58 protein-coding genes and 1 pseudogene (2 of these 59 running past the window's edge) are annotated in these 57671 nt (G+C 44.0%); 25 read left to right on the forward strand and 34 right to left on the reverse strand.

Translation table 11 applies throughout. The annotated features are described in order from the left end of the window. The 3 genes from cshA to HNR44_RS17690 all read right to left on the reverse strand — a co-directional run. Nucleotides 1-1229, reverse strand: partial view of a degradosome RNA helicase CshA gene (cshA, locus tag HNR44_RS13360; RefSeq protein WP_184404813.1) — the 5' portion only. Its footprint begins 214 nt before the window's first position; the window shows 1229 of its 1443 coding nt (coding positions 1-1229); it begins with the start codon at nucleotides 1227-1229; the stop codon falls past the left edge of the window. Between the two features lie 380 nt (nucleotides 1230-1609). Beyond that, complete coding sequence (locus HNR44_RS13365) at nucleotides 1610-1807, reverse strand: cold shock domain-containing protein (protein ID WP_184404815.1); 198 nt, start codon at nucleotides 1805-1807, stop codon at nucleotides 1610-1612. 211 nt (nucleotides 1808-2018) lie between these two features. Beyond that, a complete protein-coding gene (locus tag HNR44_RS17690) occupies nucleotides 2019-2156 on the reverse strand; it encodes a hypothetical protein (protein ID WP_246407516.1) in 138 nt (45 codons plus the stop codon). On the opposite strand from HNR44_RS17690, the gene HNR44_RS13370 reads away from it, so the two are divergent. Continuing rightward, the gene (locus HNR44_RS13370) at nucleotides 2118-2381 is read left to right on the forward strand and encodes a CHY zinc finger protein (protein WP_246407480.1); all 264 of its coding nucleotides are present in this window, start codon (nucleotides 2118-2120) and stop codon (nucleotides 2379-2381) included. The genes HNR44_RS17690 and HNR44_RS13370 overlap by 39 nt on opposite strands. 2 nt (nucleotides 2382-2383) lie before the next feature. On the opposite strand, the gene HNR44_RS13375 is transcribed toward HNR44_RS13370, so the two are convergent. Continuing rightward, nucleotides 2384-2596 (reverse strand): YczF family membrane protein, encoded by a 213-nt coding sequence (locus HNR44_RS13375; protein ID WP_184404817.1) that lies wholly within the window; start codon nucleotides 2594-2596, stop codon nucleotides 2384-2386. A gap of 297 nt (nucleotides 2597-2893) precedes the next feature. Between HNR44_RS13375 and HNR44_RS13380 the strand changes: the two are divergent. Beyond that, nucleotides 2894-3947, forward strand: a pseudogene (locus tag HNR44_RS13380) (GerAB/ArcD/ProY family transporter). 78 nt (nucleotides 3948-4025) lie between these two features. Here the strand turns inward: HNR44_RS13380 and HNR44_RS13385 are convergent. The 4 genes from HNR44_RS13385 to HNR44_RS13400 all read right to left on the reverse strand — a co-directional run bounded on the left by HNR44_RS13385 (nucleotide 4026) and on the right by HNR44_RS13400 (nucleotide 8185). After that, complete coding sequence (locus HNR44_RS13385) at nucleotides 4026-5045, reverse strand: DUF3231 family protein (protein WP_184404818.1); 1020 nt, start codon at nucleotides 5043-5045, stop codon at nucleotides 4026-4028. Between the two features lie 42 nt (nucleotides 5046-5087). Further along, the gene (locus HNR44_RS13390; protein ID WP_184404819.1) at nucleotides 5088-5555 is read right to left on the reverse strand and encodes a hypothetical protein; all 468 of its coding nucleotides are present in this window, start codon (nucleotides 5553-5555) and stop codon (nucleotides 5088-5090) included. A 227-nt stretch (nucleotides 5556-5782) separates the two neighbouring features. Beyond that, nucleotides 5783-6904: a Ger(x)C family spore germination protein gene (locus tag HNR44_RS13395; RefSeq protein WP_184404820.1), complete on the reverse strand. Its 1122-nt coding sequence runs from the start codon at nucleotides 6902-6904 to the stop codon at nucleotides 5783-5785. A gap of 363 nt (nucleotides 6905-7267) precedes the next feature. Continuing rightward, nucleotides 7268-8185 carry a S66 peptidase family protein gene (locus HNR44_RS13400; protein WP_184404822.1) on the reverse strand — a complete coding sequence of 306 codons (918 nt, stop codon included), beginning with the start codon at nucleotides 8183-8185 and terminating at the stop codon, nucleotides 7268-7270. A 117-nt stretch (nucleotides 8186-8302) separates the two neighbouring features. Between HNR44_RS13400 and HNR44_RS13405 the strand changes: the two genes are divergently transcribed. Both HNR44_RS13405 and bshB2 read left to right on the forward strand, forming a co-directional pair. After that, entirely contained in the window at nucleotides 8303-8644 is a 342-nt protein-coding gene (locus HNR44_RS13405) for a DUF1806 family protein (RefSeq protein ID WP_184404823.1), read from the forward strand. Between the two features lie 16 nt (nucleotides 8645-8660). Then, nucleotides 8661-9329, forward strand: a complete 669-nt coding sequence (gene bshB2, locus HNR44_RS13410; RefSeq protein WP_184404824.1) for a bacillithiol biosynthesis deacetylase BshB2 — start codon at nucleotides 8661-8663, stop codon at nucleotides 9327-9329. A gap of 162 nt (nucleotides 9330-9491) precedes the next feature. Here bshB2 and HNR44_RS13415 read toward each other — a convergent pair whose 3' ends face one another. The 7 genes from HNR44_RS13415 to HNR44_RS13445 form a co-directional block, all read right to left on the reverse strand. Further along, entirely contained in the window at nucleotides 9492-10043 is a 552-nt protein-coding gene (locus tag HNR44_RS13415) for a thioredoxin family protein (RefSeq protein WP_184404825.1), read from the reverse strand. Next, entirely contained in the window at nucleotides 10034-10963 is a 930-nt protein-coding gene (locus HNR44_RS13420; protein ID WP_184404826.1) for a patatin-like phospholipase family protein, read from the reverse strand. The genes HNR44_RS13415 and HNR44_RS13420 overlap by 10 nt, the downstream gene beginning before the upstream one ends. Nucleotides 10964-11256: 293 nt before the next feature. Then, nucleotides 11257-11970, reverse strand: coding sequence for a DNA/RNA nuclease SfsA (sfsA, locus tag HNR44_RS13425; RefSeq protein ID WP_184404828.1), 714 nt, complete (start codon nucleotides 11968-11970; stop codon nucleotides 11257-11259). Between the two features lie 11 nt (nucleotides 11971-11981). After that, complete coding sequence (locus tag HNR44_RS13430; RefSeq protein WP_184404829.1) at nucleotides 11982-13382, reverse strand: FAD-binding oxidoreductase; 1401 nt, start codon at nucleotides 13380-13382, stop codon at nucleotides 11982-11984. Nucleotides 13383-13392: 10 nt separating this feature from the next. Beyond that, nucleotides 13393-14217: an aldo/keto reductase gene (locus HNR44_RS13435; protein WP_184404830.1), complete on the reverse strand. Its 825-nt coding sequence runs from the start codon at nucleotides 14215-14217 to the stop codon at nucleotides 13393-13395. 17 nt (nucleotides 14218-14234) lie between these two features. After that, nucleotides 14235-14951, reverse strand: a complete 717-nt coding sequence (locus tag HNR44_RS13440) for a 5-formyltetrahydrofolate cyclo-ligase (protein ID WP_343069506.1) — start codon at nucleotides 14949-14951, stop codon at nucleotides 14235-14237. Nucleotides 14952-14969: 18 nt separating this feature from the next. Further along, on the reverse strand, nucleotides 14970-15824 hold the full coding sequence (locus HNR44_RS13445) for a MurR/RpiR family transcriptional regulator (RefSeq protein ID WP_184404831.1): 855 nt from the start codon (nucleotides 15822-15824) through the stop codon (nucleotides 14970-14972). A 204-nt stretch (nucleotides 15825-16028) separates the two neighbouring features. Between HNR44_RS13445 and HNR44_RS13450 the strand changes: the two genes are divergently transcribed. Further along, nucleotides 16029-16976, forward strand: coding sequence for a zinc-binding dehydrogenase (locus tag HNR44_RS13450; protein WP_184404833.1), 948 nt, complete (start codon nucleotides 16029-16031; stop codon nucleotides 16974-16976). Between the two features lie 89 nt (nucleotides 16977-17065). Here HNR44_RS13450 and HNR44_RS13455 read toward each other — a convergent pair whose 3' ends face one another. After that, on the reverse strand, nucleotides 17066-17860 hold the full coding sequence (locus HNR44_RS13455; RefSeq protein ID WP_184404834.1) for a sulfite exporter TauE/SafE family protein: 795 nt from the start codon (nucleotides 17858-17860) through the stop codon (nucleotides 17066-17068). A 320-nt stretch (nucleotides 17861-18180) separates the two neighbouring features. On the opposite strand from HNR44_RS13455, the gene madL reads away from it, so the two are divergent. The 8 genes from madL (at nucleotide 18181) to HNR44_RS13495 (ending at nucleotide 25516) form a co-directional block, all read left to right on the forward strand. Continuing rightward, on the forward strand, nucleotides 18181-18579 hold the full coding sequence (gene madL, locus HNR44_RS13460; RefSeq protein WP_184404836.1) for a malonate transporter subunit MadL: 399 nt from the start codon (nucleotides 18181-18183) through the stop codon (nucleotides 18577-18579). Continuing rightward, nucleotides 18576-19343: a malonate transporter subunit MadM gene (gene madM, locus HNR44_RS13465; protein ID WP_184404837.1), complete on the forward strand. Its 768-nt coding sequence runs from the start codon at nucleotides 18576-18578 to the stop codon at nucleotides 19341-19343. The genes madL and madM overlap by 4 nt, the downstream gene beginning before the upstream one ends. Nucleotides 19344-19404: 61 nt before the next feature. Beyond that, nucleotides 19405-20322 (forward strand): acyltransferase domain-containing protein, encoded by a 918-nt coding sequence (locus HNR44_RS13470; RefSeq protein WP_184404838.1) that lies wholly within the window; start codon nucleotides 19405-19407, stop codon nucleotides 20320-20322. 2 nt (nucleotides 20323-20324) lie between these two features. Further along, complete coding sequence (gene mdcA, locus HNR44_RS13475; protein WP_184404840.1) at nucleotides 20325-21983, forward strand: malonate decarboxylase subunit alpha; 1659 nt, start codon at nucleotides 20325-20327, stop codon at nucleotides 21981-21983. Then, nucleotides 21980-22834 (forward strand): triphosphoribosyl-dephospho-CoA synthase, encoded by an 855-nt coding sequence (locus HNR44_RS13480; RefSeq protein WP_184404841.1) that lies wholly within the window; start codon nucleotides 21980-21982, stop codon nucleotides 22832-22834. Before mdcA ends, HNR44_RS13480 begins: the two co-directional genes overlap by 4 nt. Before the next feature lie 4 nt (nucleotides 22835-22838). Continuing rightward, on the forward strand, nucleotides 22839-23138 hold the full coding sequence (locus HNR44_RS13485; RefSeq protein WP_184404842.1) for a malonate decarboxylase subunit delta: 300 nt from the start codon (nucleotides 22839-22841) through the stop codon (nucleotides 23136-23138). Next, nucleotides 23131-24816: a biotin-independent malonate decarboxylase subunit beta gene (locus HNR44_RS13490; RefSeq protein ID WP_184404843.1), complete on the forward strand. Its 1686-nt coding sequence runs from the start codon at nucleotides 23131-23133 to the stop codon at nucleotides 24814-24816. Before HNR44_RS13485 ends, HNR44_RS13490 begins: the two co-directional genes overlap by 8 nt. A gap of 67 nt (nucleotides 24817-24883) precedes the next feature. After that, a complete protein-coding gene (locus HNR44_RS13495) occupies nucleotides 24884-25516 on the forward strand; it encodes a GntR family transcriptional regulator (protein ID WP_184404845.1) in 633 nt (210 codons plus the stop codon). A 49-nt stretch (nucleotides 25517-25565) separates the two neighbouring features. Here HNR44_RS13495 and HNR44_RS13500 read toward each other — a convergent pair whose 3' ends face one another. Beyond that, nucleotides 25566-26963 (reverse strand): amidase, encoded by a 1398-nt coding sequence (locus tag HNR44_RS13500; protein ID WP_184404846.1) that lies wholly within the window; start codon nucleotides 26961-26963, stop codon nucleotides 25566-25568. A gap of 324 nt (nucleotides 26964-27287) precedes the next feature. Between HNR44_RS13500 and HNR44_RS13505 the strand changes: the two genes are divergently transcribed. Together HNR44_RS13505 and HNR44_RS13510 are read left to right on the forward strand one after the other, a co-directional pair. After that, nucleotides 27288-27995, forward strand: a complete 708-nt coding sequence (locus HNR44_RS13505; protein ID WP_343069508.1) for a DUF5058 family protein — start codon at nucleotides 27288-27290, stop codon at nucleotides 27993-27995. Between the two features lie 11 nt (nucleotides 27996-28006). Further along, entirely contained in the window at nucleotides 28007-28669 is a 663-nt protein-coding gene (locus HNR44_RS13510) for a small-conductance mechanosensitive channel (RefSeq protein WP_184404847.1), read from the forward strand. 111 nt (nucleotides 28670-28780) lie between these two features. Here the strand turns inward: HNR44_RS13510 and HNR44_RS13515 are convergent, their stop codons facing one another. The 3 genes from HNR44_RS13515 to HNR44_RS13525 form a co-directional block, all read right to left on the reverse strand. After that, nucleotides 28781-29392, reverse strand: a complete 612-nt coding sequence (locus HNR44_RS13515) for a malonate decarboxylase holo-ACP synthase (protein ID WP_184404848.1) — start codon at nucleotides 29390-29392, stop codon at nucleotides 28781-28783. A 96-nt stretch (nucleotides 29393-29488) separates the two neighbouring features. After that, nucleotides 29489-30877 (reverse strand): 23S rRNA (uracil(1939)-C(5))-methyltransferase RlmD, encoded by a 1389-nt coding sequence (gene rlmD, locus HNR44_RS13520; RefSeq protein WP_184404849.1) that lies wholly within the window; start codon nucleotides 30875-30877, stop codon nucleotides 29489-29491. Nucleotides 30878-31217: 340 nt separating this feature from the next. Further along, a complete protein-coding gene (locus HNR44_RS13525) occupies nucleotides 31218-32363 on the reverse strand; it encodes a glycerate kinase (RefSeq protein WP_184404850.1) in 1146 nt (381 codons plus the stop codon). A gap of 350 nt (nucleotides 32364-32713) precedes the next feature. Between HNR44_RS13525 and HNR44_RS13530 the strand changes: the two genes are divergently transcribed. Further along, a complete protein-coding gene (locus HNR44_RS13530) occupies nucleotides 32714-33163 on the forward strand; it encodes a DUF2512 family protein (protein ID WP_184404851.1) in 450 nt (149 codons plus the stop codon). Between the two features lie 128 nt (nucleotides 33164-33291). After that, nucleotides 33292-33720, forward strand: coding sequence for a YndM family protein (locus HNR44_RS13535; protein WP_343069509.1), 429 nt, complete (start codon nucleotides 33292-33294; stop codon nucleotides 33718-33720). A 145-nt stretch (nucleotides 33721-33865) separates the two neighbouring features. Here HNR44_RS13535 and HNR44_RS13540 read toward each other — a convergent pair whose 3' ends face one another. Continuing rightward, complete coding sequence (locus HNR44_RS13540) at nucleotides 33866-34171, reverse strand: hypothetical protein (RefSeq protein ID WP_184404853.1); 306 nt, start codon at nucleotides 34169-34171, stop codon at nucleotides 33866-33868. A gap of 444 nt (nucleotides 34172-34615) precedes the next feature. After that, nucleotides 34616-35509 carry a diacylglycerol kinase gene (locus tag HNR44_RS13545; protein ID WP_184404854.1) on the reverse strand — a complete coding sequence of 298 codons (894 nt, stop codon included), beginning with the start codon at nucleotides 35507-35509 and terminating at the stop codon, nucleotides 34616-34618. Between the two features lie 195 nt (nucleotides 35510-35704). On the opposite strand from HNR44_RS13545, the gene HNR44_RS13550 reads away from it, so the two are divergent. Then, nucleotides 35705-36307: a copper resistance CopC family protein gene (locus HNR44_RS13550; protein ID WP_184404855.1), complete on the forward strand. Its 603-nt coding sequence runs from the start codon at nucleotides 35705-35707 to the stop codon at nucleotides 36305-36307. Nucleotides 36308-36313: 6 nt separating this feature from the next. After that, nucleotides 36314-37450, forward strand: a complete 1137-nt coding sequence (locus tag HNR44_RS13555; RefSeq protein WP_184404856.1) for a copper resistance D family protein — start codon at nucleotides 36314-36316, stop codon at nucleotides 37448-37450. A 20-nt stretch (nucleotides 37451-37470) separates the two neighbouring features. On the opposite strand, the gene gatB is transcribed toward HNR44_RS13555, so the two are convergent. The 7 genes from gatB to pcrB form a co-directional block, all read right to left on the reverse strand. Beyond that, nucleotides 37471-38904, reverse strand: a complete 1434-nt coding sequence (gene gatB / locus HNR44_RS13560; protein WP_184404857.1) for an Asp-tRNA(Asn)/Glu-tRNA(Gln) amidotransferase subunit GatB — start codon at nucleotides 38902-38904, stop codon at nucleotides 37471-37473. 12 nt (nucleotides 38905-38916) lie between these two features. After that, nucleotides 38917-40368, reverse strand: a complete 1452-nt coding sequence (gatA, locus tag HNR44_RS13565; protein WP_184405082.1) for an Asp-tRNA(Asn)/Glu-tRNA(Gln) amidotransferase subunit GatA — start codon at nucleotides 40366-40368, stop codon at nucleotides 38917-38919. Between the two features lie 26 nt (nucleotides 40369-40394). After that, nucleotides 40395-40694, reverse strand: coding sequence for an Asp-tRNA(Asn)/Glu-tRNA(Gln) amidotransferase subunit GatC (gatC, locus tag HNR44_RS13570; protein ID WP_343069510.1), 300 nt, complete (start codon nucleotides 40692-40694; stop codon nucleotides 40395-40397). A gap of 189 nt (nucleotides 40695-40883) precedes the next feature. Next, nucleotides 40884-42095 (reverse strand): CamS family sex pheromone protein, encoded by a 1212-nt coding sequence (locus tag HNR44_RS13575; RefSeq protein WP_184404859.1) that lies wholly within the window; start codon nucleotides 42093-42095, stop codon nucleotides 40884-40886. A 37-nt stretch (nucleotides 42096-42132) separates the two neighbouring features. Next, nucleotides 42133-44136, reverse strand: coding sequence for an NAD-dependent DNA ligase LigA (gene ligA, locus HNR44_RS13580; RefSeq protein WP_184404860.1), 2004 nt, complete (start codon nucleotides 44134-44136; stop codon nucleotides 42133-42135). A 16-nt stretch (nucleotides 44137-44152) separates the two neighbouring features. Continuing rightward, complete coding sequence (pcrA, locus tag HNR44_RS13585; protein WP_184404861.1) at nucleotides 44153-46351, reverse strand: DNA helicase PcrA; 2199 nt, start codon at nucleotides 46349-46351, stop codon at nucleotides 44153-44155. 37 nt (nucleotides 46352-46388) lie between these two features. Beyond that, nucleotides 46389-47087, reverse strand: a complete 699-nt coding sequence (pcrB, locus tag HNR44_RS13590) for a heptaprenylglyceryl phosphate synthase (RefSeq protein WP_184404862.1) — start codon at nucleotides 47085-47087, stop codon at nucleotides 46389-46391. A 930-nt stretch (nucleotides 47088-48017) separates the two neighbouring features. Here pcrB and HNR44_RS13595 point away from each other — a divergent pair. After that, nucleotides 48018-48905: a YitT family protein gene (locus HNR44_RS13595; RefSeq protein WP_184404864.1), complete on the forward strand. Its 888-nt coding sequence runs from the start codon at nucleotides 48018-48020 to the stop codon at nucleotides 48903-48905. 82 nt (nucleotides 48906-48987) lie between these two features. Further along, the gene (locus HNR44_RS13600) at nucleotides 48988-49545 is read left to right on the forward strand and encodes an NADPH-dependent FMN reductase (RefSeq protein WP_184404865.1); all 558 of its coding nucleotides are present in this window, start codon (nucleotides 48988-48990) and stop codon (nucleotides 49543-49545) included. A gap of 21 nt (nucleotides 49546-49566) precedes the next feature. Here the strand turns inward: HNR44_RS13600 and HNR44_RS13605 are convergent, their stop codons facing one another. Beyond that, nucleotides 49567-51078 (reverse strand): carboxypeptidase M32, encoded by a 1512-nt coding sequence (locus HNR44_RS13605; RefSeq protein ID WP_184404866.1) that lies wholly within the window; start codon nucleotides 51076-51078, stop codon nucleotides 49567-49569. 158 nt (nucleotides 51079-51236) lie between these two features. Between HNR44_RS13605 and HNR44_RS13610 the strand changes: the two genes are divergently transcribed. Next, entirely contained in the window at nucleotides 51237-51680 is a 444-nt protein-coding gene (locus tag HNR44_RS13610; RefSeq protein ID WP_246407450.1) for a MarR family winged helix-turn-helix transcriptional regulator, read from the forward strand. Between the two features lie 13 nt (nucleotides 51681-51693). After that, on the forward strand, nucleotides 51694-52413 hold the full coding sequence (locus tag HNR44_RS13615) for a YczE/YyaS/YitT family protein (protein ID WP_184404868.1): 720 nt from the start codon (nucleotides 51694-51696) through the stop codon (nucleotides 52411-52413). Nucleotides 52414-52450: 37 nt separating this feature from the next. Here HNR44_RS13615 and HNR44_RS13620 read toward each other — a convergent pair whose 3' ends face one another. Then, nucleotides 52451-52744, reverse strand: coding sequence for a CotD family spore coat protein (locus tag HNR44_RS13620; protein WP_184404870.1), 294 nt, complete (start codon nucleotides 52742-52744; stop codon nucleotides 52451-52453). Between the two features lie 471 nt (nucleotides 52745-53215). On the opposite strand from HNR44_RS13620, the gene HNR44_RS13625 reads away from it, so the two are divergent. After that, nucleotides 53216-54205, forward strand: a complete 990-nt coding sequence (locus HNR44_RS13625; RefSeq protein WP_246407453.1) for an SDR family oxidoreductase — start codon at nucleotides 53216-53218, stop codon at nucleotides 54203-54205. A 97-nt stretch (nucleotides 54206-54302) separates the two neighbouring features. Next, on the forward strand, nucleotides 54303-55271 hold the full coding sequence (locus HNR44_RS13630) for an NADP-dependent oxidoreductase (protein WP_184404871.1): 969 nt from the start codon (nucleotides 54303-54305) through the stop codon (nucleotides 55269-55271). A gap of 80 nt (nucleotides 55272-55351) precedes the next feature. On the opposite strand, the gene HNR44_RS13635 is transcribed toward HNR44_RS13630, so the two are convergent. From HNR44_RS13635 to HNR44_RS13645, 3 genes are all read right to left on the reverse strand, one after another. Beyond that, entirely contained in the window at nucleotides 55352-55648 is a 297-nt protein-coding gene (locus HNR44_RS13635; protein WP_184404872.1) for a YerC/YecD family TrpR-related protein, read from the reverse strand. Between the two features lie 30 nt (nucleotides 55649-55678). Continuing rightward, nucleotides 55679-56707 (reverse strand): DUF3048 domain-containing protein, encoded by a 1029-nt coding sequence (locus HNR44_RS13640; protein ID WP_184404873.1) that lies wholly within the window; start codon nucleotides 56705-56707, stop codon nucleotides 55679-55681. Between the two features lie 83 nt (nucleotides 56708-56790). Continuing rightward, nucleotides 56791-57671, reverse strand: the 3' portion of a protein-coding gene (locus HNR44_RS13645; RefSeq protein ID WP_343069513.1) for an adenine deaminase C-terminal domain-containing protein. 784 nt of this gene lie beyond the right edge of the window; 881 of the gene's 1665 nt are visible here — the last part of the coding sequence; the start codon falls outside the window, past its right edge — the gene reads right to left on this strand; its stop codon occupies nucleotides 56791-56793.

Consider the following 57671-nt stretch of genomic DNA (forward strand, 5'->3'; position numbering starts at 1 on the left):
CTGTCATGTTCTTGCAGAAGCTTTTCCGCTGTCGACTCAAAACCTTCGTGACCACCTTTGGAAATAATATCCGTTAACTTGCCAGCAGAACGTTCCTGTTGAACCATTTCCGCTTGGTGACGGTTCGGAACGTCAAGAAAATTTATTTTTCCTTTTGTTGCTTTTTCGATCATATTCATATGATCCATTTCAGCCGGGGCTACAAAGGTGTAGGATTTTCCCGAATGACCAGCGCGCCCGGTACGGCCAATACGGTGAACATAGCTGTCCGATTCTTGTGGAAGGTCAAAGTTAAAGACGTGGGTAACACCACTAACATCAATGCCTCTTGCCGCAACGTCTGTTGCTACAAGGTATTTGATCGCCCCTTGTTTAAATCGGCGCAGCACTTTTGTACGCTGAGCCTGTTTTAGATCTCCATGAATGCCGGCAGCTGCGTATCCTTGTTGTTCCAACGCTTCTGAAAGTTCATCGACACGCCGCTTCGTCCGGCCAAAAATTATCGCAAGTTCAGGATCCTCTAGATCAAGGAAGCGGCTTAACGCAGATAACTTTTGTTTCTCGGGAACTTTCACTGCGAATTGCTCAATATTAGCGACCGTCATTGCCTTTGCCTTCACGGAAACAGTCTCCGGTTCTGTCATGAAACGATCGGCTACTTTTTTTAACCTTGACGGCATGGTCGCTGAGAAAAGAAGCGTCTGACGTTCATTCGGAACCTCTTCCAAAATGACTTCAATATCTTCAATAAAACCCATACTTAACATTTCATCGGCTTCGTCGAGCACAACTGTGCGAATGGACTGCGGCCGGATGGTCTTCCGCCGAGTATGATCCATATAACGACCAGGTGTGGCGACGATGATTGGAGGCCGGCTTTTCAATTCGCGAATTTGCCGTCCCATATCTGCACCGCCGTAAACGGCAACGGCTCGGACGTTCTTCGTCCGTCCAATTTTGTTAATTTCCTCTGACACCTGTACTGCTAATTCCCGGGTCGGTGTCAAGATTAGCCCCTGCACATTCGGATCTTCCGGATCAACCTTTTCGATCATCGGCAGACCAAAGGCCGCCGTTTTTCCGGTTCCGGTTTGTGCCTGGCCAATCACGTCCCCTCCCTTACGAGCGACGGGCAGAACCTTTTCCTGAATCGATGTGGCCTCTGTGAATCCCATGTTTTCAACGCTTTTTAATAAATACGGTGGTAAATCTAATTCTTGAAACTTCATGAATTACTTTGCTCCTTTACATCTCTTTTCCTTATATATGCGTTCAAAAAGGGGGAACGAGCCGAAAGGGATGTTCGCTCTTTAGTCATTCCTCAAGCATTCTCCTATTATGAGGCCAGCCTTATTACTGATGACACCCATTGCTGACTCATTTTCCCTAACTTTTTTGAACAACCTCAACCCAGGATCAAGGATGCAAAAGCGCTCAAAGCTCCTGCCCTAGCCGCTCTGACTAACGCAATGCCGTGCCAGACGAAACATTGATAAAAGAAAAACTTGGTTGAACTCCCAAGTCTTGATCGATCACTTTTGCATATGAAAGGGGTATATTCCGATCGGAATATACCCCACTCTATTCCTGAGTATCCAGCTTTTCTCGCTTACTGAGACACTACGTTAGCAGCTTGCGGTCCGCGGTCGCCTTCAACGATTTCGAATTCTACTTCTTGACCGTCTTCGAGTGTTTTAAAGCCTTCCATTTGGATGGCAGAGAAGTGTACGAATACATCGTCTCCCTCTTCACGCTCGATAAAACCGAATCCTTTTTCGGCATTAAACCATTTTACTGTACCAGTCATGCTTGTGGCCTCCTTTGAATAGGCAGTCCAAAAAGGTCCGTCCCTTCTTGAACATGATTATGCTAAAAATAATTGAAACTGGGTGAACCTTTTGCGCCCTAAACTTACTCAGTAGAGACCGAAAATAATACACCGTGCATTCAATCACTTTCGACAGATTAAGTGTATCACAGCTCTCATAAGAAAGCAAGGAACATAATCATATTTTTTGTTATGATTGGATTAAATGTTCATGTAAGGAGAGAAAAATATGACGCACGTCCATGGACCCATCATCGATCACCAAACCCGCTGTACCCATTATTCTTCCTTGAAAGACATCATCGCGATCAAGTTTCATTGCTGTCATAAATATTATCCTTGTTACCAATGCCATCAGGAATGCGAGGAGCACTCGATCACCGTTTGGAAAAAGGAACAATTTGAAGAACGGGCCATTCTTTGCGGTGTTTGCGGTTACGTACATACGATCCAAGAATATATTGAAACCAGTCACTGCCTTCATTGTCAATCTGCTTTTAACGAAGGCTGCAAATATCATCATCATCTTTATTTTGAAACTTTACCTCGATAAAGCTATTCTTTACGCCTTTTTCGTAAAAAAGAAAGGACGGGAGTCACTAATAAGGAAAGAAGAAAAACCAAGGTTACCATCAATTCAAACGTTTCCATCACATATATAGGACTAAACGATTCCAGTGCAACATCCACACCTATAATCAGATCGAAACCCAGCGTCATACTCATAATAGTCACAAACATGAATAGAGCAATACCCAGAACTTTCACATCTCATCACACTCCACGAGGGTAGTGTTTCCATTTAACAGGAAGTCATACGTATCTAAAAAGGAGCGATAGTGAAACGAGCGACAGCAGAGAGTGCCGAATTTGCACGAATATAATAATCAAAAAACACACGGAAGAACCGCCGCAAGCGAGTAACCACGATAAAACGCAGGGGTGACCAGAGGAGAAGAGCCTTTGTTTTTTGTATAAATGAACCTCCCTTGTAAAGACTATCCAAACGGGGGTGTTATAAAGTGGAGAAAGAAAGCAACCATCAATCCAAACCAATTATTTGTTATGATCTTTCTATTCATTCTTGGCAGTGCTCTATTGCTTTCGCTCGGCATTGAGGCACAAAAAGAAGCCTGGATCGCCGTTCTTCTTGGGATGATCGGTGGTTTTTTCCTGTTTCTTGTCTACTACAACCTTTATCGTTATAATCCTGATGTTCTGCCTACCACATATATGCAGAAAATAATCGGAACGTTCTTCGGCAAAATTCTTGCTTTCCTTTATATCATCTATTTTTTGTATCTTTCCTCCAGAGTACTACGGGATTTTGGCGAAATGCTCATAATATCTGCTTATCCTGAGACCCCGCTATTCTTTATGAACACCTTATTAATCCTTGTCATCATATATGCCGTACATAAAGGAATCGAAGTGATCGCAAGAACAGGGGAAATAATCTTGGCTATTGCTGGATTTATATCGGTGCTTATTTCAGGCTTAATCGATATCAATCATTTGAGACCTCTGCTAGATAAAGGATTCGGTCAAGTGTTACAAACCGTCTTTACAGAAACCTGGTATGTTCCTTTCGGAGAAGTCATTGTCTTCACTATGATTATGCCGTATGTCAACAAGTCGAAAAAGGTAAAAAATGCTGGATTATCTGCGATGGCGTTAAGTGGTGTTAACCTTGTTATTACTATGGTGGTCAACGTCTCCGTTCTGGGAATTGATCTAGCCACACGTTCAATGTTCCCTCTCCTTACGATCGGTCCAGGTAGCAGAATTTCTTAAACGTTTAGATGTTTTCTTTATGATCTCGTTGACGATTTGTGGTTTTTTTAAGGTGGGGATCTATTTATATGCAGGAGTCATTGGAGCATCAGACGTGTTTAACGTGCAGGAAATATCGAAGCTCGTCTATCCCCTGGGCATTGTTGTCCTATTTTTATCCATGATCATTGCCAACAATTTTGCAGCACATATCGAAGAAGGCTTACATATTGTCCCTATGGCTTTGCACTTGCCTCTACAAGTGATCATCCCTGTCTTGTTATTGCTGATTGCTGCGATTAATCACAGATCACGAAAGAACCTGGAGAATGACATTCCGAGCTGACGAAGTTCCGGACGCTAAGCGATCGGGCTCACGGGCCGAATTCGCCCGCCGCAAGCTTATACCGACGGGCGGCAATTATTATTCTTCTCCTTTTTTTCTTGCTAATTTTTCACGGTCCTTTGGGCCCGGGGGCTGCTCAAGCCAATTGTGCTTGATCATAATGTCGGCTCCGCTTTTTGCGTATTGACCAATCTCTAATGACAATCGTTCATAATCGAGGACCAAATCACTGCGTTGGCTGGCAGCAGCTGCAGTTGCATAATTCCCGGTACCAGAAGCGCTAAGAAGCGATATATGAAACATCAATAATCGATCTGAAAATGTCTTTGTTGTTGAATCACTCACAAAAAGTTCTGGTATCCCTAGATTTGGGATATCATTGTCAAGCAAAGTCTCGAGAAAGACCTGAACATGTTTATTTGAAATATCTCTTCCTCGTAACATGTAATCTTGAATTTCTTTGGACGGAGATGTTTGCGCAAAAGCAAGACAAAGCTTCCCTCCTATTGTATTGGTTAGTGTATTCATAAACAAATACGAAATTTCCACAGCGTTCAGTGGTCGTTTACTTTTAAGCGGATTTAACCCACTAAAATATGCTTTACTACTTACGTAATCCGTATTTTTTGGAACCTCTATAAAAGGATCTTTAGCGAGAATTTCTTTCGAAGCGGCTATTTCAGTCGTTTGATTATATAGAGTAGAGGTATCTGCGAGCATTTGTGTGTACAAATTCCTTAAATCCTTCCTTTTGCTCATTCCTACATACCCACCGCATGTCAACATCCCAACTTTGGACATATGGTTCACATACGTTAAGCAAAACGTATCTGAAAAAAGCCAGGGAGCCTCCATGTTGACATCTTCTTTCGAAAAACCTTGAGGGATGGCATAATCATCTTGCTCAAAAATTCCGAGTAATTGATCCAAATGATGAGTAGCAATATCATAGGCATATTCAACCACAAGCTTGATATCCTTGTCTTCGATATGCTTGAGCATAAAATCCAGGATACATTTAGACATGCTATTATTTATATAGGAATTCCAAAGACATGCAATTTCAGCAGATGTTAAATGGGTATCATTTTTATTCATAACGGAACCTCCTGGAGATTTTTTCATACCTTTTGTCTTTTGTTAGTCTTTCTGTGCGCCTTTTAATATGATCCATCTGATCACCGCTCCGATACTCAACCCAACCGGCACAAAAATCATCGGGAGCCAGACTGGACCTATGAAATTACCTGAAATTGTAAACATCGGTGAAAAAATTAAGCCTATGGTCACAAAGTAAGCGGTAAAAGCAAGGGGCACGTATGAGAATGGCCGATCTTTTTCACTTACCTCTTTATACGCATCCCAAATTGAATAAAAATATAAACAAGGATAAAACATAAGCCATTGGTAATCAGCTTGTTCAATGGCTTCTTGGGTTCTTCCATGGAAACTTAGTACAATCACATGATTAAATCTTCCCATTACATTTATGATAACTTCGCCTAGAATTAAAAATATTCCTTTAATATATTTCCCGTATAGCAAGTGCCCAAAGCCAGGTAAAGCGATGCTCCACAGCACCATCTCTAATTTTTTACTTTTTTCCATTTCTAGCAGCTCATTTCGTCACGATATTCTGGTCCATTGTTTTCATAGCTGCATCCCTCACCCCTTCATTCGGTACGATTTCACATAGGAAGCTCCTTTTGCATCATCAACTCGTTCTCCTTCACGTACGTTTTTAACCATTAGAAGGTCCCCCCTTGGACATCTTTAAAATAGTGTGTGGTCTTCTAATGGCTTTATACATCAGGGATGCTATTTTTACCAAACCATTATTGGTTGTTCTCTATCTCAAAAAGAATCGGATTGTTTCTCAAGCCTGTACGACGTATAAAGACATCAACGTTAACTTCGACGTCCAATTCAGGTAAGTGGACATCCATCCATTCTTCTTCAAGGTCTTTCCAGTCTTCTGAATGGGATTGATGAACCGTTTCGCCAAAGCCGATGACATCCGCTTTTTGCTGTTGTACATATTGAACCGTAGATTCAATCTCCTTTTCAATTTCTGTTTCCAGGGCCTCTTCGATATCAAAGAGGACATGGGGATTCATCAGGTCGACAGGAACCTGTGCTTCTCGAATATCGCCTTCTGCGCGAACGTCGATCGAAATCTTTGGGAAGCCCTCCTGCATTTCTGATGATACATCTGTATTTTCACGGAGCACTCGATAGGTAATGGCTTCTTCTTCATCCTCCCAATCCACGTTTACCATTGTTTCTTCAATTTCATCCAGAACCCACTGGAGCCCTCTAGCCATTTCTCCATCCAGCCAGTCAATTAATTTTCCTTCTTTAAAAACAGCAATACCACCGGCTATAGGTTTTGCATCGAAGTCACTCACTTGAATGTTATCAAATCTTCTTCCTTGTTCAGCATTTCCCTCTAACGTAAAACCGCCTATTAAGGGCTCTTGTTCTGTACTGATCAAGTGTTTAATAACTTCTTGAATGTCATTACGGACACTTGTTCCCTGTGTTTTTTCGATCGTTTCTAACGTATCCGCTACTTTTTCACCAGGGATTTGATCGATCCCTGTTAATACTTTTGCTAATTCGCTTGCACTCGTATCACGGGCAATCACAACAGTCGTTGTCGTTCGAAATTCAAGCCCCCGTTCAATGGCATCCATAACGAAGGTAATGCCCTCATCTCTGGCAACGTCTTCACTGATGATGAGGACCTTAATCGTGCGGTCATCAACGATTCCTTCTACATAGACGATCGCGGCTTTAATCTCAGGATCACGGCCGAAAGTCAAAGTTCGGGTTACAATATCCTGACTGTTACCTGTTCTTTGTTTTATCCTATTAAGATTAGCGGCTAATGAGCTGCTAAGATCCTTATTTTGTTGTTGATCCTGACTGAACTTTTTGCGAGTGAACATGGACATAATAAGGACGGCCTTTCTTACATGTTTATCCTATGTTATCCAAAAAGTAGTATTCTAATCAGGAAATCGATCATTTAGAGAGAAGCGAAATGCACCTGGGTATGAGTGAGGGACAAGGGTAGCAGGTTGTAGACTGGCTACCCTGGCGGAGGTTTGAATATTCCTGCTCCTTGTTGGGAAGTTCTCTGCCTATATTAGGTAGTTCCCGCCTTATGTTGGGGAGTCCCCGCCCCATGTTGGGTGGTTCTCGCCCTATGTTGGGAAGTTCTCGGCCTATGTTGGGTAGTTTTTCCTTCATGTTCTCGTATGTAATAGCACTCATACCAAAAAACACCTGCCAATTTCGACAGGTGCATGTTCCCCTTAATTCTCACTCATCACTGTGATCGTCCCATCGTCTCCATTAAGCTGGGCGGTTGCTCCAATCGGTACGGCTGCTTTATAAGTTCCGTGCCCGCTTGCGAGTCCGGTAATCAATGGCTTTCCTAGCGGCACGAAAAACTCCTCGATCAAGTCTTCATAATCCTGTCCATACGCTTCCTGACAGTTACTGCATTGCCCGAGGATAATCCCGAGGCAATCGTCAAATTTTCCCGCCATCTCTAACTGCTTGAGATAACGATATACTGTATTCATCGGTTCGTTCACTTCTTCTAAAAATAAAATACACCCTGTGGTATCAATTTCAAACTCAGTTCCTAACGTTCCTGTAAACGATACGATGTTGCCCCCGACAATCGGCCCCGTTACATGACCAGGTACCTGACCGTTTAATGCAGGACCCTCCGGCGGATTAACGATTTCTCCCCCCATATCATCAGATGAAACCACCGAGAAAAACGCATCGAAATTGTAGTTGGGTGTTGTAGCCCGAAAATCAATCAACATTAAGCTATGCAGCGTAATGATATTCGCATATTGATAAAGCACATTTAACAGGATGGTGATATCACTATACCCACTCACCCATTTCGGGTTATTGTTAATCACATTAAAATCAAGGTAAGGAAGAATACCTGCGACGCCTACCCCGCCACGTGTCGGTATAATCATATCTACCTCATCATCAAGGAACATCTCCATTAAATCATTCGCCCGCTCCTCGTCACTGCCCGCTAAAAAGCCATTCCAATCGTAAACATGCGTACCAAGAACGACATTCAGCCCCATGGATGCTAAATACTCCGCACGGTCATCAATAACTTCAGACTCCAGCGGGCTCCCTAAAGTTACAACTCCAACGGTATCTCCGGGTTGAACGATCGGTGGTTGAATGGCCATGCCTTGATCCCTCCTTCTCCTTCTGCTTTTCCCTGCAATATATGCCCTGGCGCCAACATTTAAAACAGCACGGAAAAAAGGTAGAATACAAATAGACTAAAAGGAAAGGATTTTTGGATGAAAAATATAGAAAAAAACGCCGTCCAGGCAGCTTTGGACACGTTTAGCGGAAAGCAAATGTACGTGCACTTTGAAATGACGAATGGCGCTTACGCCGCCTATCGACATGGAAAGTTTCATGCCGCCGGAGGATATGTGCGGAACGCCCGTCAGGATATCAAGCATGGAAAAATTACCGGAGACGGTCCCTATCGCGTCGGTTTAAAAACCGAAAATGGCTGGATCTTCGCAGAAGGTTTATCGGTTTTTGAACAAAACGATGGGTCATTATACTTATACGGATTTGATGAGCAAGAAAAACTTTCAATCGCTTTGCAGCTAAGTACAGCTCCATTTTAGAGAGGAAGGATTCAACATGAAAAAAGAACGCCACATCTTATTACTTTTCCCCCACCCGGATGACGAAACTTTTGGCGCCGCCGGCACAGTACTCATGCATAAACGAAAGCACGGGACGAAAGTGACGTGCGCGACGTTAACTTCCGGAGAAATGGGCCGAAATCTTGGAAACCCACCCGTAGCTAATCGAGAAACCTTACCGATCGTGCGCCGTCAAGAGTTTGAGCGTGCCTGTGAAATCATGGAGATTGATGAGCTCCTCCATCTTGGGTATCGGGATAAAACGTTGGAATTCGAAGATATACAAGAGGTGGCCTCCCATTTAAAAGAAGTCATTGAAAAGGTGAACCCAACGCTTGTCATTTCCTTTTATCCAGGATTAAGCATCCACCCCGATCACGACGCCACCGGCGAAGCTGTGGTGGAAGCCATGAAACAAATCCCGGAAGCCGAACGTCCAACGTTGCACACGAAAGCAATTGCGGCCCACTCGGTTAAGGAGATCGGGGAACCTGATATCGTTCACGATATTGATGAGCTAATGGATCAGAAACTGAAGGCGATTGATGCTCATGAAAGCCAAATGCAAGAAGTATCGGCCATCACGAAACAGAAACTAAGCGAAGGCGACGAAGACACTGAAGCATGGATTCGCTATGAAGAGTTTTGGACATATGAATTTTAGCCATTAAAAAGAGGGATGTCGATGGGACGTCCCTCTTTTGGTATGCGGCGCGGCGGTCGGTTTCGTTGCACCAGTTTCTTTTTTCGATGCTTTGATGAGATCATTCAGCGCTTCTGGTCTTTTTTCGGCGCTTGGACAGGTTAATTCGGCGTTTTGCCTCGGTTATTCAGTGTTCGCTTGTTCCAGCGCTATTATAATGCTTTCATAAACGTCATTCCAGACGTTGTCATCTTCGCGATAAGTTTTCGTGATCGTTACAAGGGTTTCTTTCCACTTTTCTTCATAATTGGGGGCGTCCTTGGACGGCAAGTCAGCAAAAAGCTTATCGACCCTCGCTTGTAATTCGGGAGCGCGCGGTCCCCAGTTTGCTACTTCATTTCCATTTTCATCAATAAAAATAAAAACTGGGATCGAGCGGGATTTTCCATTCGTTAAATATTGATCCATCAGTTCCAAGTTACTGTCTCTAAGCAAGAACGATGTCTGAATATCAGTCTGCTCTGCGATCCGAAGCAAAATGGGAACATTCAACATAGCATCTCCGCACCAATCTTCTGTGAGGACGATGACGCGCAATGGTTTCTTTTCTAGCCTGTTGTCTGCCGAAATGCTAAAGTTTTCATAAATATGCTGAAGATTTTCCTTGTGTTCGGTCATATTCTCGATATATCTTTTTGCGCTCATGCCCTTCGAATACCATTCATTTAATTCCATTCCTCTGTCCCTTCTTTCCTTCGTTTGTCTTTATGTTGTTCAAAATCCCATTCAGACAAAAATTTTTTCGCCGAAGAATAACCTGATTCATACAGCCATTCAATGTCCTCATCCTTCAGATCGAAATCAGTAGCGTCAATATCACCGGTGGGTACCTGTATGGTACGTTCTCTTGTTTTTTCATTCATATGACGTAAATCATGGGCTTGAAGCATCGTTTTAAATATATTTGTAAAAAGATGGATCGGTGAAGGTATAACAGCTCCTGTACTAATTTCCTCTCTTACAAAATGGAAACCGAAGGTAGGAAAACGGGGTTCCTCGTCTGTATCAAAGATCCATATCGGAAAATTACTAAGCAAGCCTCCATCTAAAATATAGGATTTTTTCTCTTCTTTTGATTCCCAAATCACTGGACGGAAGAAAAAAGGGAGTGAAGAACTCATCCGGACGGCCGTTGACACCTTCACATCATCTGGGGCTAGCCCATAACGTTCTAAATCATCAGGGAAAATCAGCATTTTACCGCTCGAAATATCAGAGGCAATAATCTTTAATTTTCCTTCTGGGAGATCAGCAAAGGTCTGAACCCCTTTTTCATAAAGAAGAGTATCAACATATTCTTCCAAATAATCATTGGTATAAAAACCAAGGTGAATGAATAATTGCAAAAGATTGCCAACCAAAGGGATCCGATTCAGAAACGTTGTGCCCCGAAGCTTCTCGTAATCAATATCTCTAAGCACACCCTTGATTTCTTGACTGCTATAGCCGCTTGCAACAAGAGAGGCGATCACAGCTCCTGCTGATGTTCCAGCTAGCCGTACCCACTCTACGTTCTCTTCCTCCATGGCCTGAATCGCTCCGGTAAAAGCAATACCCCGAACCCCTCCACCTTCAAAGACGGCATCTGCCTTCATTATTCCACCTCAACGATCGTAGTTTGATATCCCTTAAAGTGCGTGTTCAAAAAGAGCCGAGAAGTTTTAGAAAATGTTAGCTTATCGCCAAAATGGCGAGTCTAAATTTTCTTGTCCCCCGGAGTAGCAAGGGAGCCCGTCTTGAGCATCCTGCTTGCACCACGAAAACATTCACTTCTGTGGCATTCCTCCGCACGATGAAAAAACGGTTTTCTTTTTCGAGGAAGTTTTCCCGGACGTTTTGAACTACCCCTTAAAGGAGAAATGGTCACACGTTTATCAACATGTCTTCCTTATCGATGAACAACTACCGGAACTTCCTCTCCCAGCTGTACCCCCTCTAGGAAAACTTCGGTCGTAACAGCCAGAAGACGTACGCCATGCCTATCTGCTTCTTGCAAAGCTGAGGAAAATGCAGGATCAATATGTTCAGCGGGGCGCACCTTCGAGACATCTCCTCTTTGTACGACAAACAAAACAGCCGTATCGTATATTCGTTCTTTTTGTAAACTTGTCAATGTTTGTACGTGCTTCTTTCCGCGCACTGTAACCGCATCAGGGAAATAAGCAACACCGTCACTTGCGAGCGTAACGCTTTTGACCTCTAGCAATAAACGCTGGTTTCCATGCTCGAGTAAAAAATCCCAACGTTCGTTCCCTAAAGCATACTCAGCCTTTACAAACGTAGATTCTTTTAAACTTTTGATTCTTCTTTCCTTCAAAGCCTGGGCGATCAGGCGATTGGGAAGTGTCGTATCTAAAGAAGCGAACCCGCATTCATCTTCTCGTTCACAAAGAACTGCCGACCATTTCGTCTTACGCTTTGGATGACCCACATAACGAAGCCAAATTTTCCGCTCAGGGGTGAGCAATTCTTTTAACCTCCCAGGATCCGGAAGGTGGGCGGTGACGATTTCCCCGTCTTCTTTTTTTGCATAAATGATAAAACGATTAGGGCGTTCGATAAATACTGCCTTATATAACGAAGCGGGATGAGCCATGAACATGGTATCGTCTCCTATCCATCGGTTAACTCTAGTTTCGCACCTGATTCAGCAAAAATCTTTCCGGGATTCATCATGTTTTTTGGATCCCAAGCTTTTTTCAGCCGCTTCATCATTTCAACGCCTTCAGCCCCTAATTCTTCTTCTAAAAAGGGGGCTTTCATCGTGCCAATCCCATGCTCGCCAGACAACGTGCCGCCAAGTTCAATGGCAGCTGTGAACATTTCTGCTACCGCTTTTTCCACACGTTGCATCTCTTCAGAATCTCTTTTATCTGCGAGAACATCTGGATGGAGATTGCCGTCACCTGCATGGCCAAACACGACGAGATTTATATCATAGCGGTCGCGGATGTCGTGGAGCTTTTCCATCATTTCCGGAATCTTACTCCTTGGAACGGTAGCATCTTCAGATATTTTCGTCGGCTTAATTTGTGAAATTGCCGGCGACACCATTTTACGGGCCGTCCAGATCTGCTCGGCCTCCCTGACATTCTCGGCAATTTTCGTCTCCCTTGCACCCACGCTTTTTACAATCTCTGAAACTTCCTCGGCTTCTTCCTCCAGAGCGTCTGCATGTCCGTCCAATTCAATCAAAATAACTGCCTTTGCATCGGCAGGGAGCCCAGAGGGCTGATAATTCTCTACAGCGACAATGGAACCCTCATCCATCAGCTCCATTTTCGAAGGAAAAATCCCGGAAGTAAGGGTCTTTGAAATGGCCGCGCCTGCGTCAACAATATCATCAAACACAGCCATCATGGTTTTCGTTGTTTGGGGCTTCGGGATGAGCTTGAGCATGGCTTCCGTGATCACTCCAAGCGTCCCTTCGGACCCCACAATCAGTGTGGTTATATCTAAATCTTCATCTCCCGCTCGCTGCCCCGTTTGAATCACATCTCCCTTAGGAGTGACCACTTCCAATCCTAAGACGAAATTCTTCGTAACCCCATATTTGAGCCCCCTCGGCCCTCCTGAGTTTTCGGCCAGATTTCCACCTATCGTCGAAACGTGGGCGCTGCTTGGGTCCGGCGGATATAACAGGCCATAAGGTTCACACGCTTGATTAATATCCGCTGTTAATACCCCCGGTGAAACCGTCACCGTTCGATTTTCCTCATCGACCTCTACCTTCTGTGACCATAAGGCAAAGTCAAGAACAATTCCCCCCTGAACAGGCAAGGGCCCCCCGCTTAAGGAGGTACTCTGGCCCCGAGGTGTGACAGGAATTTCATATTGATCCGCAACCTTAATAATCGCAGCCACTTCTTCTGTGGACATGACCTGTACAACCGCTTCCGGCAAAAATTCACCAAAAGATGCATCGAAGCTATAACTGAATCGATCCGGCAATGTCGTCAGCAGGCGGTTTTCCGGTAAAATATCTGCTAGTTCTTCCAACCATCTTGTTTCCATTCAATCCCTCCTAAAAATCATCTGGATGGGGGCCGAAACGGTGATTCTCATTCATCGCTTCAAGCTTCCCTACATCTTTGGCATCTAATTGGAAATCAAAAATATCTGCATTCGCGTATATACGGTCTTTATGGACAGATTTAGGGATGGTGACGACCTCGTTTTCTAAATCCCAGCGCAAAATGACTTGGACAGGCGTTTTTCCATACTGCTCACTTAGCTCTACTAAAGTCGGATGGTCTAGAGATTCTCCTCTCATTATCGGTCGCCAAGCTTCTAATTGAATGTTCTGTTCTTTGCAGAACTGGTGCAAGTCTTTTTGTGTTAATCGTGGATGGTATTCCACTTGATTGACCATTGGTTTGATTTTACATTCTTCTAGTAAATCTTCCAGGTGATGAATCTGAAAGTTACAGACACCAATGGCTTTCACACGTCCTTCTTCATACAGCTTCTCCATCGCTTGCCATGTTTCTTTGTACATTCCGGACACTGGCCAATGAATAAGGTACAGGTCAATGTAGTCTAGCTTTAATTTTTCCAAACTTTGTTCAAAAGCCGCTAGAGTGTTTTCATAGCCTTGATCATCATTCCATACTTTCGTCGTTACGAAAATGTCTTTTCGAGCAATCGTGGATTCACCAATGGCCTTCCCAACCCCTACTTCATTTCCATAAAAAGAAGCAGTATCTATACTCCGGTATCCAGCTTCTAAAGCCGTGTGAACGGCATGCTCAACCTCTTCTCCCTCTTCTGTTTTGTATACACCTAAACCTAACCAGGGCATTTTCACACCATTATATAATGTCGTTTCGTCAAATATGGATTGAATCATTGTATGTACCTCCTTAGTTATTTTCTACGAAGCTGCCAAATTTCAGCCAGCACGGGCATTTCCTCTTTTTCTGCTTCAGTCACCTGATCCCAGTCGATACCGGTTGGCTTCGGATAAGGTGTTTCTGTCGGGAACATTTCTTCGTTCGTCGCAATCCAATCCACAGTTAAATCATAATGATCTACAGGAATCTTATCGTCGACCAGTTGTACGGAATGGATCGTCGTCACCACAGCAACTTCGGGATTTCCAAGCTCACGCAAAATCGCATATTCCCGGTCATAGCCTTCTCCCTTTCCTAAACGGCGACCATCTTGGTGAACGGCAACTGATCCTACAATAATCAGATCAATGCGTGGGATATCAGTTAATGGAATTTCTTTTCCGTAGCTTTTCATATGAGTTAAACTCGCTGCTTTCTTCTCTTCCCCATGCGGCACCCATTCAGGCTTTACTTGAATAAACCCTGCCTTTAATCGGGGCGTCGGAACTAGAAGTGTCTTGCCGTCTACTAAAATCTGTGTCCGCAGCGGCAATTGTGGAGCATCTGGGTTCACTTTCACCGTCATGGCTTCCCGGTATTCAGCTAAGGTTGTGACGCGATGAGCGGCCTGTTCAGCGCCTTTAAAATTAGAGATCCGGTGCTTCAGCGGGAAAGGAAAACGCCCTACCTTTTGTTCTTCCATATGCTTCCATACTTTTTCGCGGATACGCATTTTATCTTCTACACCCAATGGAAATTCCTCCTTCCACTAACGAAAAGCCTTTTGAATCGCCGCTCGTGTCCGATCAAAATAATCTACCGACTCGTCGTAATCCATGGAAGCAACAGCTGTAAATAAAATATCAATCACATTTAGCTGCGCGATTCTTGAAGACGTAGCAGAGCTGCGAATCTCGGATTCCGACGAAGACGCATAAAGCGGAATATCTACCAATGAACTTAGCGGATTCGTACCATAACGAGTTAAAGAAATCGTCGTTGCACCGGCATCTTTTGCATATTGGATGGCATCCAAAATATGTCGGGTCTCTCCGGAATAAGAAATGGCAAAAGCCACATCCTCATTCGTGAGCGTAACCGCTGATGTCAATTGCAGATGAGTATCGGAAAACGCAGAACATTGACGGTTGATCCGAATGAATTTCTGCTGAGCATCTTGTGCAATAATCTGCGAGGCAGCCGCCCCGTAAAATTCAATACGTTTTGCGTGGTAGATCTCTTTGACCGCTTTTTCCACATCTGCTTCGTTAAGAATATGCAGCGTCTCTTTGATAGAAAACATATTGTTTTCCGAGATATTATGTATAAGCGTCCCGACGTCATCATCCGGACGTATTTCCTGATACATACTCTTTCTGCTCTCCATCATTTGCAAATCGCCGGCAATTCTAACTTTTAATTCTTGAAAACCATCCAGACCAATCGTTTTGCACATACGAATAATCGCTGCTTGACTGGAACCGCTTCTTTCTGCTAACCCTTTCACCGAAAGCTGAACGACTTCTTCCGGATGCTCCAGGATGTAGTTGGCCGCTTTATGTTCTGAAGGTTTGATTGAAGGCATTGCCTCACGCAAACGCACAATACCACCGTTATGAGCCATGATGTTCTGTCCTTTCCGTTCGTATTGGTGATAGTATAACTTGAGATAAATATGGCTTCAAATAAAAACTAGGGAAAGAAAAGCGGGAATATCCCCAGGAAACGAGTCAGATGTTACCTCTCCTAAATAAAAATGATTATTTAAACAAGGATAAGATTCTCCGCCCCTATAAATGGGTAAAATAGTACAAAGGGAGTGATTCATGTGAAAGCGGTTGGGATTCAGCAATTCGGCGGCCGGGAGCAATTGCATCTCCTCGACATTGAAAAACCTGCCTTAGGAAAGCACGACGTCCTCATTGAAATGTACGCGACATCAGTTAATCCCATTGATTTTAAAATTAGGGAAGGCAAGCGGCAAAACTTGAACTTCCCCGTCATTCTCGGTAGTGACGTCGCAGGTATTGTTATTGAAAAAGGGACTGAAGTTACGCATTTTTCCGTTGGCGATCGGGTCTTCGCAACCCCTGAGAAAATTCCGGGGGCTACGTATGCAGAAGCTGTTGTCGTTCCTGAACATTTGCTTTCCCGTCTTCCGTTACAAGCCACCTTTCAAGAAGCTGCCGCCGTCCCGTTAGCCGCACTTACTGCCTGGCAAAATCTAAACGAACGAATGCACATCAAAAAAGGAGATCACCTGCTTATCGTCGGCGGCGGGGGCGGCGTTGGAACATTCGCAATCCAAATCGGCAAATATTTAGGAGCGACCGTCACTGCCATTGGAGGGTCAAACAGCCAATCACTTATGAAAAAACTCGGAGCAGATCGTGTGATCAATTATAAGAAAAAATCAACGCGGAATCAGGCTGATTCCTTCGATGCGATTTTTGATTGCGTCGGGGGAGTACAGCAAAGCCAATTATTTGAAGTTCTTAAGCCAGGTGGCCGCTTCGTCTCCATTGCACGTAAACCGGATGAACACGCCGCCAAGCAAGTGGGAGCAAAGGCAGCATTTACTTCGATCTCTCCATCTGGAAGATTAATGTCTGAAATTCGTCAACTTATCGAGGCCAATGCGATCCATCCGGTCGTTACAAAAGTCTATCCCTTCACCGAAAAAGGGCTAAAAGCAGCCCACGAGCAAATTGAAAGCGGGCATACGAAAGGAAAACTTGTGATCGAAATCAAGCAGAATCATAATGATTCATCATGAATAAGATCAATGATTGCTCATTAGGAAGAGGAGGGTGGCATTTCCACGAATGTCATCCTCGGTAAAACGTAAGGTGCATACACCATCGTTTAACCAAAAATCATCATAAACACGACGATCGTAAGCAATACAAGATAAGCTTTTGAATAGATCGCATCCGGGAGGACCTGTGCTATGCGTCTTCCAATTGGCACCCCAAAAAATCCGCCAAAAACAAATCCAAAAAGCGCAGGGACATAAATAAAACCAATGGTGGAGTCAGGCATACCGTTTGCCTGAAGTCCTATCAGTAAATACATGAGGGAGCCTGCCATCGCAATCGGTAACCCAAGCGGTGTCGCGAGGGCAACCGCATGCAGCATGCTCAACCCCCTTTTTCGTAGATAAGGGATCGTCATCACGCTCCCCCCTATTCCAAGAAGGGTAGAGACCGAACCAATACCTGCTCCTGCCACCATCCCGGCCGGATAACTCGGGAACGAAAATAACCCTGTAGCTTGCTGGGTAAACGTTCTCTTTAGTATACTTGATAGTATTACATAACTTAAGAAACCGATAAACGCCCACCGTAACATTTCGCTCGTTACAAAATGAGCAAAAAAACCACCAATTAGCGCCCCTAAAGATATGTACATAGCAAAAAATCGAAAAATGCCCCATTGAACATTTCCTTTTCTAGCATGATTAAGCGTAGAATTTAATGAATTGACTATCATCACCGCTAATGAAGTGCCGATGGCCGTATGCATCGTATACGCTGACGGAATAGTATCAGGCAAAAATGCGTATAGAACCGGAACAACCACCACTCCCCCGCCAAAACCAAACAAACTCGAAAGAATACCAATCAATATACCGATCAATGAAAAAAGAACTATCGACATGAATATGATCTCCTCAACGAACATAAAAAATCCTGCGAAATTTTGAGCTATTGAATTGATAAAAATAAATAACTAGGTTTTTCATCATCTCATGCCTTTACATCCATAGCAATCATCTTCTTTCGTATCAAATAGGAAGAAAAACAAAGGACGTTCAACTGTTATCATTCATTAGTAAGCGACTATTTTCACCGAAATAATTTTATTTATTTTCTAAATTGTCATTGATTTCTGTTAGTACACACTGTATAATCCTCCTCAAACAGTCGACTGTATACATCTATTTTGAAAGCGCTTACTAAATGAGGGGGGGATGATGAATGGTTATTTATGGTGTCGCATTGTTGGCAACTTGTATGCTCGTTGGTCTTATTATTGGAGAAGTATTAGGAGTTGCGATTAACGTGGAGGCTAATGTTGGCGGGGTTGGGATCGCGATGCTTCTCCTAGTTCTCATTATTGATACGTTACGAAAAAGAGAACGATTAGGTGAGCCCACTCAAGATGGTTTATCATTCTGGGGAGCGATGTATATCCCTATTGTTGTAGCTATGGCTGCAAACCAAAATGTTGTAGGGGCGATAGAAGGCGGACCATTAGCAATTGCCGCTGGAGTAGCTGCTGTAATCGCTGGTTTTTTATTTGTCCCCGTTATTAGCAAAATAGGTAAAGGACGTTCGAATTCTTATGATCACAGAGAGGACGGCAGACCACTATGATTGATGTTATATTTGATACATTGATCGACAACGGCCTAGTCTTTGCTTTTGCACTCATAGGTGGAATTATGCTTATTGCATACTTTATCTCACGTTATCTAACTCGTGGTCATGTCCATGGATCAGCGATCGCGATTATTCTTGGCCTCGTTCTTGCTTACGTTGGTGGTGTACAATCCGGTGGTGAAAACGGCATAGCTGATGTACAACTGTTTGCGGGTATTAGTATACTAGGTGGTGCAATGATGCGTGACTTCGCCATCGTTGCTACAGCATTTGGTGCAAGTATGGATGAGTTAAAACGTGCTGGTTCAATTGGGGTATTATCCCTCTTCGTTGGAGTCATTTTGTCATTCGTCGTTGGTGTCGTCATAGGGTTGTTATTCGGGTATACCGATGCTATTAGTTTAACTACCATTGGAGCTGGAGCAGCTACTTATATTGCTGGTCCAGTAACGGGGACCGCTATTGGTGCAACCTCTGAAGTGATTACTATAAGTATTGGTGCTGGAATTGTTAAATCTGTGCTCACGATGTCAGCAACTCCCTTTATAGCAAAATACATTGGTTTAAATAATCCTCGCTCTGCAATTGTTTTCGGTGGATTATTAGGAACGACTAGCGGTGTAGCTGGCGGTCTAGCAGCAACGGACCCTAAACTTGTTCCTTACGGAGCATTAACCGCTACATTCTACACAGGACTTGGCTGCTTGCTAGGACCATCGGTTCTATTCTTAATCATGGGTATGATTTTCAGTATGTAATTTATTAGTCGACCGTCGACCAAAATGATTAACGAGATATATACTAGGGGGTGAAGCATAAGTGGTGGTATTTTTATTTCCAGGTCAAGGATCACAATTTCCCGACATGTTCTATACCCTCCCTAACCATCCAAAAGTAGAAGAAACCATTGAACGAGCGAATATTTGTGTCGGCGAAAACCCCTATGATTGGAGTAAACATAGTGCCCTTCAATCCAGTCGAAATGTACAATTATCTCTGTTAACGATTGGTGTAGGCTGTGCACAAGCCTTACTATCAGAAGGAATTTCACCTCAATTTGTAGCCGGTCACTCTGTAGGTACATTTTCAGCTGCAGTCACTGCAAATGTACTTTCATTCGAAGATGCACTACAGGTGGTAAAGTATCGGGGTGAAAAGATGGAAGAGGCCTATCCGTACGGGTATGGAATGGGTGTCATCCAGGGACTCGATAATTACACGGTGGACCATCTTCTGCAAGATGCCCGCAAGGAAGGTCACACCGTCTATATTGCCAATGAAAACTCCGAAACTCAAATTGTCATTTCCGGGTGTTCTAAAAGTATCGAACACGCTTTTTCCATTGCAAGCGAGAAAGGAGCAAAGAAAATGCAGTGGTTAGATGTGAAAGTCCCTTCTCATAGCCCGTTATTTTCAGAACTGGCTGAAAAAATTGATCAAAAGTTACAGACTATCAATCTCTCAGCACCTAAGATCCCTTACGTTTCCAACCGATCAGCAAGACTGCTCCGTGATTCAGAAAAAATTAGAGAAGATTTGGCTTTTAACATTGAGGCACCTGTCCGTTGGCATTCTGGAATGACCATGCTGTATGAGCGTGGGGCTCGACAGTTTTTACAACTCCCTCCTGGACGGATCTACGCAGAGCTCGCGAGTCAGGTCTTTGAAGATGTACGTGCGCTATCACTAACGAACAATTTAGATTCCATTGCCAAGTTTCTAAGAAGGAGTGGATAACAGTGACTCAAGCCTCTAAAGCAAAGCGTTCTTGGACAACTAGACGGGATGCAAAACGTAAGCGTATGCAACAAGCCGATCATCTATTGGATGGAAAGTATGTAGAAACTAATCAAGTGACTCAAGCGTTAGAAATGTTAATTCACCCAAAGGACAGGGTGGTTTTAGAAGGGAATAATCAAAAGCAGGCGTCGTTTCTATCAGAAGCACTTGCTGATGTAGACGTAGACACTGTCCATGACCTTCATATGATAATGTCGAGCTTATCACGCCCTGAACACCTCGACATTTTTGAGAAAGGTATTGCTAATCAAGTAGATTTTTCTTTTTCAGGCCCTCAAAGTTTACGTGTATCCCAAATGATTGAAGATGGGCAAATGCAAATGGGGAATATTCACACGTATTTGGAATTGTATGGGCGACTATTTATTGATTTAATTCCAAATGTTGCACTTATCGCCGCTGACCAAGCAGATGCAGCAGGTAACCTTTATACAGGTGCGAATACGGAAGAAACCCCGACTATTGTCGAAGCTACGGCTTTCCGTGAAGGCATAGTCATCGTGCAAGTGAATGAGCGAGTAGATGAACTTCCAAGGGTGGATATCCCTGCATCATGGATAGATGTCATCGTTGTTGCCAATCAACCCTATCAACTAGAGGCATTGTTCACTCGTAACCCTCGTCATATTACCGAGATTCAAATTTTAATGGGAATGATGACACTGCGAGGTATTTATGAAAAACACCAAGTACAATCTTTAAATCACGGCATCGGTTTTAACACAGCCGCTATCGAATTACTTCTTCCCACTTACGGGGAATCTCTAGGGTTACGGGGGAAGATCTGTCAACACTGGGCTGCTAATCCACACCCTACCCTTATTCCGGCCATCGAGAGTGGATGGATTGATAGTATACACTGCTTCGGTGGCGAGCGAGGGATGGAAAAGTATATTGCTGAGCGTCCAGATGTATTTTTTGTGGGGCGAGATGGATCACTCCGATCTAACCGAACTTTATGCCAGATGGCAGGTCAATATGCTGTGGACCTCTTTATAGGTTCGACCCTGCAAATGGACTACGCAGGAAATTCCTCTACCGTTACACGCGGGCGTCTGGCTGGATTTGGTGGTGCTCCGAACATGGGGCATGATCCAAAAGGAAGGCGGCATTCAACACCTGCTTGGCTTGATATGATGAATCCAGACGAGACATTAGTCCGGGGGAAAAAGCTCGTTGTTCAAATGATGGAAACCTATCAACAAGGGAACACTCCAGTATTTACTGAACGACTCGATGCGGTCGATGTTGCCAAAGAGTCAAATATGGATACCCCGCCGGTAATGATTTATGGGGAAGATGTGACCCACCTCGTTACCGAAGAAGGTATTGCTTATCTTTACAAAACGGACAGCATAGCTGAAAGAAAAGAAGCCATTGCAGCAGTTGCAGGTGTAACCCCTATTGGTCAAGAGCAGAGCCTTAAGCAAAAGGAACGGCTACGTTCCAATGGAATCGTTGCTTATCCGAATGATTTAGGAATTCGGCACTCTGATGCAAAGCGATCTCTATTAGCAGCACAAAGTGTAGAAGATTTAATCACATGGTCCGATGGCTTATACGATCCACCCGAACAATTCAGGAGCTACTGGTCATGAGTATCGTTAAATCATCGACACCCTTTATTGAATCTTCCATTGCTAAAAAAAGATCCAATCAAGCTTTAGATGCTTTGCTGGCTGAAGTCCATTTAACTCCAAAGCCAGGTCTTGTTGATGCTGATGATGGGGGAGCCCATGACGATATGAATCTAGAGCTTATGCAACGTTCCGCACGGTCATTGGGGCCGACATTTACGCAAATCGCCATTGCTGCCATAAACCAGGTCCCATCACAAGATTTACGCGAAGAGATTGCCGCAATTGGCCGCGAAGGTGAGCAAACCATGTTCCAAGCCACTGGCGGGATAAACACGCATAAAGGAGCAATATGGGCCCTTGGATTATTAACAGCTGCTTCCGTTTTTTTTACTCCTTTTGATAAAAAATCTCATGATATTTGTCATTTAGCTGCAAAGCTAGCAAGTTATCAAGATAAACGTTACACCTCTAATAGATTTACACATGGTGATAAGGTGAAAAAACAATTCAAGGTAGGCGGGGCTTATGAAGAAGCTGTTTACGGCTTCCCTCATGTCATAAGCATTGGATTACCAATACTCCGAACTGCAAGGCAGCGTGGGTACAGCGAAGAAAGATCACAGCTTCACGCATTACTCGCCATTATGGCTGTTCTTAACGATACATGCATCCTTTACAGAGGTGGCAAAGCATCCTTAGAAACGGTCCAAAAGGTGGCTAAAAAAATGATCGCTAAAAATAAGGTGAACCGAGATGAAATTCAAAGTCTTAATACAAAAATGATTAAACTTGGCGTATCTCCCGGTGGCAGTGCCGATTTACTAGCTGCGACCATATTTCTCGACCGGATTGAAAATGAAAGGGGTTGACAAAATGGAACGGATCACACTTTCTTACCAAGCTAAATCTCTGTTGAAAAAGCGAACTCACGTTGGAGTTGTTGGTTCAGGGGATTTAGAGATTCTGATGGAACCAAATGAAGAGAAGAAAGCTAACGTCCTTATCCGTACAGGAACAGAAGGATATACTCCAACGTGGGAAGCGGTGTTAGAACGATTTTTTGCCAAGCACGATCTTGCTGCTTCTATTGAAATTAATGATTTTGGAGCAACACCCGGTGTCGTTCAACTCCGATTAGAGCAGGCATGGGAGGCGAGTAGGATAAATGAATGATATTCGTACAAAGATCAGTTTCGTAGAATCTAACGCGAGAGACAGAGTGAAGCAAATACTTGATTCAGAATCTTTCTATGAAATGTTAGGGCCGTTTGAGCGTATTTCCTCTCCTCATTTAGAAAAGCAAGGGATTGTCCCTCAAAATGATGATGGTGTCATTGTAGCCAAAGGAAAAATAGAAAACGAACCAGCCGTCGTTATATCTATCGAAAGCGCCTTTCAAGGAGGTGGTATCGGGGAAGTTTCCGGTGCTAAGATTGCTGCCGCTTTGGAAATGGCGTTAGATGATCATCATAACGGCATTAAAACGAGACCTGTTATCATTCTTGATTCAGGAGGCGTGCGCCTGCAGGAAGCAAACTATGGACTATTAGCCATCGCTGAGATTCAGTCCGCCGTTGTTGCTTTACGCCGCTATATGCCAGTTGTTGGTGTTATTCCGGGGAAAATCGGTAGTTTTGGCGGCATGTCCATCACAGCTGGATTATTTAGCAAGATTATTATGACTGCTGAGGGACGCCTAGGTTTAAATGGACCCGAAGTCATCGAGCAAGAAGCAGGAATTACCGAGCTTGATAGTAAAAACCGTCAACTGATTTGGAAAACCATCGGGGGTACTCAACGTGTGGCTACTTCCCTCGCAGATGAGCTCGTTGAAGATGATCGTAAACAGATTGTGAATGCAGTTCAAAACGCATTTAAGACAAAGCCTTCAAAACCCAGATCTGCACAGGTTGAAAAATATATATCCATACTGAAACAAGTAAACCCTAAGGAAAATATCAATCCCAATTATTTTAGAGAATTCACTCCATCATTACATCCTTATATGCAATCGAATCTTCAACGCCCCCTAGAAGCAAAGAGTCGTGGTCAAAGATGGTTTTATGCGCTAACTTCACTTGAGGCTCCTAATACTAAAATATCAACGACAGTTTGGAGTGGGGATGCCAAGCTTGGCAATGAAAAAGCTCGCTTTATTACGGTTGGGCCTGATCCTGGTCACCGTTTTCCTCGCGTTCGAGAAGGAGAAGTTGGTTTAGAAGAAGGATGGGCACTCGCTCATACGATCAATGAAGTCATACAAGCAGATGCGGGGAAAGAACAGCCGCGGCCAATTATTGCAATTGTTGATGTTCCGAGCCAAGCCTATGGTTATGTGGAAGAGTTATTTGGGTTACACCAAGCTTGTGCCGCAGCCGTAAACGCATACGCAGATGCGCGTAGAGCAGGACATCCAATTGTTGCTCTTCTTGTAGGAAAAGCCATATCTGGAGCATTTTTAAGCCATGGTTTACAAGCCAATCGATTGCTCGCACTTGATGACAAGGAAGTGAATGTACATGTCATGTCTAAAGGTTCAGCAGCGAGAGTGACAAAACGTACCATTGCCGAGCTGGAGCAAGTGACTGCTGATGTGCCAGCAATGGCCTATGATGTCCAGTCCTTTCAACAATTAGGTGCACTATACGAACTTATTAGTGGTATACGTGCAGACCACCCTACAAAAGAGGATGTAGATGAGATTTACAGAAAGCTACAACAAGCGGTAGATGACATCCATTCAAAAAGAGATCAAAGCCTAGCAGAAAGACTTTACTCATCTCTAGCTAAAAAAGAACGCTCCACCTCTATCCAAGTAAGAGAAAAGATGCAGAAACAATGGAATGATTAAACGAAAGGTTCATTACAAGGACCTTCTCATTCCATATCGAAATATATAACGTCAGGAGATACTGACTATGGAAATTAATAAAGATGCACTTTCAAATCAAATTGCAGAACACATTACCTCACAAATTATCACTGGTGATCTAAAACCCGGGGATAAGCTTATAGAGAAAAGTTATGCTGATACTTTTGGGGTTAGCCGAGCGCCGATTCGAGATGCTCTCTACATCTTAAAACTAGAAGGAGTTGTAGAGAAGCTGCCGCGCAAAGGTGCGATTGTTCGTAATTACTCACGAACCGAAATCTTTGATCTATTAGAAATCAGGAACTTACTTGAATCATTAGCTATGAACCGAATCGCAACTTCTGGCGTTGATGATAAGAGATTAAGCTTGATGATTGAAAAGCTTCATGAAATGAAATATGAAAAAAACCCCAGTAGGTACTCTCATCTTAACCATTCTTTTCATCAACACATTATTGATATGAGCAAAAGTCAAATGATTCAGGACATGTATAAACGTCTCGGCACACCGTTATTAATGGTACAAAGCGCTTCTTTTTCTAAGGAAGGAAATATTAATAAATCATTGGAAGAACACGAATTACTCGTTCATTACCTCTATAACGATGAACTAAAAAAAGCCCAACAGTTACTAGATCAACACAATGCAGACGTTTTGGAGGGGTATAAGAAAAATTAAGGACACTACCTATTACAAGCAGATAGGTAGTGTCCCCTGCTTTTTACCTTTATTTCCGTAAAGATGTAGCTTGTTCGAAGGCATACGCTGCTTGCAGTACTTCAAAATCGCCTCCATGAGGACCAACGATTTGCAGCCCAAAAGGAAGCCCGTCATTTGTAAAACCACCGGGGACTGAAATAGCAGGATGTCCAGTGACAGAGATCATTGAACACGATCGCATCCAGCTAATATAGGAATCCATCTTCACCCCATTTATCCTTGTTGGGTATTCAATCTCCACATCAAATGGCGAAACTTGACTAACTGGAAGAACAAGATAATCATATTGTTCAAAAAATTCATGCATACGGGAGAAGATCTCAGTTTGCAACCGAGCTGCTCGCCCGATATCCGTACCGGAAAGCTTACGCCCTAGTTCCACATTTTCTACAAACGTAGATTTGATCCTGTCTTGATGTTCCTCAACGAATTCACCAGCGGCTGCTTCCATGTCATGCGCGCGCATAACATTAAAGACCTCATCCGCATCACGTATATCCGGAAAATTCTCTTCTACTACGAATCCGGCCTCATTAAGTATGGGAATTTGCTTTAAAAATGCCTCCCGGACCATTGGATCGACAGGTACTTGCCCCCCAAGGTCTGGAGAATAAGCAACACGAACGTCTTTAAATTCACGTTGAAGCGACCTAGCAAAAATGTGACCACCCTCTTTAATCGAGAGAGGATCCCGATTATCCGGCCCTGCAATAACTGACATCATATAGGCTGTATCTGCAACAGTACGTGCCATTGGCCCTTGGACACTTAGCCTTGTAAAAGCATTTTCTTTTGGATAGCTAGGAACACGCCCAGGTGTAGGACGCAGTCCTACTACATTGTTAAATGCTGCAGGGTTACGAAGAGATCCGCCCATGTCGCTGCCATCCGCAAGTGGAACCATACTCATTGCCAACGCAGCACCAGCCCCTCCACTACTACCACCCGCAGAACGATCTAGGTTATAGGGATTTCGAGTTACTCCAAACACTTCATTGAATGTATGAGATCCCGCGGCAAATTCAGGTACATTTGTCTTTCCAAGAGTTATAGCACCTGCATTTCGTAAACGCTCAACTAATAATTCATCCTTATCTGCCACATTGTCCCTTAAAATCATAGATCCCTTTGTAGTAGGTAGGCCCGCCACATCGTGTGTATCTTTAAACGCCATAGGAACACCGTGTAGCGGTCCATCCCACTCACCCTTCGCCAGACGCTGATCGGCTCCCCGCGCCTCCATTAACGCGCGCTCGGGACAAAAAGAAACAATCGCGTTAATACTAGGATTATACTTTTCAATCTGTGAAATAAATGCATGGGCAACTTCGACTGCAGAAATTTCCCTTTCCCTAATTTTAGCCGAAAGTAATGATAAAGAATCGTCGATGAATTCTGAACCCATAAAAACCTCCTACAGATTCCATAAAAAATATTTATTTACTTACCCTTAGAACAAGCATATCACATAGACCATTTAAGAGGTTGTTCAAAATGTCCAGGAAAAATAACATTCGTATCTCTTCGTCGTCTTGCCTCTGTGCTCTTACGTAACGCTCCGGTACTCGAAGGACGTCTCCTCGACTTACTCAGCTCTTTTTGGCATTCTTGTTGAACACGAACTATAATATTTTATTTTTGCAGGAATTATGAAAGTTTTTGTCAAATTACTATGGTTAAGGAAATTGAGATATTTAATGAAAAACAACTGTAAAGGAGTTGTTCAGCAGTGAAAGAAGTGATGACAGTAGCAAATAGTATCCCCCTTTGGATTATCGCGTTTCTTGTTGTAGCCTTAGTTATTTTTCAAGCTGTGATCTTTTTGAGAATCACAACAAAAACCGCACCAAATGTAGGGATGAGTGCAAATGAAGTAAGAAGTGCCGTAAAAACTGGTGTTATTAGTTCAATCGGTCCTTCGTTTGGAATCGCGATCGTTGTAGTAGCGTTAATTACTTTGATCGGCTCCCCCCTTACCTTGATGCGAATCGGCATTATAGGTTCAGCAGCAACAGAAACAGCAGCCGCAGGAATAGGTGCCCAATCATTTGGCGTTCAGTTAGGCGGCGATGATTTTACTACCCAGGCTTTAACAAACGTCGTTTGGACCATGTGTCTTGGTGGCACAGGTTGGTTAATCTTTACAGCACTTTTCACGAAATCCTTGGGAAATATTCAGAAAAGAGTAGCTAAGAAAAGTGCAAAAACGATGGCCACTGTATCTTTAGCTGCAATGCTAGGAGTTTTTGGCTTCCTGACTAGTGAAGAAATGATGCTGAGCGTAAATCATACAATCACCGCCATTGTAGCAGCGGGATCAATGGTCATTATTATGGGAATCGCGGAAAAAACAAAAACCCAGTGGCTTAAGGAATGGGCGTTAGGGTTCGCTTTAATCATTGGGATGAGTACTGGCTATCTTTCAACATTGATTTAGGGGGATTTCAAATGGATACCTTTCATCATCAAGCACACTTCTGGGGACGTTTAACACTGATTGGGATGATTATTGCCACACTCATGGCACCTTTCTATTTATCGTTTGTTTTAGGTGCTCATCCTGGTTGGGAAACCATTATTGCTGGACTCATAGGCTATGCGGCCTTTATCGGAGTGATGTGGGTGCTAGAACCCATCACTTATTATCCGACGCTTGGGATCGCAGGTACGTACATGGCATTTATGCAGGGGAATGTCGCCAATTTATGTCTTCCATGTTCGGCTTCAGCTCAAAGCGCCGTTAATGCGGAAACCGGTTCCCGCAAAGCAGAAATCGCAGGCACAATTGGAATAGCAGTCGCTTGCCTGGTTAATATATCTGCTATTGTTGTCGTTATTCTAAGCGGCGCATATATCGTATCTATTTTGCCTCCTGCTGTTGAAGCAGCTTTTAACTTTGTTCTCCCAGCTATCTTTGGTGCGATTCTCGGTCAATTTGCTTATAAAACCCCTTTATATGGAGGGATTGCTCTCGCTATTGGCATAATAGTATTATTTTCGCCAATTCCAGATACTGTTAAAATTGTATTCGCTGTCATCCTTACCGTTTCTGTTATCGTACTGCTCGAAAGACGAAAGGACAAAAGGCAAGAAGAAAAAAGCACTACTTAACCAATAGTGGGTGCTTTTCAAAGGATACCCCTTGAAGAGCATTTATGGAACCTCAACCACTGATAAAGAACATTCACCATACTTTTCTAGGTTCCCTTATTTGCCCTGCTTTTATTCGTTCCATGGATCTTCGACAAGCCTTGGACCATCTGCCGTTTTGAGCAATACGCCTTCACCTCTTGCCCACTCCCTTAAAGAGAAGGCGCCTTGGGAGATCATCACCTGTGCATCGACATACATTGGAAAGGAGTCTAACTGCTGAACAAGTATCCGTGCCTCATTTACTCCCAAGGTCTTGTGTGGGGTAATAACAATATCAAAATCGCTCCGGCGTGTCATCACTTCTTCCCCTGAAACCATTTCATAACCTGCACTACCCGCAGGCCCCCATTCCATATCGTCATTAAACAATAATCCCAACTCTCTGAGTATCTTTTTCGCCTGAGGGAGATGCAAGGATTTGGATCCGAATTCCAGAACATCATTCGGCTGATAGCAGGCTTTTACACTATTGGGTGAAATGTAAGCAGCGAAACGCTGCGATCGATAGAAACCTCGCACCCCCACCGGAATATTCTCTTTAAATGTTTTCGCCCGTCTAACAACGACAATAGGTGCAACCGCTAATGAATCTTTCACCCATTGAGGGATATATTCATTTTCACTTGTTTGTAGATCCTTCCAACTAGAGATTATTAACAAATTGTTGGGTTCTTTTATCATTAGTACCTCTCTACTAGTCAACATAAAAACTATTCCTGTTCCAAATAATACGAATCCACTTTTTCATTTTCAAAGAGAGTTGCTCTGTATTCGTTTTCACCTACGCATCAACTGCGTTACACTCTCCACATGCGCCGTCTGCGGGAACATATCGACGGGCTGCACTTCTTTTACTTCATAGCCGCCTTCAGAGAGAATGCGAAGATCACGGGCAAGGGTAGCCGGGTTGCAAGAGACATAAACGATGCGCTCGGGCTTCATCTCAATCATCGTTTGCAGCAGCTTTTCATCGCAGCCTTTACGTGGTGGATCAACGACGATAACGTCAGCTTGAACTTCGGCAAAGGCTCTCCACCAAGGTACGACTTCTTCTGCTTTGCCTACGGAAAACTCTACATTTGATATACGATTGAGTTTCGCGTTCTTGCGCGCATCACGAATCGCTTCCCCTGATACTTCAACACCATAGACCTTCTTTGCTTTTTCAGCTAAAAAAAGTGAAATTGAACCAATGCCGCAATAAGCATCAATCACCGTTTCCTGGCCGCGTAAATCAGCGTATTCGAGGGCCTTTTCATAAAGAGCTTCCGTTTGTACAGGGTTCACTTGAAAAAATGAAAGCGGAGAAAGGGCGAAACGTAGTTTTCCAACTTGTTCCTCAATGTATGATTCTCCCCAGAGGATTTCTGTACGTTTTCCGAAAATGACATTCGTTTTTTTATCATTCATGTTTTGGACAATGGAGTGAATGCCTGAGACTTCCCGGCGGATATCCTCTACAATTGCATCCCTTTTCGGTAATGTCTCACCATTTGTAACGAGCATAACCATGGTTTCACCGCTCAGCCGCCCGTTACGAGCTACGATGTGGCGGATAACTCCTTTTCCGCTTTCTTCATCATAAGGTTGAATGTTGTATCGTTTTAATATGGTTTTGACGACCTGAATGGCTGCATCGTTCTGATCACCTTGAATTAGACAATGATCCATGTCAACGATGTGATGCGATTGTTTTGCATAAAATCCGGCAATGAGTTCCCCGTTTCGCTCGGCCACAGGTACTTGTGCTTTATTGCGATACGCCCACGGTTCCTCCATCCCCATCGTTTTATGAACAGGAATGTCATCGCGTCCCATGTACTTGTGGAGAGCATTGACCACTTGCTCGCGTTTCAATGAAAGCTGAGCTTTTTGATCCATATGTTGAAGCTGACAGCCGCCACACCAGTGATAAATCGGACAAGGCGGGTCGACACGTTGATCACTCGTCGTATGGCGCTTCATTAAGCGCCCAAATCCAAAACTTTTCCCTACTTTTACAACTTTAATCTCTGCTTCTTCCCCCGGAAGGCTGTCCGGGACGAATATCGGATAGCCGTCAACCTTAGCCACTCCAGCTCCTTCATGAGTGAGATCTTCAAAGGTGACGTTGAGGAACTCATTTTTTTGTACCGGTATATTCTTGTTTATACGTTTATTAGACATAGACACGTTCCTTTTCGTGGTTCTTATCTACACAATTGTTGTTGCGGCAAGGACTGGAAACTGAAAGCGCTTGCCGGTAAAATGCCCGGAAGTATCACTAGGCCCACGCATTTCGACGAATGACCGTCGGGATTCGGCGCACCGGGCGATTTATTCGGCACGGGCGCTTTTCAGCCATCGGACGCAGGCACAGGATTATAGCGCACCAGCAAGGATTTCAGCGCTTCATCCGCGGAATACGGCGGAACACGGAATAATTCGGCGCTTCATCCCGAGAGAATTCAGCGTACCAGTTCTTTATTCGGCGCACAAGCAAATCATTTAGCGCACCTCTCCATTTTTACGGCCGCGCTTCGTCGTGCCACATGACCTTGGCAATGTTTCGTGCTACCTGTGTTAAGTAAGCGGCCCCGTTCTCCATAGCGTCCTTCACATCTATCGCACCGGGAACCAGGGTGAAAGCTGCATCAATACCGTGTTCATGTACACGCTCGTACTCATCGCCCAATTGTCCGCAAATAGCAATCACGAACGTGTCATTTTCTTTTGCTGCTTTTGCCACGCCGACCGGAGTTTTGCCGTACACCGACTGCCCGTCGATTTTTCCCTCACCGGTAATGACAACATCCGCTCCCTGGGCACGCCTGCGAAAATCAGTTTCTTCCAGAACAAGGTCGATCCCAGGCTTTAGTTCAGCATCTAAATAAGCGAGCAATCCTGCTCCTAGACCGCCTGCAGCCCCTGCACCGGCTGTATCTTTTACATCTTTGCCCGTTGCCTCTACCGATAATTCGTGAAAATGAGCCAGAGCGTCATCCAGCCGTTTGACCATTGACTCATCGGCCCCTTTTTGCGGACCGTAAATCGCGGTAGCCCCACGCTCTCCGAGCAAAGGATTTGTTACATCACAAGCAACCACAATTTCCGTCATCTTCAGGCGAGGATCCAAGTCTACAACATTAATAGCAGAAAGTGCTTCCAGTCCAAGCCCTCCTCTTGCTATCGCTTCTCCTTGGTCATTTAACAAACGAGCACCAAGCGCTTCGATCATTCCCGCTCCTCCATCATTCGTGGCGCTTCCCCCAATACCGAGAATGATTTTTTGAGCGCCTTGATCCAGAGCTGCTTTTATCATCTCTCCTGTTCCATACGTTGACGCCTCTCCAACCTTGCGGGCATCTTCAGATACATGATCAAGCCCCGAAGCCTGTGCCATATCCATAATTGCTATTTGTCCATCTGCTGATAGAGCGTAGGTGGCCTCTACTGGGTGGGCATTCGGACCTTCGACGCGGACGGTCTGCTGCTTCCCATCGAAGTTCGCTGTCAACGCTTCCATCGTTCCTTCACCGCCATCACCCATTGGAATTAAATCATATTTATGTTCTTTTCCTACCTCTAGAAAGCCTTCTCGTATAGCTTCTGCTGCTTCTTTCGCGCTCATACTTTCTTTAAAGGAATCCGGTGCGATTATGATTTTCGACATATTTTACCCCTCCCAAGTTGGAAACCACCCTAGACTCCACAATATCAAGGCAATACCAAGGATGATCGCGATCTGCACAAATGTATGGAGTAATATTTTTTTATATGGCATTCCTGATTTTAGAAAATAAACATGTGCCGCGATGTTTAACGTTGCTAACAAAAGAAAAAGCAACGACAAAAGAACCAACACGACTACAATGGTATATATAATCATTAAAATTAAAAACCTCCGAACGTAATCGCCTAAGCTCATTATAGTGAGAAAATTCGATCTCAGCAAGCAACAGGATTAGAAATATAAGAACAGGGCAGGATAGTGAAATACAAAGGTGAAAGGAGGATAACAACGTGAATTATACCTGGCCATTAATTATTAAATTTATTATGATGACTGTCGTATTATGGATCGTATTAGGCCTATTTGGTGCATCATTTGTCAATATTTTGCTCATCAGTATCTTACTGACACTCGTGTCGTATATGCTTGGTGACTTATTCATATTACCTAATTACGGAAATCTTTGGGCAACGGTTGCGGATTTTGGCCTAGCATTCATCGGTGTGTGGGCATTGGGATCCTTTTTTGATCAAATCGGCTTTTGGGCTGCGTTCATTTCAGCCATTGTTATCGCGATCGGTGAAGCGTTCTTCCACTGGTTTATGAATCAGCAAGTATTAGAGGACGAAGAGCCCATCAGGAACGATATGTCAGAAAGAAATCTGCAGACAGAATTTGGTTCAGACATGGATGTTAAATCCGATGCTGAAAAAGCAAACAAAAACAAAAATCAAGAATAAAAATGCCTCCCATATTTTGAACGATGACCTGAATCCTTGAAAGCTGGATTCGGGTTTTTTGACATTGGAATGATCCAAATAAAACGGGACAAGATAATGAAAGGAGGTGCAATATTATCAAGTATTTTGTGGCTTTAATAATTAAGTTGATTATGACAACCGCAGTTTTATGGATCGTTATGGGTGGGATTTTTGGGATCCCCCTTACAGAAATTTTGCTGATCAGTGTCTTATTAACGGGTGTGTCATTTATTGTTGGTGATTTATGGATCTACCCAAAAGCAGGAAATTTAGCGGCTACCATTTCAGATTTCTGTCTTATATTGATCGGGATTTGGGTGTTAGGCGGGTTATTTACCCAATTGGATTTTGGAGAAGCTGCGATGACCTCAGCTGTCATCCTTGCGGTAGGAGAGTGGTTTTTCCACCGGTACATGGACACACAAGTATTCGAGGAGCAAGCCTCTGAAAATCCCCCAGAGAGAAACTTACAGACCGAATTTGGCTCAGATATGGACGTTAAATCTGACGCTAAAAAAGCAAAAAAGAAGAAATAACCGATCACATATTAGAAAACTTGGCTTTTCGCCAAGCTTTTATGACGAATGCCTTAGTTGCACTTATGCAGATAAGAAAGTTAATTTAGACTTTCTTACCTACTAAAAAGAGACCTCGTATTGAAAAGGTCTCTTCATGAATGGTTTAACTTCGCCGGCTCGTATTTGGAGCATCTTTAAACGGATCCTCCCGATCTTCATATTTCTCATCATGGGGAAGGTGAGCTCCTGGAGACTTTCGCGGCCGATCTTGATGCAGGTTTCGATCTTCGTAGGCAAAATGGCTAATAAACTGTTGTCCAGGTTCCCACGGTGTATCTTTATTCTCAACCGGATCAGTTTCACCACCGGGAGACCCATACGTCCCCTCCGGGTATTCTTCAGCAGTTAAAAATCTTCTTTGATCTTCCACGTTCGCAAAATCCGTATATTCTTCGTCTTTATCTCTCACTTCATCACCTCCGTATCTTATGGGCTTAGCATAGCCATAATAAAGGAAATTATCATTGTTCTTTAAAAACGTGGAGGACAAAAAGAGCCGAGAAGACGTAGCTTCGAGCATCGAAGCGTATGATTTTTATACGTGAGGAGCGCAGAGGCAAGACGACGAAGAGATACGAGGGCTATTATTTTCCCGGGCTATTTTAAACAGCTTTTTAAGACAATATAAGAGGGGTGGCAACAATCTTCCTTGACGTCAACGGAAAAACCGTCTATCCTTTTTATAGATGAAAGTGAACGTGATCAGGAGGGACAAGACTTATGGAAATGCATTGGATGATGCTTTTAACAACGGTCATTTCAATCGGGGTACTAGGGTGGTCCCTATATGCACTCATAATTGAAAAGAACTAACGCAAAAAACACGATGGGTTATGTTCCCAGTCGTGTTTTTTTATTCTGGATTAGGTACCAGAACTTCAAAGTGGTGCCTTAAATTGATGAATTCACTTGGAAGAAGACCTCCCCGTTCCCCATCCAGGTTTAGCTGCATATCATCTTCGATTTGCATTTTAATACGGTTTGCTTGAACATAAAGAATTTTATCATCGTTAATATGTTGACCACTCAAGGCCAGGCTGCCAATGCGTACAAAATCTGGCAGGTTTGTTTTTTTCACGATAATCATGTCGAACATTCCATCATTAAGTTCGGCGTCCGGACAGAGTTTTTCGAACCCACCAACTGAATTCGTATTTGCGATTAAAAACATCATAATTTTGCCTTCAAATAACTTGCCATCATATTCAATGCGTGCTTGTCTTGGCTTAAGAAAAAATAACTTTTCAAACCCTTTAACATAATAGGCCATATGGCCGAGCATCGTTTTCAAGCGGCTCGGGGTATCATATGTAAGTTCGGTTAAACTACCGCCGGCAGCAATATTAACAAAGTACTGATCTCCTGCTTTGCCCACATCCACCATTTGTGTATCATTTCCAATAAGCACATCGCAAATGCCCTCAATATCTAATTCATTCAATCTGAACGCTCGGCCCAAATCATTCGTTGTTCCCGCTGGAATGATTCCTAGCCGTGGACGCTTTTGAAAATGAGCAAGACCGTTCACGACTTCAAAAATCGTCCCATCACCCCCAGCTGCAATGACAAGATCGTAATTGCCTTCCCCCGCATGAAAAGCCGCGGTTTTGGCACACCCTTCTTTTTTCGTCATATGTGCTGAAGCTTCGTATCCTGCTTGTTCAAGGCGATCCAATATATAAGGAAGATGCTTTTTCATCTGTTCCCGTCCAGATGTCGGGTTATAGATTAGCCGGGCTCTTCTCATAGAACATCCCCCTTTTCATGTTTTATTGTAGCTCACTTATCTATAAACATCAAAACGGCTTCTATTTAGAAAATGTGAGCATATTATTAAAACTGGGGCTATCCTCTCTATGTCGCTTGATTATCCAATTTTCATCCTTTACGATAATAATAGTTTAGAATCTCCTAATATTTTACCTTTTTGAAGGAGGAACATATGCAAGCATTTAAGTATTTGGCCCTGATAACCGTAACTACTTTTCTATCATTGTCATTCGTCTCACTTGCCTCTGCACATTCGTATGTAGAGGAGTCCGACCCCGAGGATGGCTCAACGAGTGAAGAAGCAATCGATACAATCACCCTTTCCTTTGATGCTGGGATCGAATCAGCAACTACAGCAACAGTGATTGATGAAGAAGGAAATGAGGTTGAACTTGCTGACGAAACAATTGAAGAGGGGCAAGAATATATAGCAACCCTTAATGAGCCCCTAACATCCGGAGACTATACGGTGGAATGGCAAGCGCTTGGTGACGACGGGCATACGACCGAAGGGGAGGTCGCTTTTAGTGTAGATGCCGATGAAGTCGTTGAAGAAGATGCTACGGAAGAAGAGAACGGCACAGAAGAAGCAGGGACCGTTGAAGAAGAAACGACGACTACAGAGGAAGCTTCTGAAGAAGAAGAGAGCGCTGCTGCCGGGGGAGCCGAAGAAGGCGGCGGTCAAGCAGCAGGCTGGATGATTACCGCTATTCTAGGCGTTATCATTGCGGGAGCTTTAATCTTCTTTATTTCCCGTAGCAGAAAGACAACTTAGATACCCATGGTTATCATTGCGAATGCAGTGTTGTTCATTGCCTTATCGCTTTTTATCGGGATTCATATTCTCGAAGTTGTGTCCAACGATAAGCGGCCGACATTACGCATTCCGAAGTTTCTCCTGCCGGCACTGGCCGTCGCGATGATTGTCTTTAGCTTTATTCCGATCGGACTGATTGCGGAACAGACAGCCATCATTTCACCAGAGCCTTTCACCTCTGTACTCGCTTCCAGTTTATTTGAGTTTTCTATCGGCCAAGGGTTCGTCGCGTTTGTTTGTTTTCTTGTCATTGTATTCGTTGCACGATTCATGGTAAAAGGACGGGAAAAGGGGCGGGCACTCCTCTTTATTCCCGTTTTTGGAATGGTTTTAGCCACGAGTTGGAGCTCTCATGCGGGATCGCTTTCCAATCAAGGGTATATTTTCGATGTCATACACACGACTTCGGCATTATCCTGGACGGGAGTACTCCTCATTGCCAGCTTCTTCTCGATCGGTGAAGATCGTTGGCACCGTTTTTTTCAATGGTTCACCCCATTTGCGATCACGATGGTACTGCTGCTCTTCGCAAGCGGTTTTGGGATGTTGACTTTAATTACACCGGAATATACAAACAGTTGGCTCCTATCGTATGGTCAATGGCAATTGCTTAAGCATTTGTTATTCATTCCGCTTGTGTTCTATGGATTTGCCCATGGATTTATCATGAAAAAACGTCTCGATGACCCATTGAAATACGGAAACAAACGCACGCCGCGCTTCTCTTTACGAATGGAGAGCGCTGTGCTTGTCGTGGTTTTCGGGGTTACGGCAATTATGGCCGAGCAAGAACCTCCCCACGAAGTTGCGGCAACGCTAGAGTTTACGGAAATGTCCGGATTTGCAATGCAAATGATCGCCACAGATTTGCTCCCTGGAGAAATCGTCACCTGGACCGCTAGCGTCCCAACGATTTTGCTAGCCGGAGCAGCGTTGACCATTCTTATCTTTTTCATTTATAGCATCGGCACTGGACGTCCATTCTGGTTTGCGCCCATCTATATTGCCTTATTTGTGTTAACCGCTTATACAGCAATCATGTTGGGCGCAGACGTAGAAACGGCGAATGCAGCTATATTCAATAAGCCAACCTCTCCATGAAAAGGAAAGGTTGGCTATTTTTATCGGGATTCCATGCCTTCTTTGATTAACTTATTCACCACTTGCGGATTGGCTTTCCCTTTTGTTGCTTTCATCGTCTGTCCAACGAGGAAACCAAACGCTTTGTCTTTTCCATTTTTGAAGTCCTCAATCGATTGTGGGTTCTCATTTAAGATGCCCTCAACGATGTCCTTGAGTTCGCCTTCATCAGAAATTTGGATAAGCCCTTGATCTTTTACAATCTGTTCCGGGCTTCCTCCCTTTTCAATTAATTCCTGAAACACTTTTTTAGCAATCTTACTTGAGATGGTCCCTTTTTCAATGAGACCGATTAATTCAGCCAGCCCTTGCGGGCTCATAGCAACATCATCAAGCTCTTTATGATTCGCATTCAAATACGCGTTCACTTCTCCCATCAACCAGTTTGCTGCCTGTTTAGCATCCGCTCCCGCAGCAACCGTTTCTTCGAAAAAGTCCGCACTTGCCTTCGCTTGCGTGATGACACCGGCATCATAAGCCGGAATTTCCCAATCTGCCATATACCGGGCTCTCCGGGCATCCGGAAGTTCAGGGATCTCTGCCCCTATACGCGACTCCCACTCCTCATCAATATAGAGGCGTACGAGATCCGGCTCAGGAAAGTAGCGGTAATCATCGGAACCTTCCTTAACACGCATAAGAACCGTTTCCTTGCGATCATCATTCCACCTACGAGTTTCTTGTAAAATTTGACCGCCGGAAAGAAGTTCTTGGGCTTGGCGCTTTTCTTCAAACGCCAGACCTTTTTGTACATTGGTAAAAGAATTTAAGTTTTTTAACTCTGTTTTTGTGCCAAATGCTTCTTGACCGGCTGGTCGAAGGGATATATTCGCATCACAGCGGAGCGATCCCTCCTCCATTTTACAATCGGAGACTTCTGTGTATTGCAGAATCGCTTTTAGCTTTTCCAAATATGCATATGCTTCATCTGGGGTAGCAATATCAGGTTCCGAGACAATTTCGATAAGAGGGGTTCCAACACGATTAAAGTCGACCAGCGAGGAACCACCGTCTTCATCGTGCGTTAATTTCCCTGCATCTTCTTCTAAGTGAATGCGGGTAATGCCGATTGATTTTTTCTTCCCATCCACTTCAATCTCTATCGAGCCGTTTTCACCGATCGGTTGATCAAATTGGGAAATTTGATAAGCTTTGGGATTATCCGGATAAAAGTAATTTTTACGGTCAAACTTCGTATATTGAGCGATATTACAGTTGGTCGCAAGTGCTGCTTTAATTGCAAAATCAACAGCCCGTTGATTTAATACCGGGAGTACTCCTGGATGTCCAAGACAAACCGGGCATGTTTGCGTGTTCGGCGGCGCTCCAAAATTAGTGGAGCAACCACAAAAAATCTTCGTATCGGTTTTTAACTCTGCATGCACTTCCAAACCGATAATGGTATCAAATTTCATTGGTTAGCCCCCTTATAACGCCGGTCTTTCTTTTGTATGTTCCGTTGCCTGCTCATAAGCATGAGCAACACGGTAAAGGATTCGTTCCTCAAATGGTTTACCAATCAGCTGCATTCCCACCGGCAAGCCGTTTGAAAAGCCACACGGCACGGAAAGCGCCGGGTTCCCAGCCAGGTTAACTGGGATCGTTAAAATATCATTCGTGTACATCGTGAGAGGGTCATTAATGTTATCCCCGATTTTGAAGGCAGTCGTCGGTGCTGTTGGCCCAAGAATCACATCATAACTGTGTAATACCTGATTAAAGTCCTCGCGAATGAGCGTCCGCACTTTTTGCGCTTTTTTGTAGTAAGCGTCATAATAACCGGTGCTCAATGCAAATGTACCTAACATGATCCGTCGTTTCACTTCTTCACCGAAGCCTTCGCTTCTTGTATTTTTGTAGACATCAATGAGGTCGTCTCCATCTTTGCGAACACCGTAACGGATCCCATCAAAACGTGCAAGATTGGCAGAAGCTTCAGAAGAGGCAAGGATGTAGTACGCGGCCACTGCATATTGGGAGTTAGGCAGAGAAACTTCATTAACTTCCGCCCCTAATCCTTCAAGTGTCTTAATGGCCGTTTGGATTTGCTCCTTCACTCCTGCATCGACGCCTTCTTCAAGGAATTCTTTCGGCACAGCAATTCGCAGCCCATTAATATTCCCCTCCATCGCGCTGAGGTAATTAGGCACGGAAACGTCCACAGATGTAGAATCACGATCATCGTGGCCGGCAATTTGTTGCAGTACATAAGCATTATCTTCCACTGTGCGGGTAATCGGCCCAATTTGATCAAGGGAAGAAGCAAATGCCACAAGGCCGTAACGGGAAACTCGTCCATATGTAGGCTTTAAACCGACAACTCCGCAAAATGATGCAGGCTGACGGATCGATCCTCCTGTATCCGAACCTAGGGTAAAAGGAACTTGACCGGCAGCTACAGCAGCAGCCGAGCCTCCGCTTGATCCTCCAGGCACGTAATCTGTATTCCAGGGGTTTTTCGTTACATGATAACCAGAGTTCTCATTTGATGAGCCCATCGCAAACTCGTCCATATTCAGTTTACCGACCGTAATGATGTTTTGTTCGTTCAAACGCTCCATCACTGTTGCATTATGAATGGGATCAAAATCATCGAGCAATTGACTGGCACACGTCGTTTTTAGTCCAGCCGTCATAATGTTATCTTTAATACCTGCAGGAATTCCAAATAACGGTTGATCCCCATTTTCTGCAACTTTTTCATCAAGCTCGCTTGCCTTGGACATCGCATTCGATTCATCCAATGTAAGAAATGCGTTGATAGAATCATCAACCTCTTGGATTCTTTGATAAGCAGATTCGGTAATCTCAGAGACTTTTACTTCCTTATTCTTGATTTTCTCATGTAATGAAGATATGGATTCTTCCATAAAAGACATGGCTTTCACTCCTTTAATCCTCCTCTTTAATCGAGGACAGATGGCACTTCCACTTGTCCATCTTTCGACGCTGGTGCATTTTTAAGGGCCTCTTCTCTCGAGACGGATGGGCGTTCTTCATCCGCACGCAACACATTGTGTACATTCATCACATGGGTGGTGGGCTCTACGTCTTCTGTGTTGAGATCGTTCAAACGTTCAGCATATGTGATAATCTTACCCATTTGCTCTGTGAACATTTCCTTCTCTTCCTCACTAAATTTTAACCGAGCAAGGTCGGCAACATGTTCGACTTCCTCTTTTGTAATCTTGGCCAATGTTTTCACCTCACATTCAAAAGCTCAAAGATGGTTTTTTGTAATCAAAAAGGCTGACAAAAGATCGAGTGTTCAGGGTGACGTCGCTTGTTCGGCAACAGAACGACTTTGCCCCGGAACACCCTCCCTTTGACCATCCTCTTACAGCAATAATATGATCATATCAAAACGCTTCTCTACGAGCAATCTTCACTCCGCCTAATCGTAGATATGCACACTGGCTTTTTCACCAGCATCCCTTGTAATCAGGGCTTCCGGTTGGTCGTTAGAGGTCACCGATACGGAAATATCGATGTCTGTTTGAAAATGTTCTTCCATTTCACTTGTCACTTGTTGAGTAATCGCAATCGTTTCCATCTTGCTCTGGAAGCGTATCGGTACTTCGATCGTGAGGCTTTGGAGCTCACTGTTTTGATAATATCCCTGCGCGGTAACCCCTATATGATCGCTAAAATAGCTGTTTAGCTCGCTGTTAAACTGATCAAAACGATCAGCATCCCCAGGGACACGATCCGAAGCGTGGTCAGATGGGAAAAAATAATATTCCTCATCTAGCATTTCCCAACTTCCAAGTTCATTTTCAGCCTCGGCCGTAGCTGTTGCGATAAACTCACCAGTTGTGGTGGAATTACGCGGAGCCTCCCGAAAAAGTGCAACAACGATCGGTACGTCGTTTAACATTCCTTCTTCACGCTCTTCTGCCCGCAAACGGGAAACCACTTCATCAGCGATCTCCTGGCCAGCTTCTAAGGCCTCCTCCTCAGGTATGGCCTCCTCCCGCCACGCCTCATACGTTCCATCCTCATTTTGCTCACGAAAATAGTAGACACTATTTAAAGAGAGTCCAATAGAGACACCACTTAAGTACAAGTCTCCTTCGTCATTTTCGGTATAATAGTTTTGCTCATTAATATGTGATAAAACCCGGGGATTGCTGCGCTCTTGTGCTTCAAAACTATCCCCTTCACCAAGAGGCGGATTTAACCCTAATGGGGGCTGTTGCTCTTCCTCGTCATCTTCTTCCTCAGGCTCCTCATAACGAGCCAGCCACTCGTGTAGCTCTTCACGAGAAATAAACTGACCTTCTTGAAAAAAATAATCCTCAGGGTTAAACGTTTCTGAAGAAATCTCAGTCAACCCTACCTCTAAACGATCCAGATCTAAACGGTTATGCACTGCCCCCGAACTATAGCCCCTAGCTTCCCCGTATTCGTATTGCCCTTCAGGAAATACATGTCGGTAATGTTCAGACAAACTAGGAATCGAAGAACCTACGTCTACAGCGGTTTCTTCATGACCGACTTCTCCATCCACTGCTTCGTCTGCCGTATCCGGTTCCAAAAATTGCATACAACCCGCAAGCATGAAAAGCATCCCCATAATGGACGCAATTGTGACCTTTTGCTTCATTTCGTCTCTCCCCTCCCTGGAAAAGGCTGCATGCTATTTAGGCATCCACTTCCTCGGCCGCCTGTTCCTCATCCCAAATCTCAATTCCCAATTCTTCGGCCTTGGTTAATTTCGTGCCAGCATCCTCGCCTGCAACGACTACATCGGTATTTTTGCTTACACTTGAAGTTACTTTCCCGCCGTTGGCCTCTATCATTTCTTTAAGCTCACTACGGCTCCAGCGTTCAAGTTTGCCTGTAAGCACAAAGGTTTTTCCTTGTAATTTATCCGTCTCCACCTTTTCTGTGCCTTTAAAAGACATGTTTACACCCGATTCCCTTAAGCGTTCGAGCATAGCATTCACTTCTGGTAACTGAAAATACTGTTCAACGGCTTCTGCCATTTTATGGCCGATCTCAGGAATCCCCTGGATGTCTTCAGATGAAGCCTGCTGCAATACATCCATCGTTTTGTAATGACGGGCCAGTGTCTCGGCAGCCTTTGCACCAATAAAACGTATACCTAAACCGAAAAGCAGACGTTCCAGCGAGTTTTCTTTGGAAGCGGCAATTGCTCCGAGTAAATTGTTTACGGATTTATTGCCCATACGTTCGAGTTCAATTAAATCATCATATTGTATGCGATAAAGATCAGTAACATCGGCGACGAGCTCATGTTTGAAAAGCTGTGTAATCACCCGTTCACCAAGTCCATCAATATTCATCGCATTTCTAGAAACAAAATGGATCAATCCTTCGCGTATTTGCGCCGGACATTTAGGATTCATGCACCTTAGGGCAACTTCCTCTTCCAAGTGAACAAGCTCACTCTCACACTCCGGACAGTAGGTTGGCATGGTAAAGTCTTCTTCTTCGCCTATACGGGCCTCTTCGATGACACGAACAACTTCCGGGATAATATCGCCGGCCTTCTTGACCACAACCTGATCACCGATTTTGATATCTTTTTCCCGAATCAGATCTTCATTATGAAGCGACGCCCTCTTAACCGTTGTTCCGGCGACAGTAACAGCTTCCAGGTGGGCAGTTGGGGTTACCGCCCCTGTTCGCCCGACCGACAGTTCAATGCCTGTCAACTTCGTCATCTTCTCTTCGGCCGGGAACTTGTAGGCAATCGCCCATCGGGGATTTTTAGCTGTAAATCCCAGCTCTTCTTGCTGCCTGAGATCATCAACTTTAATCACAATCCCGTCAATCTCATAAGAAAGATCATTTCGCTGGTCAACCCAGTTGTTGACATACTGAACAACTTCATTCATGGACCGACAATGTTTACTCTTAGGATTAACTTTTAATCCTAATGTTTGAATGTAAGAAATGGCTTCATGATGAGAGGTTAAGCCTTTCCCGCGGTCATTGGCAATCGCGTAGAGGAAGATATCGAGATTCCGATTGGCCGCAATTTTTGGGTCCAGTTGGCGTAAAGAACCGGCTGCCGCATTCCGTGGGTTGGCAAACGGCGCCTCACCACGCTCTTCTTTCGCCGCATTTAACCTTTGAAATGAATGTTCAGGCATAAAGACCTCTCCGCGTACCTCGATGCTCACCCGTTCATTCAGGCGTAACGGAATAGAACCAACGGTTTTCAGATTGGTCGTAATATCTTCTCCCGTTTGCCCATCACCTCTCGTTGCTCCCCGAACGAAACGGCCATCCTCATATGTTAAAGCGACGGCCAACCCGTCGATTTTCAACTCACAGCTGTACGTGACTTTCTCGGGATTGCTCAGCCCCTGGTGTACCCGACGGTCGAACTCCCATAAGTCCTGTTCGTTAAATGCGTTACCTAAACTTAGCATAGGACGGTCATGGCGTACCTTTTGAAACCCGGAGAGTACCTCCCCACCAATACGCATTGTCGGGGAATCATCGCTTTTTAGAGAAGGATAGCTTTCTTCCAGCTGCAGAAGTTCCTGCATATATTCGTCATAATTGGCATCGGGGACGATTGGATCATCAAGGACATGATAATGATAATTGTAGCGATGAAGTCGTTCACGTAGTTCCTCTACATGTGTTTCAACATCCTTATCTATAGCCATAGCAGGCCATCCTTTCTTATTGACGAGTGATTGGCGCAAATTTGGCGACTAAACGTTTGATCCCTTCTTCTGGGAAGGCGATATCTAATTCCTGATTTTCACCTTCACCATTAACGGCTACAACAGTGCCCGTTCCCCATTTACGGTGATCAGCCTTGTCGCCCACTTGCCATGAATGTGCCTCTCCGCCTGTACGCGTAGTCGTTGTCACGGTCCGGTGCTTTTGTTTTCCGTCTCCCGGCCGGCCGATTGATGTTTTCTTCTCACCTCCTGGTGAGGTTTCAAACAAATGCCCGGGTACTTCATTAATAAAACGAGACAGAGGGTTCATCTGAGCACGCCCATAAAGCCGGCGTGAGGAAGCTCTCGTTAAATGCAATTCTTCTTCTGCACGAGTCATCCCTACATACGCAAGACGACGTTCTTCTTCCATTTCTTCTTCCTCAAATAACGAGCGGTTATGCGGAAAAATCCCCTCTTCCATGCCGATTAAAAAAACCATTGGAAACTCCAGACCTTTAGCCGCGTGCAAGGTCATCATCGTAACTGTCCCCTGTTGATCTTCCTCATCCAAACGATCAATATCAGCCACAAGAGCAAGATCGGTCAAAAAGGCAATTAATGATTTATCTTCCTGGTTTTTTTCGAATTCCTGAGCAACGCTTAGAAATTCATCAATATTTTCCAACCTGCTCTGTGACTCCAAGGTATTCTCTGCTTTCAGCGCTTCCCTATAGTTGGATTTCTCCAGCACTTCCTCGATGAGTTCCAAGACCGACAAATAATCTTGCTGCTTCATCCAATTATCAAGAAGCTCCGCAAACGTGATCAGCTTTTTGGTGACCTTTGCTGATAAACCAATCTGCTCGGCTTCCAGGAGGGCAGCATGAATACTCACTCCCTGCTCATTAGCATAGGCAGCCACTTTATCGACAGTGGTCGCTCCTATTCCTCTTTTTGGTACATTAATGATGCGCATAAGGCTGATATCATCATCCGGGTTAGCAATCAAGCGTAAATAAGCAAGGAGATCTTTAATTTCTTTACGGTCATAAAACTTCGTACCGCCAATCATTTGATACTGGATATTCGATTTAACAAACATTTCCTCAATCACACGTGATTGGGCATTCGTTCGGTAAAGTACGGCAAAGTCTTGATAGCTGCGCTTGCCACTTTGCACCGCCTCTTTAATATGATCCACTACGTAGAACGCTTCTTCCCGCTCATCCATCGCTTCATACAAATGAATCTTCGTGCCTTCATCATTTTCGGTCCATAATTTCTTTGGTTTCCGGCCACTATTATTTTTGATCAATTCATTTGCCGCTGACAGAATCGTTTTTGTGGAACGATAATTTTGCTCAAGCATAATGACGGCGGCATCGTTGTAATCTTCTTCAAAGGAAAGTATGTTGCCGATGTCTGCTCCACGCCATTTGTAAATCGACTGATCTGAATCGCCCACGACACAAATGTTGCGGTATCGGCCCGCGAGCTGGTTCACGAGAATGTATTGCGCCCGGTTCGTATCTTGATATTCATCGACGTGAATATATTGAAATTTCCGCTGATAAGATTCCAAGACCTCGGGAACTTCCCGGAAAAGACGAATCGTCGTCATAATCAGGTCATCAAAATCAAGAGCGTGATTCACACGCAGCCGACGGCTATATTCTTTGTATACATCAGCCGCCACTTCTTCAAGGGGACCACTGACATCCTTGGCATATTGATCGGGGGTCATCAATTCATTTTTCGCCCCGCTAATCATTCCGAGTATCGTCCGCGGAGGGAATTTTTTTGAATCGAGATTCTGATCCTTTAATATTTGTTTAATGACCGATTGCTGATCCGTACCGTCCAGGATCGAAAAGTTACGGTTGATACCAATGCGATCAGCATCCCGACGTAAAATCCGGACGCATAAGGAGTGGAAGGTCGACATCCAAATGTTATCAGCCACCCCGCTGACGAGCTGACCAACACGGGTCTGCATTTCCCTTGCTGCTTTATTTGTAAAAGTGATCGCCAGGATATTCCACGGGGCTATCCCTTTTTCACGAATAAGATACGCAATGCGGTGAGTAAGTACACGTGTTTTACCGCTGCCTGCCCCTGCCATTATAAGAAGCGGGCCTTCCGTTGTTTGTACTGCCCGCCCTTGTTCAGGATTAAGCCCTTGTAATAACTGTTGAATCATTTTTCGTTGCATGCGATGCACATCCCTTACGCGCCTTCGCGCTGTTCATTTATCGGTTAGCTTCTTTAACAGCCTTCACAGTGTCTAATGCTTCTTCCTTATTTTCATAGATCGCATTGCCTACGACAACGGTGTCGGCCCAAACGGCCATTTGGGCAGCCTGTTGTGAATTCCGGATCCCGCCACCGTAAAAAAGCTGGGCGTGTTCAAGCGTTTCGCTTACTTTCTTCACGACTTCCTCGTTGCCATATGTACCACTATATTCAAGATAAAAAATCGGCATTTGGAGAACATTTTCTGAAAAACGCGAAAATGCCACAATATCATCCATATCCATAGCTGCATCTGCGTTGGTCCGTCTCGCAGCACTAGAATTGCGATTAAGGATACAATAGCCTTCTCCTAAAACCTCTTCGGTTTCAAGGAGTTGGCCGTGCGCTTTTAGTGCTTGCTGGTGGAGACCACTAATAAATGCAGGATTGTGCGCATTTAATACGACGGGGATAAAATATGCATCAAATCCGGGGGTGAGCGCCTCTAGTTCTGTCACTTCAAGCACACACGGAACAGAGAAGCGGCGCACGGCTGCCAAACATTCCGTGACATTATCAATGGTAATTCCTTCGCTGCCCCCAACGATGATCGCATCTGTTCCCGACTCACATATATCTGCAAGCCAGCTCTCAGAAAATGATTTTGCTGGATCAATCTTGAAAGCATGGCGCCAAGCTTTAATTTCTTCTTTCATTCGAAAGCCTCCGCTTTGAGTTTCGTTATCCAGGCTCGGCTTGGTTTAGCTGTTCAAATATCACTTGGATAACGGGTCATCATTTCTATTTATTCTCCTAGTTATTCAATCATAACTGGCAAGGAGTAAGGGTTCTTCAGCCTTCAATTATAGCAGAAATCACGCGAATTTCATAAACAGGAATGTTAAAAGGGAAGTAAAGATATTTTCATATTATCAAACATTTGTTCCCTTATCAACTTTTCATTCTCCTAAATGATAAACACCATTTTTCACTAAAAGTGCGTATGCAAAAAGTAGGAAAAAACAAATATGACGCTTCGCGACACCCCGATGAGTATAAGAATGAATCGCTAATGTAACCATTCCTTTCATAGAAAAGAGCCAAGGAGAGAGAGCTTGGAGTACCAAACGTATGGCTTTCATATGTGAGAAGCACAGAAGCAAGACGACGAAGAGATGCGAAAGCTATTTTCCCGGATTTTTTGAACAATCAACAAGCCCGCTACATTTGAAATGACTTTAAGGCAAGAAGGTTTGGATTTATTCAAAGGGCTCAAAGCCAATCATTTTTAAAATGGTCCTCAGGGGAGGCCAAACGATCAGCGGAGCAACTACCGCAAAAGACGTTTGTGGGTACCCATGGGACCTTACGCCTCATCATGCGAGCTTGTACTCCTTGCCAGAATTTCTTTCTTTTTTCGGCTAATGCTGCTCGCCGCGCCGAATCCCGTTTCACTCGCGCTCGATCAAGCGACCTTATGATCCATCATGCAGGCTTTCGTAGAGGATCCCGCGGCGGGGCAGTGGATTCATACCACCTGGGCTCACCTCAAGGTTGTTATAAACTACACAAAATTCTATAGGAACGATATGATTATTGGTAAACAAAGAAGGATATACCAGTAAAAGGAAGGAGGCGCTTCTTTTATGAAAAACATTCTTTTTTTAACATTAGGAACCTTTTTGTTTGCTATATCAATTACACAATTTGCCATGCCGAATAACCTGGCGGAAGGCGGGGTGCCCGGGCTAGCTCTTTTGCTTTTCTATGCGTTTGAATTTTCTCCCGCGGTTGTCACCTTTATTTTCAATGCAGTACTTCTTGCGATTGGCTATCGAGTATTACCACGGCATATGATTTATAAATCGCTATTAAACGTGCCTTTATTTTCGTTTTTTGTCTTTTTGATGGAAGATTATGGCCAACCGATCGAAGACCCATTATTGGCTGCTATTTTCACCGGGGTTTTTACCGGAATGGGCTTTGGCTTTATATTCCAGGCGGGTAGTACAACTGGAGGCACTTCAACCATTGCCCGCATGCTCAATCATAAATTCGGTTGGGAACTGACAGGCGCAAACTTTATATTAGATGCCGGAATTATTGTCGTTGGGATTTTCATCATCGGGCCCCTCTATACGATGTATACGATTGTTGCTCTCTATATTGGAAAGAAAATTACGGATTACGTACTGGAAGGATTTGAGTCAAGGAAGGCTCTTAATGTCATTTCAAGAAGAGGGAATGACATCGCACATGCCGTGAACAACTTCATGAATGCTAGCGCTACTCTTTATGAAGGTTATGGAGCTTACTCACAAAAAAAACATACAATGGTTTACATCGTCATCGAAAAGCAGCGGTTGTTTCACTTAAAACAATTAATATATGATATCGATGAATCAGCCTTCATCGTTGTGCACACGGTCAAGGACGTTTCCGGCGGCACTTTCTTAAAGAAATATCACCCTTCTCAACAGACTTTCCCTACTGATGACACCTTCGATGAGGAAGATTTTGAGAAGCAGTCTTGAATGTCCCTGTAGCCATGATCAACCTTTTCCGGTTATAATCATACTTATGTAGTACTCACCACGAAATCAAGGAGGAACGATCATGAAAATTGCTGCAATCATAGGAAGTACACGTAGAGATTCCTATAATTATAAAATTGCTCAACACATACAAAAGCGCTATATCCATCAGTTTGACCTTGAGATTTTGAACATCGGCGAGCTTCCTTTTTATAATCAAGACACCGAAAATTCACCATCTCCTGAAGTGGTTACATTCAAGCAAAAGGTGGCAGATGCAGATGCCGTTCTTTGGGTCACACCTGAATACAATGCCACCATTCCCGGCGTGTTGAAAAACGCCATTGATTGGTTATCCCGTGTGAATCAAGTGATGATTGGCAAACCGTCATGGATCATAGGTGCATCCATGGGGGCACTTGGAACCGTAAAAGCCCAGGCCCACTTACGTGATATTCTTTTTGCACCAGGGCTTTCTTCACCTGTGCTTCCCGGTAATGAAGTTGTCATTGGACACGTTCACCATAAACTTGACGACAATGGCAACCTTGTAGATGAAGGGACGGTCTCCTTTTTGGACAAGGTAACCGAGAACATGGTGACTTGGATTGAGCAGCAGCAAACAACGGTGAACCATTGATAAGGGGCCTCCCCCCTTTTTTCAATGGTTTTTTAATTGATACAGATCACTGTACTTTGTTTCCAAATAGTTCAACAATGGTTCTGCATCGATGCTGCCCCCGGTTGTTTCTTGAATAATCTCAGCAGGAGTTTTTAGTTTCCCATGTTGGTGGACATTTTTCGTCAGCCACGCCTTTATTGGAGTAAAATCTCCATGTAAGAGCTTTTCATCATACATTGGAACATCCTTGACGAGCACTTCTTTTAATTGTGCAGCGTAAATATAGCCAAGGGCATACGATGGGAAATACCCAAATTCTCCTCCTGCCCAGTGTGCATCTTGTAACACACCTTCGCGATCCGTGGACGGACGAATCCCTAAGTATTCCTCCATTTTATCATTCCAAAGTTTAGGTAACTCGTGCACTTCAATGTTGCCTTCAAAGATCCCTTTTTCCAATTCGTAGCGAACAATGATGTGTAAACAATAGGTTAATTCGTCCGCATCGACACGAATGAATGATGGCTTAGCTTCATTCAAGGCAAAAAAATAATCATCAAAAGATACATCTGTGAATTGTCCATCACTATGCTCGATAAGCAGTGGATACATAGCTTTCCAAAAATTTTTGTTCTGGCCAATAAATTTTTCCCATAACAACGATTGAGATTCATGAATACCAAATGAAGTACCCTCGGCCATCGGCGTATCTTTTAGTTCAGTCGCGATGTTTTGTTCATACAGCGCGTGCCCTCCCTCATGAATGGTACTGAGTAATCCTGATAATACATCTTCTTCTTTAAAATGGGTGGTCACTCGTACATCTTCAGAATGCAGGGCCATCGTAAATGGGTGAAGCGACTCATCTAAACGGCCGGATTCAAAATCATAGCCTATTTTTTCTAAAAAGCATTTACTTAGCGCTCGCTGGTTTTCCTTGGAAAATGATTGAAATAAAAAATCTGTTTGCGGTTGGTGCGGGGATTTGCGGACAGCTTCTACAAGCGGAATGAGCCGTTCTTTCAATTGTGCAAAAAGCCGGTCAATCGTCTTCACAAAAACACCCGGTTCGAAGTTATCTAGCAACGGATCGTATGGATGATCTTCATATCCTAAATACTCAATAAAGCATTTGTTATATTCAACAAGTTTTTCCAAGTATGGTTCAAGCAAAGAAAAATCATCGTTTTCCTTTGCTTCTTCCCAAACCGTCGCTGCATTTGACTTCAAAATGACATAATCCTTGTACTCATCTTCTGGGATTTTGTTATTTTTATTGTATTCTTTGGCACATTCCTCCACAGATTTTTTCAGCACTTCGGATTGTAGATCTGCTTTTTTTAGTTCATCAAGGCTTTTTTTCATCTCCTCCGATATGGAAAGTCGGAAGAGCTCAGCCGATATACTCCCATTCACTTCCGCTCGTTGTTCAGCCCCTTTTTTCGGTGCACCGGTCTGCGTATCCCAGGAAAGAAGCCGAGAGATTTGCTGGTAATGATTTCTTTTCTTCAAGATATCCTTGAATTGTTGCTCACTCTTTTCAACGTCCATAACAACACTCCTTCGACCCTCCCTATGATTGACCATTTCTCGTTCTGTTATCATGCCAAAACTTCCCAAATTAAATTCAGACCGTTTTCATAGGTTTTTCGACTCCCCTTGATATTTATCTTCAATAAGTTTATACTTACCTAGGTAAGTTTTTAGAGATGGAGCAACGTATTATTATGAGATTATACGGTCATTTTATAAATCAAACGGCACGAAACTTTGTAAAAACGCTAAATGAACGCATTTCTCCTCTAGGTCTCTATAGCTCTCAATGGGGAGTTATTTTATTTTTAGCTGAAAAAGAAAAGGCCACGCAACGGGAAATTAGTGATTATCTTCGCGTTGAAGCACCGACGATGACTCGCACGCTGACCCGCATGGAGAAAGAAGGGCTGATCACAAAAGTACCCGGTGAAGACCGCCGTGCACGAGCGATTCAGTTAACAGACAAAGCCCATGAATTGTATGAAGTTTGGTTAAAAGAATCAGATGAAATGGAGAAGCAAGCGATGAAAGGGATCAGCAAAGCAGATTTGGAAACTTTTCATAAAGTCTTGGAAACTATGAATGCGAATTTAGACGAGTCAAAGCGTAAAGAATGAAAGAAGGTTTAGAATGGAAGAACACCTTAGAAAACCTAGGCATCACCGAAACTTTTCTTTTTTTATAATAAGAATTGCTTTATTTTTTGCTGGTTTGTTGACGCTATCTCTTGGCGGAAGCTTAATGATTCAATCAACACTTGGCTCGGCCACATGGGATGTTCTTCATATTGGTCTTTCGAACTTTAACCCTTTATCGATTGGAATGTGGGTTCAAATTGTAGGGATATTGATGATTACTATGACCTGCTATATTGAACGCCAAAGGCCGCAAATCGGAAGTTTCGTCAATATCTTATGTATTGGTTTTTTCCTCGATTTATGGTTACAGCTACCTATACAAGAGATCTTCGAAAGTACGTGGCAATTATTTTTCGTATTGGTTCTAGGAATTGTATTCATGGGTATTGGCGCAGGCATGTATGTATCAACACGTCTTGGTGCAGGTCCCCGCGATGGTATGACGCTGGCTCTTTCCAACAAGCTGGGATGGTCCATCAGGCTTGTACGGACACTGTTAGAAGGTTCTGCTTTGTTCCTCGGCTGGCTGCTTGGCGGGCCAGTAGCTTTCGGTACATTTGCATCCGTATTTTTGATCGGACCTGTCATGCAATCATCACTTGGTTTTTGGCGAAAACAAATGACGAAATGGGAGTGGGTCACTTCGCGTAAGCATGTGCACAAAAGAACCTCCAAGACATCTTCACATGTACAATGGGGCCATACAGACTGAGCCATACTACTTTTAAAGAGAAGTATGGCTCTTCTTTTTATCGATAATGAAAGGGGTGATCGTTATACGGATATTCGGTGATAGGGATCTGCTCCCTGGGATGTTGATCTGGAAAATGGTCATGAACATGATTGACTGTCTCATAATTTTCCTGCCAGTGCGGATAATGATGGACATGTTTATAGACATTGTTTTTCACATATTTCGTTTCCACTGTAAAAATCTCCGGCACGATATACTCTTCGACATATGGTTCAAGTGGCCTAGGCTGATCCATCATATGAGGCGGATAAAAAGGTGGGCCAGGTGGCCCTGGGTGCCTTCCAAACATTTGGTAACCCCTCCTAATGAAAAGTAACTCCTTATCAATTTATGTCAAAATGGGTAAGATGGTACTGAACATGCGCCCCATTCACCGACATCAGCCATTTTTGTGCAAGAAACTCTATAAAATATAAAATTTTTTTCAATAAAAGACATTTCGGACTTTACACGGTTGTTCAAAACGTCCGGGAAATCGTCGTCTTGCTTTCAAAAGTCCTCACGTATGAAACCATATATCCTCGAAACAGAAACCCACTTTTTCTTCATGCGAAGTATCGCTTATGTAGAGACGGGCTTAGGTTCAAATACTCGAAACTACGTCCTCGGCTCTTTTCTGTGAAAGGAATGGTGGTGACCGTAGCCATTCATTCTCAAACTCAGCAGGGTGTCGTTTTTGTCCTTTTTGAACACTCTACTAGAAACATATTCAAATCTATCCTGGCATAGGGTAATGGTAGAAACCTAAAGTCAGGAGGATATGATGACAAATTATTATCATAAGAAAGAAGAAGAAGCGGAAGATATCAGACAATTACAGGAGTGGTTTCATAAACATCTGTTAAAAGATCCTTACCCAAAGTATCCAAACTACGGCAAAATCACTCAGTACGAAGACATTCCCCTAAATTTCCCGGAACAACGTCAGCTTCGACAGCCTGGTGTAGAAAGACTGATGGTACCCAGGCCCATTGTTGAAAACCCGAATTATAAAGGAAGCGGTAAACTAAAAAATAAGGTCGGCCTCATTACAGGCGGAGATAGCGGAATCGGTGCTGCTGTCGCGATTGCCTTTGCTAAGGAAGGCGCGGATATCGCGATTGCTTATCTGGATGAACATGAAGATGCAGAGCGAACGAAAAGGAGAGTCGAGGAACTGGGCCAGCGTTGTCACTTGATGGCGGGTGACCTTAGAGAAAAGGACCAGAGCATTGAAATTGTAGAAGATACAGTTCGAACATTTGGTCAGCTCGATGTTTTAGTCAATCATGTTGGTATTCAATTTCAACAATTAAGCTTGCTCGACATCACAGATGAACAGTTTGACAATACGTTCAAGGTCAATGTTTATTCTCATTTTTACACCACACGTGCGGCACTCCCTTATTTACAACCGGGAAGTTCTATTATTGGAACAACATCTGTTGTCACATATGCTGGTGAAGAACACATGATTGACTACACGTCTTCAAAAGGGGCGAATGTTGGCTGGACCCGGGCACTCGCCAATAATGTTATTGAGCACGGCATACGCGTAAATGCCGTAGCCCCGGGGAGAATTTGGACCCCTCTCATTCCTGCTAGTTTCTCCTCCGATCAAAACGCAATATTTGGAACTGACAACCCTATGGAGCGGGCGGCACAACCATTTGAACTAGCACCTACTTATGTTTACCTTGCCTCCGATGACTCTCGCTTTGTTACTGGGCAAGTGCTCCATGTGAACGGTGGCGAAACGATGCATACGTGAAATATGTCAGACATTTCTATCTTCCGCTTTACAATGGTTCCATGTGTTATAAGCACATAAATAGGGAAAACCGTTGTAGAGAAGGAGGAATTTTTTTATGAAAGGGATCGGAATTCATAAATATGGAGATGAAACACAACTGACGATCATTGAAGCAAAGCCTATGAACCTCGCCTCTGATCAAGTGAGGGTTTCCATTCGCGCTAGCGGTGTAAACCCTATCGATTGGAAATTACGAGAAGGGTATTTAAAGGACGTCACACCCTTTGACCCTCCCCTCACATTAGGGTGGGATGGTGCTGGTAAAATTACAGAAGTCGGTGAAGACGTAAAGGACTTGCAGGTGGGGGATGACGTATTCTTCCGTCCTGAGCTCACAGAACACGGCACATATGCAGAAGAAATCGTCACAGAAGCAGATTTAGTTCAACGCTTACCGGAAGGTTTAAGTTATGTAGAAGGGAGTTCTTTACCACTTGTTGGTCTGACAGTGATTCAGGGATTATCTGAAATTGGAAAATTACAATCCGATCAGCATGTCCTGATCCTCGGCGGTAGCGGTGGTGTAGGTACGATTGCCATTCAAATAGCCAAGGCCATAGGGGCGAATGTGACAACCACGTGCAGCGCCAAAAATGCAGATTTTGTAACGGAACTAGGTGCCGATCATGTCATCGCCTATGACCAAGCTTCCATCCAAAAAGGAGGTCCATCGTTCGATTTATTATTCGATGCTGTCGGCCCCGAAGCCTATCAAGAAGCGATCACTAGGGTGAATTTAGGGGGAACAGCGGTAAGTATCGCCGGCGGTGCAAGTGCAAATGATGAGATCTCTGCTGTAGAAAAAGAACAGAACATCTACGCCGAAAACATGTTTATGACTCCAGACAAGGAAAAGATGGCAAAGCTCAAAACGTATGTCGATCAAGGACAAGTGAAACCCATTATTTCGCACACCTCCCCCATGACCATCGAAGGCGCCAGGCAAGCGCACATCGACAGCCAAAGCAACCGCACCCAAGGGAAGATTGTTTTAACTCGCGAAGCTGACGGCAAAATCGAATAAGGGAAACGCTGAGCACCCAACAGGACATCTGTAAGTTCCCGCAACTTGCGGATGTCCTTTCCTTTTCCGTATGATCCCCATTAATCTTCGCCGTGCACGCGCCCGAGTGTCATTTGATAACTTTCGTTTCCGTAATTGAGACAGCGTTTCACACGGCTGATCGTAGCTGTGCTCGCGCCCGTTTCCACTTCAATTTTGTGATACGTGTGACCTTCTTGAAGCATGCGGGCAACTTCCAGCCGCTGCCCGAGAGACTGTATCTCGTTAATGGTGCAAAGGTCGTCAAAAAATTGATAACATTCTTCAAGGTTATTTAGGGACAGGATCGCGTTGAACAACTGATCAAGTTCCTTCCCGCGTAACTTGTCAATTTGCATAGAAAATCCTCTCTTTCATCATTCTGTTTCCTAACTATCTATGGTTACTTGATCCAATGAAGGAACGATATTAATCCATGTAGCTCCTTCTTTCAACGGGGCAATCTCCTCACCATCTGTAGGTAAAATACGCCCCCCATCATTTTCCCACTGAAGCTCACGCATTTCACCGTCCTGCAATAAGAGTGCTCTCCCGCCTGCATCAAGCTCGATCGAGCGTCTGCCCTCATCATCCACAACTTCATGGGCTGCTTCCGCGATCAACACGTTATCAGCTGTCAATGCTTCACCTGTCTCAGCATCATGCATGGGGGTGCCATCGCTTGTTCGCAGATAGTGACCATCGACTTCATCATAGTTGTATCCGGCAGTGGAAACGTCCCGGTATGTAATGGTTACATCCGCAGCCATTTCTCCTTCAAGGGGTGTTTCTTCAATAAAAAGGGGGTCAATCTCTCGCTCAATAGGGAAACCCATGCTCTTTAGTCCCTCTATTACATCCGTAAAAGAAATGTACGAATTGTGAGGTGCTGATCGTTCAGCGTCCCGTATAAAAATAGGTTCGTCCTCTTCCATTCCATTTAAATGATCAATTTCCCCCGCTTGTAACCTACGTTCCGATCCGGGACTCCAGCCATGAGCAATAAACATCGCATCATACCCTTGAGCAATATCGATAAAATACTCACGTGCACTTCGAACTGGTCCTATACGCTCTGGTTGTTCACTGTGGTAAAGCGCCACAAACCGCGTAACCGCCCCTTCGGTTAACACTTCATAAACGATATCCGCTTCACCAAGCCCTGATAAGGGACGTGCATCTCGGGCATTGCTGATGACAACGGCAAGCGGACGATACGGAGTTTGTCCCTTCTCCTCAATATTTTCCCCGGTTAACGGGTAAGACCGATCAGGTTCCACTCCCGTTTCTTCCGCTTCCCCATCTTCTTGTGGCAGGGGCGGATCGTCATGTTGCTCATCATCATTACAGGCAACAGTCAAAGTAAACATGCCGGCCGCCGCCACTTTACATAGCCACCGTATCTCTCTTCTCATCATCTCTCTCCTTGCCGTGATATTCCATCCATTAGAGTATCACCATAAGGAACTAGAAAACTAGCGATTCTTGTCTCTTCTTTATTTTAACGCATTATCGTAGGAAAGAGCATACTTTTCTTATGCACATCATAGATTCCTTGAGCCGTTATTCTTACATATGGCAAGTGCGTCGAAGTGAAAAAGAAAATGCTGTATAAAGGATCTTCATACGGATAACCGCAATCTTTCAGGACATTAACGAAGGTAGCATGTTGCTCCATAACCCCTTCCATTGACTGATCAGACATCATGCCAAAGTAAGGGAGTGGCACTTCGAGCCGGCGATCTTCACGCTCATCATCTTCGATAAAAATCCCGCCACCCTTTGCTTTTAGCTTCGCAAACGCTTCTTTCATAGCGGCTTTCTTTTTACCAATCATAATGATATCGCCAGTGATTGAAAATGTCGTTGCCAAACCGTCAAGATCCGTCGCAAAGCCTTTAAGGATCGTACTCATCCGCCAGTGTCCATTTTTATCGATCATAACAAAATAACATTCATCATGTTCGTTGCTGAGCGTGTCTGTTGTCCCGTCAATATCAATCCGGTAGGGTTTCAGTAATACGTTATTAACGAGATGAATCCCCATAGGCATCGAAAAATGCAAGTCTTCTTCCTGTAAATCCCAAGGAATCCCTTTCACTTCGGAAACGTACGGTTCCCAATTAAAAGGTTCCGGTTCGTTCACTACGTTCTTGTCTTGTACGATCCACTCACCTTTCGCGATGACCCCGGACGGTGTCGGTTCCTGCAAATCATCTAGGAAATTAAGATGAGCAACCCGACCTGGCGCAATCATACCGTGGATATCATCAATCCCATAATGCCGGGCAACATTATAAGATACCATCTCATAGGCCGTCAAAGGATCAACACCTTCATCGAGCACGATTTTGAGAAGCATATCCATAACCCCTTGTTCAT

This window comes from Geomicrobium halophilum (assembly GCF_014207655.1).
Lineage (GTDB): Bacteria > Bacillota > Bacilli > Bacillales > Marinococcaceae > Geomicrobium > Geomicrobium halophilum.

Excerpts from the sequence above, each read along its gene's own strand:
- HNR44_RS13525 (WP_184404850.1), bottom strand. The coding sequence starts at position 32,363 with ATGTCGAAAATCATAATCGCACCGGATTCCTTTAAAGAAAGTATGAGC.
- madM (WP_184404837.1), top strand. The coding sequence starts at position 18,576 with ATGATTGATGTTATATTTGATACATTGATCGACAACGGCCTAGTCTTT.
- gatB (WP_184404857.1), bottom strand. The coding sequence starts at position 38,904 with ATGAAATTTGATACCATTATCGGTTTGGAAGTGCATGCAGAGTTAAAA.
- HNR44_RS13395 (WP_184404820.1), bottom strand. The coding sequence starts at position 6,904 with ATGTCCATGTTCACTCGCAAAAAGTTCAGTCAGGATCAACAACAAAAT.
- HNR44_RS13445 (WP_184404831.1), bottom strand. The coding sequence starts at position 15,824 with ATGGCTCATAACGGTGGTATTGTGCGTTTGCGTGAGGCAATGCCTTCA.
- pcrB (WP_184404862.1), bottom strand. The coding sequence starts at position 47,087 with ATGAAAGAAGAAATTAAAGCTTGGCGCCATGCTTTCAAGATTGATCCA.
- bshB2 (WP_184404824.1), top strand. The coding sequence starts at position 8,661 with ATGAAAAAAGAACGCCACATCTTATTACTTTTCCCCCACCCGGATGAC.
- HNR44_RS13365 (WP_184404815.1), bottom strand. The coding sequence starts at position 1,807 with ATGACTGGTACAGTAAAATGGTTTAATGCCGAAAAAGGATTCGGTTTT.
- HNR44_RS13405 (WP_184404823.1), top strand. The coding sequence starts at position 8,303 with ATGAAAAATATAGAAAAAAACGCCGTCCAGGCAGCTTTGGACACGTTT.
- sfsA (WP_184404828.1), bottom strand. The coding sequence starts at position 11,970 with ATGTTCATGGCTCATCCCGCTTCGTTATATAAGGCAGTATTTATCGAA.
- HNR44_RS13385 (WP_184404818.1), bottom strand. The coding sequence starts at position 5,045 with ATGAATAAAAATGATACCCATTTAACATCTGCTGAAATTGCATGTCTT.
- HNR44_RS13610 (WP_246407450.1), top strand. The coding sequence starts at position 51,237 with ATGGAGCAACGTATTATTATGAGATTATACGGTCATTTTATAAATCAA.
- HNR44_RS13400 (WP_184404822.1), bottom strand. The coding sequence starts at position 8,185 with ATGGCCATTCAACCACCGATCGTTCAACCCGGAGATACCGTTGGAGTT.
- HNR44_RS13455 (WP_184404834.1), bottom strand. The coding sequence starts at position 17,860 with ATGTCGATAGTTCTTTTTTCATTGATCGGTATATTGATTGGTATTCTT.
- HNR44_RS13595 (WP_184404864.1), top strand. The coding sequence starts at position 48,018 with ATGAAAAACATTCTTTTTTTAACATTAGGAACCTTTTTGTTTGCTATA.
- rlmD (WP_184404849.1), bottom strand. The coding sequence starts at position 30,877 with ATGTCTAATAAACGTATAAACAAGAATATACCGGTACAAAAAAATGAG.
- HNR44_RS13510 (WP_184404847.1), top strand. The coding sequence starts at position 28,007 with ATGGATACCTTTCATCATCAAGCACACTTCTGGGGACGTTTAACACTG.
- ligA (WP_184404860.1), bottom strand. The coding sequence starts at position 44,136 with ATGGCTATAGATAAGGATGTTGAAACACATGTAGAGGAACTACGTGAA.
- HNR44_RS13605 (WP_184404866.1), bottom strand. The coding sequence starts at position 51,078 with ATGGACGTTGAAAAGAGTGAGCAACAATTCAAGGATATCTTGAAGAAA.
- HNR44_RS13545 (WP_184404854.1), bottom strand. The coding sequence starts at position 35,509 with ATGAGAAGAGCCCGGCTAATCTATAACCCGACATCTGGACGGGAACAG.
- HNR44_RS13495 (WP_184404845.1), top strand. The coding sequence starts at position 24,884 with ATGGAAATTAATAAAGATGCACTTTCAAATCAAATTGCAGAACACATT.
- HNR44_RS17690 (WP_246407516.1), bottom strand. The coding sequence starts at position 2,156 with ATGACAGCAATGAAACTTGATCGCGATGATGTCTTTCAAGGAAGAATA.
- HNR44_RS13500 (WP_184404846.1), bottom strand. The coding sequence starts at position 26,963 with ATGGGTTCAGAATTCATCGACGATTCTTTATCATTACTTTCGGCTAAA.
- HNR44_RS13515 (WP_184404848.1), bottom strand. The coding sequence starts at position 29,392 with ATGATAAAAGAACCCAACAATTTGTTAATAATCTCTAGTTGGAAGGAT.
- HNR44_RS13600 (WP_184404865.1), top strand. The coding sequence starts at position 48,988 with ATGAAAATTGCTGCAATCATAGGAAGTACACGTAGAGATTCCTATAAT.
- HNR44_RS13480 (WP_184404841.1), top strand. The coding sequence starts at position 21,980 with ATGAGTATCGTTAAATCATCGACACCCTTTATTGAATCTTCCATTGCT.
- HNR44_RS13490 (WP_184404843.1), top strand. The coding sequence starts at position 23,131 with ATGAATGATATTCGTACAAAGATCAGTTTCGTAGAATCTAACGCGAGA.
- HNR44_RS13420 (WP_184404826.1), bottom strand. The coding sequence starts at position 10,963 with ATGAAGGCAGATGCCGTCTTTGAAGGTGGAGGGGTTCGGGGTATTGCT.
- HNR44_RS13415 (WP_184404825.1), bottom strand. The coding sequence starts at position 10,043 with ATGGAATTAAATGAATGGTATTCGAAGGGCATGAGCGCAAAAAGATAT.
- HNR44_RS13635 (WP_184404872.1), bottom strand. The coding sequence starts at position 55,648 with ATGCAAATTGACAAGTTACGCGGGAAGGAACTTGATCAGTTGTTCAAC.
- HNR44_RS13555 (WP_184404856.1), top strand. The coding sequence starts at position 36,314 with ATGGTTATCATTGCGAATGCAGTGTTGTTCATTGCCTTATCGCTTTTT.
- HNR44_RS13435 (WP_184404830.1), bottom strand. The coding sequence starts at position 14,217 with ATGATTCAATCCATATTTGACGAAACGACATTATATAATGGTGTGAAA.
- HNR44_RS13615 (WP_184404868.1), top strand. The coding sequence starts at position 51,694 with ATGGAAGAACACCTTAGAAAACCTAGGCATCACCGAAACTTTTCTTTT.
- gatA (WP_184405082.1), bottom strand. The coding sequence starts at position 40,368 with ATGTCTTTTATGGAAGAATCCATATCTTCATTACATGAGAAAATCAAG.
- HNR44_RS13640 (WP_184404873.1), bottom strand. The coding sequence starts at position 56,707 with ATGATGAGAAGAGAGATACGGTGGCTATGTAAAGTGGCGGCGGCCGGC.
- pcrA (WP_184404861.1), bottom strand. The coding sequence starts at position 46,351 with ATGCAACGAAAAATGATTCAACAGTTATTACAAGGGCTTAATCCTGAA.
- HNR44_RS13390 (WP_184404819.1), bottom strand. The coding sequence starts at position 5,555 with ATGGAAAAAAGTAAAAAATTAGAGATGGTGCTGTGGAGCATCGCTTTA.
- HNR44_RS13575 (WP_184404859.1), bottom strand. The coding sequence starts at position 42,095 with ATGAAGCAAAAGGTCACAATTGCGTCCATTATGGGGATGCTTTTCATG.
- madL (WP_184404836.1), top strand. The coding sequence starts at position 18,181 with ATGGTTATTTATGGTGTCGCATTGTTGGCAACTTGTATGCTCGTTGGT.
- HNR44_RS13550 (WP_184404855.1), top strand. The coding sequence starts at position 35,705 with ATGCAAGCATTTAAGTATTTGGCCCTGATAACCGTAACTACTTTTCTA.
- HNR44_RS13630 (WP_184404871.1), top strand. The coding sequence starts at position 54,303 with ATGAAAGGGATCGGAATTCATAAATATGGAGATGAAACACAACTGACG.
- HNR44_RS13430 (WP_184404829.1), bottom strand. The coding sequence starts at position 13,382 with ATGGAAACAAGATGGTTGGAAGAACTAGCAGATATTTTACCGGAAAAC.
- HNR44_RS13485 (WP_184404842.1), top strand. The coding sequence starts at position 22,839 with ATGGAACGGATCACACTTTCTTACCAAGCTAAATCTCTGTTGAAAAAG.
- HNR44_RS13625 (WP_246407453.1), top strand. The coding sequence starts at position 53,216 with ATGATGACAAATTATTATCATAAGAAAGAAGAAGAAGCGGAAGATATC.
- HNR44_RS13620 (WP_184404870.1), bottom strand. The coding sequence starts at position 52,744 with ATGTTTGGAAGGCACCCAGGGCCACCTGGCCCACCTTTTTATCCGCCT.